52 protein-coding genes, 3 tRNA genes and 2 pseudogenes (1 of these 57 only partly in view) are annotated in these 56427 nt (G+C 66.1%); 36 read left to right on the forward strand and 21 right to left on the reverse strand.

Annotated features, from left to right (window positions below; genetic code table 11):
* The 3 genes from ispE to AC1DXX_RS19350 all read right to left on the reverse strand — a co-directional run.
* Window positions 1-588 (reverse strand): 4-(cytidine 5'-diphospho)-2-C-methyl-D-erythritol kinase (gene ispE / locus AC1DXX_RS19340; RefSeq protein ID WP_478135826.1); only part of this gene is annotated, 588 nt, incomplete at its 3' end.
* The gene (locus tag AC1DXX_RS19345; RefSeq protein ID WP_478135827.1) at window positions 585-962 is read right to left on the reverse strand and encodes a lipoprotein insertase outer membrane protein LolB; all 378 of its coding nucleotides are present in this window, start codon (window positions 960-962) and stop codon (window positions 585-587) included. The genes ispE and AC1DXX_RS19345, both read right to left, overlap by 4 nt.
* A gap of 221 nt (window positions 963-1183) precedes the next feature.
* Complete coding sequence (locus tag AC1DXX_RS19350) at window positions 1184-3043, reverse strand: tetratricopeptide repeat protein (RefSeq protein WP_478135828.1); 1860 nt, start codon at window positions 3041-3043, stop codon at window positions 1184-1186.
* Window positions 3044-3113: 70 nt separating this feature from the next.
* On the opposite strand from AC1DXX_RS19350, the gene mutM reads away from it, so the two are divergent.
* The 3 genes from mutM to mutY all read left to right on the forward strand — a co-directional run bounded on the left by mutM (window position 3114) and on the right by mutY (window position 7058).
* A complete protein-coding gene (mutM, locus tag AC1DXX_RS19355) occupies window positions 3114-3926 on the forward strand; it encodes a bifunctional DNA-formamidopyrimidine glycosylase/DNA-(apurinic or apyrimidinic site) lyase (protein WP_478135829.1) in 813 nt (270 codons plus the stop codon).
* A gap of 89 nt (window positions 3927-4015) precedes the next feature.
* A complete protein-coding gene (locus AC1DXX_RS19360) occupies window positions 4016-5977 on the forward strand; it encodes a dynamin family protein (RefSeq protein WP_478135830.1) in 1962 nt (653 codons plus the stop codon).
* A 58-nt stretch (window positions 5978-6035) separates the two neighbouring features.
* Window positions 6036-7058 (forward strand): A/G-specific adenine glycosylase, encoded by a 1023-nt coding sequence (gene mutY, locus AC1DXX_RS19365; protein ID WP_478135875.1) that lies wholly within the window; start codon window positions 6036-6038, stop codon window positions 7056-7058.
* Here the strand turns inward: mutY and rapZ are convergent.
* From rapZ to AC1DXX_RS19380, 3 genes are read right to left on the reverse strand one after another with little or no spacing between them, the layout of a single operon-like run.
* On the reverse strand, window positions 7055-7930 hold the full coding sequence (rapZ, locus tag AC1DXX_RS19370; RefSeq protein WP_478135831.1) for an RNase adapter RapZ: 876 nt from the start codon (window positions 7928-7930) through the stop codon (window positions 7055-7057). The genes mutY and rapZ overlap by 4 nt on opposite strands.
* Window positions 7927-9609 carry a DNA repair protein RecN gene (gene recN / locus AC1DXX_RS19375; protein WP_478135832.1) on the reverse strand — a complete coding sequence of 561 codons (1683 nt, stop codon included), beginning with the start codon at window positions 9607-9609 and terminating at the stop codon, window positions 7927-7929. Before recN ends, rapZ begins: the two co-directional genes overlap by 4 nt.
* A 1-nt stretch (window position 9610) precedes the next feature.
* A complete protein-coding gene (locus AC1DXX_RS19380; protein WP_478135833.1) occupies window positions 9611-10525 on the reverse strand; it encodes an NAD kinase in 915 nt (304 codons plus the stop codon).
* A gap of 31 nt (window positions 10526-10556) precedes the next feature.
* Here AC1DXX_RS19380 and hrcA point away from each other — a divergent pair, with 31 nt between their 5' ends.
* The 3 genes from hrcA to AC1DXX_RS19395 all read left to right on the forward strand — a co-directional run bounded on the left by hrcA (window position 10557) and on the right by AC1DXX_RS19395 (window position 11820).
* Window positions 10557-11564, forward strand: a complete 1008-nt coding sequence (hrcA, locus tag AC1DXX_RS19385; protein ID WP_478135834.1) for a heat-inducible transcriptional repressor HrcA — start codon at window positions 10557-10559, stop codon at window positions 11562-11564.
* Between the two features lie 31 nt (window positions 11565-11595).
* A tRNA-Ile gene (locus AC1DXX_RS19390) sits at window positions 11596-11672 on the forward strand.
* 71 nt (window positions 11673-11743) lie between these two features.
* A tRNA-Arg gene (locus tag AC1DXX_RS19395) sits at window positions 11744-11820 on the forward strand.
* 88 nt (window positions 11821-11908) lie between these two features.
* Here AC1DXX_RS19395 and AC1DXX_RS19400 read toward each other — a convergent pair.
* On the reverse strand, window positions 11909-15259 hold the full coding sequence (locus AC1DXX_RS19400; RefSeq protein ID WP_478135835.1) for an autotransporter outer membrane beta-barrel domain-containing protein: 3351 nt from the start codon (window positions 15257-15259) through the stop codon (window positions 11909-11911).
* A gap of 382 nt (window positions 15260-15641) precedes the next feature.
* On the opposite strand from AC1DXX_RS19400, the gene AC1DXX_RS19405 reads away from it, so the two are divergent.
* The 4 genes from AC1DXX_RS19405 (at window position 15642) to greB (ending at window position 18429) form a co-directional block, all read left to right on the forward strand.
* Complete coding sequence (locus AC1DXX_RS19405; RefSeq protein ID WP_478135836.1) at window positions 15642-16085, forward strand: hypothetical protein; 444 nt, start codon at window positions 15642-15644, stop codon at window positions 16083-16085.
* Between the two features lie 37 nt (window positions 16086-16122).
* Window positions 16123-16563 (forward strand): helix-turn-helix domain-containing protein, encoded by a 441-nt coding sequence (locus AC1DXX_RS19410; RefSeq protein ID WP_478135837.1) that lies wholly within the window; start codon window positions 16123-16125, stop codon window positions 16561-16563.
* A 485-nt stretch (window positions 16564-17048) separates the two neighbouring features.
* Window positions 17049-17681: a YiaD family glycine zipper/OmpA-like lipoprotein gene (locus tag AC1DXX_RS19415; protein WP_478135838.1), complete on the forward strand. Its 633-nt coding sequence runs from the start codon at window positions 17049-17051 to the stop codon at window positions 17679-17681.
* A gap of 172 nt (window positions 17682-17853) precedes the next feature.
* The gene (greB, locus tag AC1DXX_RS19420; RefSeq protein WP_478135839.1) at window positions 17854-18429 is read left to right on the forward strand and encodes a transcription elongation factor GreB; all 576 of its coding nucleotides are present in this window, start codon (window positions 17854-17856) and stop codon (window positions 18427-18429) included.
* 25 nt (window positions 18430-18454) lie between these two features.
* Here greB and AC1DXX_RS19425 read toward each other — a convergent pair whose 3' ends face one another.
* The 4 genes from AC1DXX_RS19425 to AC1DXX_RS19440 form a co-directional block, all read right to left on the reverse strand.
* Window positions 18455-20710: a RelA/SpoT family protein gene (locus AC1DXX_RS19425; RefSeq protein ID WP_478135840.1), complete on the reverse strand. Its 2256-nt coding sequence runs from the start codon at window positions 20708-20710 to the stop codon at window positions 18455-18457.
* A gap of 93 nt (window positions 20711-20803) precedes the next feature.
* Window positions 20804-21007 carry a DNA-directed RNA polymerase subunit omega gene (gene rpoZ / locus AC1DXX_RS19430; RefSeq protein ID WP_021009011.1) on the reverse strand — a complete coding sequence of 68 codons (204 nt, stop codon included), beginning with the start codon at window positions 21005-21007 and terminating at the stop codon, window positions 20804-20806.
* A gap of 31 nt (window positions 21008-21038) precedes the next feature.
* A complete protein-coding gene (gene gmk, locus AC1DXX_RS19435; RefSeq protein ID WP_478135841.1) occupies window positions 21039-21659 on the reverse strand; it encodes a guanylate kinase in 621 nt (206 codons plus the stop codon).
* An 11-nt stretch (window positions 21660-21670) separates the two neighbouring features.
* Window positions 21671-22594 carry a YicC/YloC family endoribonuclease gene (locus AC1DXX_RS19440; protein WP_478135842.1) on the reverse strand — a complete coding sequence of 308 codons (924 nt, stop codon included), beginning with the start codon at window positions 22592-22594 and terminating at the stop codon, window positions 21671-21673.
* A 91-nt stretch (window positions 22595-22685) separates the two neighbouring features.
* Here AC1DXX_RS19440 and AC1DXX_RS19445 point away from each other — a divergent pair, with 91 nt between their 5' ends.
* From AC1DXX_RS19445 to AC1DXX_RS19475, 7 genes and pseudogenes are all read left to right on the forward strand, one after another.
* Complete coding sequence (locus tag AC1DXX_RS19445) at window positions 22686-23693, forward strand: serine/threonine protein kinase (protein ID WP_478135843.1); 1008 nt, start codon at window positions 22686-22688, stop codon at window positions 23691-23693.
* A gap of 4 nt (window positions 23694-23697) precedes the next feature.
* Entirely contained in the window at window positions 23698-24603 is a 906-nt protein-coding gene (locus tag AC1DXX_RS19450; protein WP_478135844.1) for a PP2C family protein-serine/threonine phosphatase, read from the forward strand.
* 37 nt (window positions 24604-24640) lie between these two features.
* Entirely contained in the window at window positions 24641-25372 is a 732-nt protein-coding gene (rph, locus tag AC1DXX_RS19455) for a ribonuclease PH (protein WP_478135845.1), read from the forward strand.
* A 49-nt stretch (window positions 25373-25421) separates the two neighbouring features.
* A complete protein-coding gene (locus tag AC1DXX_RS19460) occupies window positions 25422-26021 on the forward strand; it encodes a non-canonical purine NTP pyrophosphatase (RefSeq protein ID WP_478135846.1) in 600 nt (199 codons plus the stop codon).
* Window positions 26022-26024: 3 nt separating this feature from the next.
* Complete coding sequence (gene hemW, locus AC1DXX_RS19465) at window positions 26025-27290, forward strand: radical SAM family heme chaperone HemW (RefSeq protein ID WP_478135847.1); 1266 nt, start codon at window positions 26025-26027, stop codon at window positions 27288-27290.
* A 32-nt stretch (window positions 27291-27322) separates the two neighbouring features.
* Window positions 27323-27410 (forward strand) — tRNA-Ser (locus tag AC1DXX_RS19470).
* A gap of 117 nt (window positions 27411-27527) precedes the next feature.
* A pseudogene (locus tag AC1DXX_RS19475) lies at window positions 27528-27689 on the forward strand (IS481 family transposase); the annotation flags it as partial.
* On the opposite strand, the gene pdxR reads toward AC1DXX_RS19475, so the two are convergent.
* Window positions 27686-29146 (reverse strand): MocR-like pyridoxine biosynthesis transcription factor PdxR, encoded by a 1461-nt coding sequence (gene pdxR, locus AC1DXX_RS19480; protein ID WP_478135848.1) that lies wholly within the window; start codon window positions 29144-29146, stop codon window positions 27686-27688. The pseudogene AC1DXX_RS19475 and the gene pdxR overlap by 4 nt on opposite strands.
* Window positions 29147-29246: 100 nt before the next feature.
* Here pdxR and AC1DXX_RS19485 point away from each other — a divergent pair, with 100 nt between their 5' ends.
* Window positions 29247-29894: a pyridoxamine 5'-phosphate oxidase family protein gene (locus AC1DXX_RS19485; RefSeq protein ID WP_478135849.1), complete on the forward strand. Its 648-nt coding sequence runs from the start codon at window positions 29247-29249 to the stop codon at window positions 29892-29894.
* A 267-nt stretch (window positions 29895-30161) separates the two neighbouring features.
* Here AC1DXX_RS19485 and AC1DXX_RS19490 read toward each other — a convergent pair whose 3' ends face one another.
* From AC1DXX_RS19490 to AC1DXX_RS19500, 3 genes and pseudogenes are all read right to left on the reverse strand, one after another.
* Window positions 30162-31241 carry an alpha/beta hydrolase gene (locus tag AC1DXX_RS19490; RefSeq protein WP_478135850.1) on the reverse strand — a complete coding sequence of 360 codons (1080 nt, stop codon included), beginning with the start codon at window positions 31239-31241 and terminating at the stop codon, window positions 30162-30164.
* Window positions 31242-31382: 141 nt separating this feature from the next.
* Window positions 31383-32159 carry an AraC family transcriptional regulator gene (locus AC1DXX_RS19495; protein ID WP_478135851.1) on the reverse strand — a complete coding sequence of 259 codons (777 nt, stop codon included), beginning with the start codon at window positions 32157-32159 and terminating at the stop codon, window positions 31383-31385.
* 138 nt (window positions 32160-32297) lie between these two features.
* A pseudogene (locus AC1DXX_RS19500) lies at window positions 32298-32462 on the reverse strand (IS481 family transposase); the annotation flags it as partial.
* Window positions 32463-32908: 446 nt separating this feature from the next.
* Between AC1DXX_RS19500 and AC1DXX_RS19505 the strand changes: the two are divergent.
* From AC1DXX_RS19505 to AC1DXX_RS19560, 12 genes are all read left to right on the forward strand, one after another.
* Window positions 32909-33829, forward strand: coding sequence for a helix-turn-helix domain-containing protein (locus AC1DXX_RS19505; RefSeq protein WP_478135852.1), 921 nt, complete (start codon window positions 32909-32911; stop codon window positions 33827-33829).
* Between the two features lie 237 nt (window positions 33830-34066).
* Complete coding sequence (locus tag AC1DXX_RS19510; RefSeq protein WP_478135853.1) at window positions 34067-34786, forward strand: pirin family protein; 720 nt, start codon at window positions 34067-34069, stop codon at window positions 34784-34786.
* Between the two features lie 144 nt (window positions 34787-34930).
* Window positions 34931-35584, forward strand: coding sequence for a hydrolase (locus tag AC1DXX_RS19515; RefSeq protein ID WP_478135854.1), 654 nt, complete (start codon window positions 34931-34933; stop codon window positions 35582-35584).
* A 17-nt stretch (window positions 35585-35601) separates the two neighbouring features.
* Window positions 35602-35877 (forward strand): DUF1427 family protein, encoded by a 276-nt coding sequence (locus AC1DXX_RS19520; RefSeq protein WP_478135876.1) that lies wholly within the window; start codon window positions 35602-35604, stop codon window positions 35875-35877.
* A 104-nt stretch (window positions 35878-35981) separates the two neighbouring features.
* On the forward strand, window positions 35982-37871 hold the full coding sequence (locus AC1DXX_RS19525; RefSeq protein ID WP_478135877.1) for an amidohydrolase: 1890 nt from the start codon (window positions 35982-35984) through the stop codon (window positions 37869-37871).
* Window positions 37872-37873: 2 nt separating this feature from the next.
* Window positions 37874-38272 (forward strand): DoxX family protein, encoded by a 399-nt coding sequence (locus AC1DXX_RS19530; RefSeq protein ID WP_478135855.1) that lies wholly within the window; start codon window positions 37874-37876, stop codon window positions 38270-38272.
* Window positions 38265-39863, forward strand: a complete 1599-nt coding sequence (locus AC1DXX_RS19535; RefSeq protein WP_478135856.1) for an MFS transporter — start codon at window positions 38265-38267, stop codon at window positions 39861-39863. Before AC1DXX_RS19530 ends, AC1DXX_RS19535 begins: the two co-directional genes overlap by 8 nt.
* 39 nt (window positions 39864-39902) lie before the next feature.
* Window positions 39903-40439, forward strand: coding sequence for a Dps family protein (locus tag AC1DXX_RS19540; RefSeq protein WP_478135857.1), 537 nt, complete (start codon window positions 39903-39905; stop codon window positions 40437-40439).
* 51 nt (window positions 40440-40490) lie between these two features.
* Window positions 40491-41312, forward strand: coding sequence for an alpha/beta fold hydrolase (locus AC1DXX_RS19545; RefSeq protein WP_478135858.1), 822 nt, complete (start codon window positions 40491-40493; stop codon window positions 41310-41312).
* A 19-nt stretch (window positions 41313-41331) separates the two neighbouring features.
* Window positions 41332-41931 carry an AraC family transcriptional regulator gene (locus tag AC1DXX_RS19550; RefSeq protein WP_478135859.1) on the forward strand — a complete coding sequence of 200 codons (600 nt, stop codon included), beginning with the start codon at window positions 41332-41334 and terminating at the stop codon, window positions 41929-41931.
* Window positions 41932-41961: 30 nt separating this feature from the next.
* A complete protein-coding gene (locus AC1DXX_RS19555; protein ID WP_478135860.1) occupies window positions 41962-42276 on the forward strand; it encodes a GNAT family N-acetyltransferase in 315 nt (104 codons plus the stop codon).
* Between the two features lie 12 nt (window positions 42277-42288).
* Window positions 42289-42903 (forward strand): antibiotic biosynthesis monooxygenase, encoded by a 615-nt coding sequence (locus tag AC1DXX_RS19560; protein ID WP_478135861.1) that lies wholly within the window; start codon window positions 42289-42291, stop codon window positions 42901-42903.
* A 13-nt stretch (window positions 42904-42916) separates the two neighbouring features.
* Here AC1DXX_RS19560 and AC1DXX_RS19565 read toward each other — a convergent pair whose 3' ends face one another.
* Entirely contained in the window at window positions 42917-43621 is a 705-nt protein-coding gene (locus tag AC1DXX_RS19565; RefSeq protein WP_478135862.1) for a YoaK family protein, read from the reverse strand.
* Window positions 43622-43821: 200 nt separating this feature from the next.
* On the opposite strand from AC1DXX_RS19565, the gene AC1DXX_RS19570 reads away from it, so the two are divergent.
* Window positions 43822-45267, forward strand: coding sequence for a catalase (locus AC1DXX_RS19570; RefSeq protein WP_478135863.1), 1446 nt, complete (start codon window positions 43822-43824; stop codon window positions 45265-45267).
* On the opposite strand, the gene AC1DXX_RS19575 is transcribed toward AC1DXX_RS19570, so the two are convergent.
* The 4 genes from AC1DXX_RS19575 to AC1DXX_RS19590 all read right to left on the reverse strand — a co-directional run bounded on the left by AC1DXX_RS19575 (window position 45264) and on the right by AC1DXX_RS19590 (window position 49163).
* On the reverse strand, window positions 45264-45821 hold the full coding sequence (locus tag AC1DXX_RS19575) for a DsbA family protein (RefSeq protein ID WP_478135864.1): 558 nt from the start codon (window positions 45819-45821) through the stop codon (window positions 45264-45266). The two genes, AC1DXX_RS19570 and AC1DXX_RS19575, sit on opposite strands and share 4 nt — an antisense overlap.
* Window positions 45822-45871: 50 nt before the next feature.
* Complete coding sequence (locus AC1DXX_RS19580) at window positions 45872-46729, reverse strand: helix-turn-helix transcriptional regulator (RefSeq protein ID WP_478135865.1); 858 nt, start codon at window positions 46727-46729, stop codon at window positions 45872-45874.
* Between the two features lie 264 nt (window positions 46730-46993).
* Window positions 46994-47998, reverse strand: a complete 1005-nt coding sequence (locus AC1DXX_RS19585) for an alpha/beta fold hydrolase (protein WP_478135866.1) — start codon at window positions 47996-47998, stop codon at window positions 46994-46996.
* A gap of 217 nt (window positions 47999-48215) precedes the next feature.
* Window positions 48216-49163, reverse strand: a complete 948-nt coding sequence (locus AC1DXX_RS19590; RefSeq protein ID WP_478135867.1) for a LysR substrate-binding domain-containing protein — start codon at window positions 49161-49163, stop codon at window positions 48216-48218.
* 161 nt (window positions 49164-49324) lie between these two features.
* On the opposite strand from AC1DXX_RS19590, the gene AC1DXX_RS19595 reads away from it, so the two are divergent.
* From AC1DXX_RS19595 to AC1DXX_RS19615, 5 genes are all read left to right on the forward strand, one after another.
* Window positions 49325-49969, forward strand: coding sequence for an NADPH-dependent F420 reductase (locus AC1DXX_RS19595; RefSeq protein WP_478135868.1), 645 nt, complete (start codon window positions 49325-49327; stop codon window positions 49967-49969).
* 94 nt (window positions 49970-50063) lie between these two features.
* Window positions 50064-50738 (forward strand): response regulator, encoded by a 675-nt coding sequence (locus AC1DXX_RS19600; RefSeq protein ID WP_478135869.1) that lies wholly within the window; start codon window positions 50064-50066, stop codon window positions 50736-50738.
* Window positions 50725-52119, forward strand: coding sequence for a sensor histidine kinase (locus tag AC1DXX_RS19605; protein WP_478135870.1), 1395 nt, complete (start codon window positions 50725-50727; stop codon window positions 52117-52119). Before AC1DXX_RS19600 ends, AC1DXX_RS19605 begins: the two co-directional genes overlap by 14 nt.
* A gap of 163 nt (window positions 52120-52282) precedes the next feature.
* A complete protein-coding gene (locus AC1DXX_RS19610; protein ID WP_478135871.1) occupies window positions 52283-52975 on the forward strand; it encodes a TerC family protein in 693 nt (230 codons plus the stop codon).
* Between the two features lie 16 nt (window positions 52976-52991).
* Window positions 52992-53426 (forward strand): universal stress protein, encoded by a 435-nt coding sequence (locus tag AC1DXX_RS19615; protein ID WP_478135872.1) that lies wholly within the window; start codon window positions 52992-52994, stop codon window positions 53424-53426.
* Between the two features lie 199 nt (window positions 53427-53625).
* On the opposite strand, the gene AC1DXX_RS19620 is transcribed toward AC1DXX_RS19615, so the two are convergent.
* Window positions 53626-56427: the 3' portion of an RHS repeat-associated core domain-containing protein gene (locus AC1DXX_RS19620; protein WP_478135873.1), read on the reverse strand. 1368 nt of this gene lie beyond the right edge of the window; the window shows 2802 of its 4170 coding nt (coding positions 1369-4170); its start codon lies off the right edge, out of view — the gene reads right to left on this strand; its stop codon occupies window positions 53626-53628.

The following is a 56427-nucleotide window of genomic DNA, read 5'->3' on the forward strand; positions in this document are numbered from 1 at the left end:
GCCCGAGATTATAGCAACAGGAGTGGCGCGTTGAAGATCAGTCGCTGAAAAAATTAGATGGGTGTCCAATCCTTCGGGCGGCTTGACCACCGCGAACCGTGCCGGAGGCAGGACGACGGGCGTGATTTCCTCGCCGATTCCCTCGACCCATGCATTGTGCCCGCCGAGGAAGAAGGGCACGTCGGCGCCCAATTTCAGGCCGATCTGCGCCAGCCGGTACAGGGGCAGGTTCAGGTTCCACAGGCGGTTCAGCGCCAGCAGGCAGGTGGCGGCGTCCGAAGAGCCGCCGCCCATGCCGGCCTGGGCCGGGACATGCTTTGCCACGCCGATGTGGGCGCCCTGGCCGGGTGCTGCGTGCGCCTGCAGCGCCCGCGCTGCGCGCAGGATCAGGTCGTCGTCCGGCAGCTCGGTCGTCAGGTCTTCGCGGGTGAGCTGGCCATCGCGTCGCAGCTCGACGTGCAGCGTGTCGCACCAGTCGATCAACATGAAGACCGATTGCAACAGGTGGTAGCCGTCGTCGCGCCGGCCGGTGATGTGCAGGAACAGGTTGAGCTTGGCCGGTGCGGGGAGGTCGTAGAGGGCCTTCATGACCGCTCGAACACGATGCGCAGGTCCGCCCGGGGGCTCGGGGATTCGCGGGTGGCCTGGAGGCGGCCGTTCGCAAGCTGGCCCAGATCGGGGCGCCAGCCGGGCACGCGCTCGTCGCGCCCTGCCAGCCAGCTGAACAGCGCGCCGACCGGAATCGCTGCGCCGGTGGCGGCTTCGATCAGCGCGTCGACGGAGTCGTAGCGGCGGGTGTCGCTGCCGTTTTTCAGCAGGGCTTCGCCCGGCGCCCAGTGCAATTGGGCCAGGGTGCTGCCGATCGGGGTCGTCAGCGTGAGGTCGCCGGCATCGGGCGAGCCGCGCAGTTCGAAGAGCGCGGAAAAAGTCTGGACCGGTTCGCTGTCGATGCGCAGGGACATGCGGCCGCTCCAGCTGTCCGAGCCCCGCGTTGCGGAGGAGCCACCCGTCAACTGGGCGCAGCCTGCTATCAAAAGAAGAGTCGCCCCAGCCGCCGTCAGCAAGGCGCGGCGACCCCCTTCGGGAAACACCGCGGAACCGGCTTCGCCGGGCCGCTGGTGTTGCCCTCGGTAGGGGGTGGGCGTTGCGACACGAAGTGCGCGCAGCCTGGAGGCGAGCCTCATCACGGCTTGACCCGCAGGCGCTTGAGCGTTTCCTGCAGGGTCTCGTTCTCGGCGTCGCTCAGCAGCGCTTCTTTCCATATCGTGACTGCGCGATCCTTCTGGCCGACGGTCCACAGCACTTCACCGAAATGCGCGCCGATCTCGGGATCGGGCCGGGTCTTGTAGGCGGCCTCGAGGATGCGGATCGCTTCGGCCGTGTTGCCGAGCCGGAATTCGACCCAGCCCAGGCTGTCGGCAATGAACGGATCTTCCGGCGCCAATTGCACCGCTTTCTGGATCAGCGTGCGGGCTTCGTCGAGCCGGATCTTGCGTTCGGCGAACGAGTAGCCCAGCGCGTTGTACGCATTCTGGCTCTCGGGCTTCAGCTGGATCAGCCGGCGCAACAGGCGCTCCATGTCGTCGAGACGGTTCAGCTTCTCGGCCACCATCGCCTGGTCATAGACCAGGTCGCTGTCATCGGGCGCGGCCGCGGAGGCCTGGGCCAGCATGTCGAAGGCGGCCTGGTATTGCTTGGCGTCGCGCAGCAGCTGCACTTCGGCGAGGAATTTCTGCTTCTTGTCCTCGGGCGTGCGCTCCGGCAGGCTGCGGATGACTTCGCGTGCCTGGGGCAGCTTGCCCTGGCGCGCCAGCAAGCCCGCGCGGCGGGTTTGCGCGACGATCAACTCGTCAGTGCTGTCGATGCGCGCCAGCCAGCGTTCCGCGCCAGTGAAGTCCTTGCGCCGTTCCGAAAGCTGCGAGAGGGCGAGATAAGCCTGCGTCACCCCGCGCTTGCGATCGGCCGGGTCGACATCCTTGTCCTTGTCTTTGCCCTGACCCGAGGCGAGTTCGACGTAACGCTTGAGCGAGGTCTCGGCCGCCGCGTCCTGCTTGGCCTGCATCTGCAGGCTGCCCAGCAGCAGCCAGGGTTCCGCCAGTTCGGGGCGTGACGTCGTGAGTGTCTGCAGTTGTGTGGCGGCATCGGCATAGCGCCGGTTCTCGACCAGCACGCGCGCATAGGCGATGCGCAGGTCGGGCGCGGCCTTGGTGTTGCTCGCGAGGTAGCGCGTCACGATCGGCTCGGCCAGCGGCTGGCCGGGATCGATCAGCTCGAGCGCGAGCCCGGCGGGTGCGTCGGAAGCAGGATCGATCTCCTGCCCCTTGCGCGCGGCTTCCAGGGCGCCGGAGTTGTCGCCGGCATTGAGGCGCAGCCGCCCCACGGTGGCCCAGGCCAATCCGCCGGTGGTGGGGCTCTTGAGTTCGTCGACCAAGGCGCGCTCGACCACCGAGGCGGCCAGCTTCTTGTCCGAGGCACGCGAATAGTTGCGCGCAATCACCGCCATGAGCAGCGGGCGTTCGATCTGTGAGGTGGCCGCCACTTCGGCGCGCAATGGCTCGACCGTTTCACCGATGCGGTTCAGCGCGATCAGGATCTGCAGTTCGATGCGCCGGGCGTCGCGCGAATTGGGCAGCGTTTCCTGCCAGGCCCGTGATGCCGCCAGTGCAGCGTCGCCGGAGCGCGACTGCAGTGCGATCTCGACCGCCCGCTGGAACAGCTTGCCGTCGCGCAGCCGCCGGGCGGCATCGAGCACCAGCGCATAGCCGGAGCCGGGATCGCCGGAGCGGGTCGTCAACTCGCCCATCAGGATTTCATAGAACAGATCGGCCGTCAGCGCCGACGCCTGTGCAGCAGGCTCGCTGGCCGCCGGCTTGACGGCGGCGGTCCTGGGCCTCACCGCGGGCCTCGGCGGCGCACTGCGCTCGATGACCGGGGCCGGGCTGCCAGGGGCAGCGGGATCGGAGGTTTGCGCGTGGACTGCGCAAGCCAGCAGCACGAGAGACGCGGCCGCCGCAAGGCGGTGTCGGCGGGGCGATGGAATCATCCAACCATAATAATCGAGGCTTTTGAACGAGCGCCGCGTGGGGCTTCGTCTTCGCCGGAGTTTTACTTTCATGCCTGAGCTACCCGAAGTCGAAGTCACCCGGCGCGGTTTTGCCGACCGCATAGCCGGCGCGCGCGTCGATGCCGTGCGCATCGGCAAGCCGCTGCGCTGGGCCTTGATGGTGATGCCCGGGGCGCTGGTCGGGCGGCATGTGCGCGAGGTGCGGCGCCGTGGCAAGTACCTGCTGATCGACCTCGACCAGGGCCTGCTGCTGTTGCACCTGGGCATGTCGGGCAGCCTGCGTTTCGATGCGGCGCTACCGCCACCGGGCGCGCACGACCACTTCGACCTCGTCACCGACCGCGGCACCCTGCGGCTCAACGACCCGCGCCGCTTCGGCGCCGTGGTCTACGTGGAGGACGAGGCCGCGCCCTGGGCGATCAAGCTGCTTGGCGGCCTGGGCATGGAGCCGCTGGGCGATGCTTTCGACCTCGACGCCTTCCATGCGGGCCTGCGCAAGCGCAAGGCGGCCGTGAAGCAGGTGCTGCTGGCGGGCGATGTGGTCGTGGGCGTCGGCAATATCTATGCATCCGAAGCGCTGTTTCAGGCCGGCATCCGGCCGACCCTGTCGGCCGCACGCATCAGCCGGCCGCGAGCCGCCAAGCTGCATGCGGCGGTGCGCGAAATACTGGCCAGGGCGGTGGAAAAGGGCGGCAGCACGCTGCGCGATTTCTCGAACGTGGACGGACAGAACGGCTATTTCCAGCTCGAGGCGACCGTTTACGGCCGGGCCGGCGAGCCGTGTCGGGTCTGCGCAACGCCGATCCGACAGCTCCGCCAGGGGCAGCGTTCCACCTACTATTGCCCCAATTGTCAAAAGTAGCGTCGCGCACTTTCCATCGAATGCTCCCGCAAATGAGCGCTCCACGGTTTGCGATGCTATATTTGTAAGCTCTTTCTTACATATTTCCCTTGAGCCGCTCTTTCAACCAACAACTCGATCAGCACGGCGCCTGGCGGAGCAATTTCGCCCGCCGGCTGCAGTGGCTGTCCCGCTGGCTGACCGAGAACGAGCTGCTCGACCAGTCCGTGGCCGAGCGCCTTCGGGGGCTCGAACTGCAGATCCGCACCAGCAAGGTGATGGTTGCGTTCGTGGCCGAGTTCTCGCGTGGCAAGTCGGAGCTGATCAATGCGATCTTCTTTGCCGACTACGGGCGTCGCATCATGCCTGCGAGCGCGGGGCGGACCACGATGTGTCCGACCGAGCTGGGTTATGACGCCGCGATGGCGCCCAAGCTGCGCCTGCTGCCGATCGAAACCCGCCTGGAGCCGCATTCGCTGACCCACTGGCGCGAGAAGCCGACACGCTGGACCGAGATTCCGATCGAGGTGGGCAACGCCGAACAGCTGGCCCAGGCGATGGGCAAGGTGGCCGAAGTCCGATGGGTGAGCAAGGACGAGGCGCGCGCGCTGGGCTTCTGGGACGACGAGACGCCCGACGACAACCCCGTGCAGGACGCCGAGGGCCGCGTCGAAATTCCGCGCTGGCGCCATGCGGTGCTGAACATGCCGCATCCCTTGCTGGAGCAGGGGCTGGTGATTCTCGACACCCCGGGCCTGAACGCGATCGGTGCCGAGCCCGAGTTGACGGTGAGCCTGATTCCGCAGGCACACGCGGTTGTCTTCATCCTGGGCGCCGAAACCGGTGTGACGCGTTCCGACCTGTCGATCTGGCGCGAGCACCTGATCACCGAGGACGATGGTGGCGACACGCGCTTCGTCGTGCTCAACAAGATCGACACGATGTGGGATTCGCTGAGTACGCCCGCACAGATCGAACTGCAGATCGAGCGCCAGCGCGACAGCGCGGCGAGGCTGCTCGAGGTGCCGCTCGCACAGGTGCTGCCGGTTTCCGCACAGAAGGGCCTGCAGGCCAAGATCCAGCACGACGGCCGGCTGCTTGAAGCCAGCCGCCTGCCGGCGCTCGAAACCCTGCTGGGCGAAGGCGTGCTCGGCAAGCGCGAGACCATGCTGCGGCTCGCCGTCGACGCCGGCATGACCGCGCTGCGCGCCGAGGCCGAACGCATCCTGAAGGTGCGCCAGCGCGACCTGTCGGAGCAGGCACTCGAGCTGCAGGGGCTGCGCGGCAAGAATGTTTCGGTGATCCGCCACATGCGTTCGCGCATCGACCAGGAGCATGCCGAGTTCGAGGGCAGCAACACCCGCATCCTGGCGCTGCGCTCGGTGCAGGGCAAGCTGCTGCGCGAGGTGTATGCCGTGCTGGGCCGCACTGCGCTCAAGGCCGACATGGTGCGGCTGTCGACCGCGCTCAAGCGCCCCGGCGTCAAATTCAACGTCCGCAAGGTGTACAGCGAGACTTTCGATTCGCTGCGCAACAACCTGCGCGAAGTGCAGGCGACGACGGCCGAGATCCAGTCGATGCTGCACGCCACCTTCCGCCAGCTCAATGCCGAGCAAGGCTTCACCCTGCAGGCCCCGGCCGAGCCCGATCTGACGGGCTTCGAGCAGGAGTTGAGCCAGATCGAACGCAGTCACATCCACTACCTGGGCGTCGGCAACCTGCTGAAGCTCGCGCAGGCGGATTTCTGCGACAAGCTGGTTCGCGCGCTGGCCAGCCGCCTGCGCCTGGTCAACGAGGCTGCGATGACCGAGGTCGAACGCTGGAGCAAGGGCGCGAGCGCGCAGATCGACGCGCAGCTCAAGGAGCGCCGCCGCAACTTCAGCAAGCGCATCGAGGCGATCGAGCGCATCCAGAATGCCGCGGGCAATCTCGACGAACGGCTGCTCGAGCTCGCCGCGCAGGAGAGCAACCTGGCCGAGCTGCATCTCCGCCTGCGCGAATTCACTTCACTGATCACGCAGCAAGGAAAGTCGCCGGCCATGGCCACCGTCAGCGAGCTGCGTGCGGCCTGAGCGTTCCGTTTCCGGAGCTGCAGCGGGTTCGCAGAGGCCGCCGGATCTCGCCGCGCAGATCGTGAGCTGGCAGCGCAGCCACGGGCGCAGCGAGCTGCCGTGGCAGAACACCCGCGATCCGTACCGTGTCTGGCTGTCGGAGGTGATGCTCCAGCAGACGCAGGTGTCGACGGTGCTCGGCTACTTCGCGCGCTTTCTCGACCGCTTTCCGGATGTGAAGGCGCTTGCCGCCGGTACCGAAGACGAGGTGTTCGGGCTCTGGAGCGGGYTGGGCTACTACAGCCGCGCGCGCAACATGCATCGCTGCGCGCAGGAGGTCGTCGAGCGATTCGGCGGCGAGTTTCCGCACACTGCCGCCGAGCTCATGACCTTGCCCGGTATCGGCCGCTCCACCGGCGCAGCGATTGCGGCCTTCTGCTTTGGCGAGCGGGTGGCGATTCTCGATGGCAACGTGAAGCGCGTATTGACGCGCGTGCTTGGCTTCGGCGGCGATCTGTCTTCATCGGCGCAGGAGCGTGCGCTATGGGACCGGGCAACGCAGTTGCTTCCGCCTGCCGATCAACGCGAAGCCATCGCGAGCTACACGCAAGGGCTGATGGACCTCGGCGCCACGGTCTGCCTGCCGCGCAAGCCGAGCTGCATGATCTGCCCGGTGAACAAGACCTGCGTGGGCTTGCGCGAGGGCGCGCCGGAGCGCTATCCCGTCAAGACCCGCAAGCTGAAGCGCAGCGCGCAGTCGCTCTGGGTGCTGCTCGCGCGCGATGCGCAGGGCCGCGTCTGGCTGGAGAAGCGGCCGGCGAAAGGCATCTGGGCCGGGCTCCATTGCCTGCCGGTGTTCGACAGCCGAGAAGACCTGCTCGCAGCATTGCCGCCGGCTGCGCAGCACGGCGCGCAAGACCTCCCGCCCTTCGTGCATGTGTTGACACACAAGGACCTGCACCTGCATCCGGTGCTGCTCGAAGGCGTACAGCCCCGGGGCGACGCCGCGCGCTGGGTCGATACCGAAGAGTGGCGCCGGCTGGGACTGCCCGCGCCGGTGCGCAAGCTGCTGGAGAGCCGCAGCAGCGCGGCTCAGCCTTAGCTCGCGTCGAGCTCGCGGTGCCGCTTCAGGGCGCCCCAGCGGGCCCCGAAGGTGTGTGCCAACTGCTCGACCAGGAACACCGAGCGGTGCTGTCCGCCGGTGCAGCCGATCGCCACCGTGACGTAGCTGCGATGGTCGCGTGCCAGCGCGTCGAGCCAATGCGAAAGAAACTGCGCGATGTCGTCGTACATGCGCGCCACGTCCTCGTGCGCGCGCAGCCACTCGATCACCGGCGTGTCGCGGCCGGTGAGGGGGCGCAGCGCAGGCACATAGTGCGGGTTGGGCAGCATGCGCACGTCGAACACGTAGTCCGCGTCGAGCGGCACGCCGCGCTTGAAGGCGAACGACTCGAACACCAGCGTGAGCGCGCTCTGCGGCGCGGAAATCAGCGCCTTGATGTAGCTCTGCAGCTGCGCAGGACGGATGAGGCTGGTGTCGATCACGTCGGCGCCGTCGCGCAGATCGGCCAGCAGCTCGCGCTCCAGCTCGATGGCCTGCACGAGCACGCGCTGCTGCTCCGGAATATCGGTGCGGCCTTCCTGGCGCGAGAGCGGATGGCGCCGGCGGGTTTCCGAGTAGCGGCGCAGCAGGGCATCGGTGGTCGCATCGAGGAACAGCGAGCGCAGCGATACGCCGTCGCGGCGCAGCGCTTCGAGCTGTTGCGGAACGATCGGCAGCGAGACGCCGCTGCGCACATCCATCGCGATGGCCACGTGCGTCGCCTGCTGCTCGTGCTGCAGCGCGATGAAGGAGGTCAGCAACTCGGGCGGCAGGTTGTCGACACAGTAGTAGCCCGCGTCTTCCAGCGCGTGCAGCGCCACGGACTTGCCGGAGCCCGACATGCCGGTGATGAGCACCAGGTCGAGGTTCATGGCGCTGTCGCCGAGGCCTGGTGGCCGAGCATTTCGCGGGCATGCGCGAGCGAGGTCTGCGAGACCTTTTCGCCGCCCAGCATGCGGGCGATTTCATTGGCGCGGTTGTCGTCGTCGAGCCGCGAGACACCGCTCTCGGTGCGCGGACCGTCCTTGCCGGCCGTCGTCGTCTGGCGCTTGGCCACCACGAGGTGGTGGTCGGCGCAGGCAGCCACCTGCGGCAGGTGGGTCACGGCGAGCACCTGGCGGTCGCGGCCGAGCTGCTTCATGAGGCGGCCCACCGTCTCGGCGACGGCCCCACCGACGCCGGCATCGACCTCGTCGAAGATCAGCGTCTGGGCGGCACCGAGCTGGCTGGTCGTCACGGCGATGGCCAGCGCGATGCGGGAGAGTTCGCCGCCCGATGCCACCTTGCCGATGGCGCGCGGGGTGCTGCCGGTATGGCCGGCCACGAGGAACGCGATATCTTCAAGGCCCGCGCGGCTGGGCTGCGCCAGCGGCTGCAGTTCGACCTCGAAACGCCCACCCTGCATGCCGAGGCCCTGCATGGCTTGCGTGACGGCCTGGGCGAGGCGCGGAGCGGCCTGCTTGCGGGCCTTGCCGAGTGCCTTGGCCTCTTTCAGGTAGGCCTGCTGCGCGTTTTGTTCGGCGCGTTCCAGGCCTTCGAGATCGCTTTGCGCATCGAGCGCCTGCAGCTCGGCCTGCCAGCCGGCCAGCAGTGCCGGCAGTTCGCCGGGCGTGCGCTTGTAGCGGCGCGCGAGCGACATCCAGAGCCCCATGCGTTCGTCCAGTTCGGCGAGGCTTTGCGGATCGGCCTCGGCATTGCGCAGGTAGCTGTGCAGCGTGTGGGCGGCGTCCGAAGCCTGCGCCACGCAAGAGGCGAGCACTTCGCCCAGCGTGCGGAATTCGGGCTCGATGTGCTCGCAGTTCTGCAGCAGCGTGGCCGCGCGCGTGAGCGCGGAGAGGGCGCCGTTGTCGTCGTCTTCGAGCGCCTGGCTGGCACCTTGTGCCGCATCGATGAGGGCCTGGGCGTTGGAGATGCGCGAGTGGTTGGTCGACAGCTCTTCCCATTCGTCGACGCCGGGAGCGAGCTTGGCGACCTCGGAGATTTGCCACTGCAGCCGCTCGCGTTCGCGCTGCAGCGAGTCTTGCGCCGAGCGTGCGTGCTCGAGGGCGGAGAGCGCCTGCCGCCAGCCTTGCCAGGCGGCGTCGAGCGCATCGGTGCGCACGCCCGCATAGGCGTCGAGCAGGCCGCGCACGGCCTCGGGGCGCGTCAGGCTTTGCCAGGCGTGCTGGCCGTGGATGTCGAGCAGGCGATCGCCGAGTTCGCGCAGCTGCGTGGCGGTGGCCGGGCTGCCGTTGATCCAGCCGCGGCTGCGACCCTGCAGGTCGACGGTGCGGCGCAGCAGCAGGGCATCGCCGGCCTCGAAGCCGCCTTCGTCGAGCCAGGTATCGAGCGCCGGGTCGGCATCGAATTCGGCGCTCACGTCGAGCCGTTCGGCGCCTTCGCGCACCGCGCCGGCGTCGGCGCGGTTGCCGAGCGCCAGTTGCAGCGCGTCGATCAAGATGGATTTGCCCGCGCCGGTTTCACCGGTCAACACCGTGAAGCCGCCGGACAGGTCGAGTTCGAGTGATCGCACGATCACGAAGTCGCGCAGTGCGATGCGTCGCAGCGCCATTTCAGGAGCCTCCTTCGTTCCAATGAAGTTTCTTGCGCAGCGTGTCGAAATAGCTCCAGCCCCGGGGGTGCAGGAAGCGCACCCGGTATTCGGAGCGGCGCACCACCACGCGATCGCCGATCGCGAGCGAGGCGAGTGACTGCATGTCGAAATTGGCGCTGGCGTCGCGCCCGCCCACCAGCTCGATGACGATCTCGTCGGCATCGGGCAGCAGCACGGGGCGGTTCGACAGCGTGTGCGGCGCGATCGGCACCAGCACCCAGCCGGGCACCGCCGGATGAAGCAAAGGCCCGCCAGCGGACAGCGCATACGCGGTCGAGCCCGTGGGCGTGGCGATGATCAGGCCGTCGGCGCGCTGGTTGGCCACGAAATGGCGGCCCACCGAGACGCGCAGTTCGACCATGCCCGAGGTGGCGCCGCGGTTGACCACGACGTCGTTCATGGCGAGCGCGTCGAACACCGAGACGCCGTCGCGCATGACCTGCGCGTGCATCAGGCTGCGGTGGTCTTCCTCGTACTCGCCGGCCAGCATGGGGATCAGCGTGGCCTGGTAGTTGTCCAGCGGAATGTCGGTGACGAAGCCGAGCCGGCCGCGGTTGATGCCGATCAGCGGGATGCCGTAGCAGGCGAGTTGCCGGCCGATGCCGAGCATGGTGCCGTCGCCGCCGACCACCAGGCCGAGGTCGCAGCGCTGGCCGATTTCCTCGACGCTCAGGGCCTCGTAGCGGGCGCTGGGAGCGGGGGGCGCATCATCGGCTTCCTCCACCACAGAACGCTCGACGAAAACCGTGCAGCCCTGCGATTCCAGGAAGGCGCCGATGCCCTCCATCACGCCGTCGCGCGCATCCGCCTGCGCTCTGGCGCCGGAAGCCTGGTATTTGCCGATCAGGGCGACGTGACGGAAGCGGGAAGTCATATCTCACAAATTACAACACTAAAATCTTGCAATGCTGGACGACCGTGCCAAGTTGCTGCTCAAGACGCTCGTTGAGCGCTACATCGCCGACGGGCAACCCGTCGGCTCGCGCACGCTGTCGCGTTCGTCGGGGCTGGACCTGTCGCCGGCGACCATCCGCAATGTCATGTCGGACCTCGAGGCGCTGGGGCTGATCGCAAGCCCGCACACCTCGGCCGGCCGCATCCCGACCCACCGCGGCTATCGCCTGTTTGTCGACACCATGCTGACCGCCGAGCGCGAGCAGATGAGCACGCCGAGCCTGGCGCCCGACCAGCCGCAGAAGGTGATCGCCAACGCGGCCCATATCTTGTCGAACCTGTCGCAGTTCGTCGGCGTCGTGATGGCGCCCCGGCGTGCCTCGGTGTTCAAGCAGATCGAGTTCCTGCGGCTTTCCGACAAGCGGCTGCTGGTGATCATCGTCTCGCCGGACGGTGATGTACAGAACCGGGTGATCTTCCCGGAGGCCGACTATTCGCAGTCGCAACTGGTCGAGGCATCGAACTACATCAACGCGCACTATGCGGGCCTGACGATCGAGCAGGTGCGCGACCGTCTCCAGTCCGAGGTCGAGAAGCTGCGCGGCGAAATTGCCGCGCTGATGCAGGCGGCGGTCCAGGTCAGCTCCGAGGTCCTGACCGAGGCGCAGGAAGACGATGTCGTGATCTCCGGCGAGCGCAACCTGCTTGCGGTGACCGACTTCTCCAGCGACATGGGGCAACTGCGCCGCGCCTTCGAACTCTTCGAGCAGAAGGCCCAGCTGATGCGGTTGCTCGATGTGTCGAGCAAGGCCGAGGGCGTGCGGATCTTCATCGGAGGGGAAAGCCAGGTGGTACCGTTCGAAGAGCTCTCCATTGTCAGCGCCAACTATGAAGTCGACGGACAGGTGGTGGGCACGCTGGGCGTCATCGGGCCGACCCGCATGCCCTATGACCGCATGATCCAGATCGTGGACATCACGTCGCGTCTGGTCAGCAATGCGCTGAGCCACCGCAAGTAGGCTGCGGCGGCGAATAGAATCATGGTCCAGTGGGCCGTTAGCTCAGTTGGTTAGAGCAGCGGACTCATAATCCGTTGGTCGATGGTTCAAGCCCATCACGGCCTACCAACACAGCATTTTCAACTTTCGATCATGCGAGTCCAGAAGGTCGAAAAACGCATGCTATAATTGCAAGCTGTGCGGCTGTAGCTCAGTTGGATAGAGTACTTGGCTACGAACCAAGGGGTCGTGGGTTCAATTCCTGCCAGCCGCACCACTCTCTTAATGGCCTAGAAGGTTGATTCCTTCTAGGCCATTTTCTTTTTCGGCCCGTGCCGCCAGTAGAACCGCACCAGGGGCTGCTTTCACCAGCGGACCTGCATGCCCACGCTGCCGTTGATTCCGCCCTTCGTGCGTGCCCCGCCACTCGACGCCCACAGCTTGCCCAGCTCTCCATACAGGCTCATGTTCTGCGTCAGTTGCAGCGTGGCGCCTGCCGCCACCTCCGTGCTCGTGCCGCCCGTGCGCGTGGCAATGTCCGCATAGGCCGCTGGGCCTGTGAAGCGGGTGATGTCGGTGCCGCTGCTGCTGCGATAGACGTTCACCCGCGCATAGGGCTGCAGCAGGCCGGCACCCGTGGCGATCTCGCCCTTGACCCGAACGCCGGCGCGCACCAGCCAGCCGTTGCGGCTTTTCTGTTGCACCAGGGCGCCGGCGATGGCGGTGTTGTCCAGGCTCACGCGTTGGTGCACCAGTTGCAGTTGAGGCTCGATGGTCCAGCTCGGCGCGATGCGAAAGGCCTGGCCCACCTCGACGGAGGCCAGCAGGCTGTCGCCCTTGCCCTCACCGGCAAGGCTCAGGGCCGGCGCAGCGGTGTAGCGGTGGCGCCCGGCCTGCAGCACGCCGTCCAGGTACAGGCCGCTGCCGTCCTTCCAGGTGGCGTAGGCGCCCAGGTACTGGCTTCGGAGGTCGTTGGAGCCGGCCGCGTAGTTCAGTGCACCGCGGGCGAAGCCGGTCACGCGCATGTCGCCCTTGAGCTCGCCGACGTAGATGCCGGCGCGCCAGTGAGGGTCGGCCCACAGGTCGGCACCGGCCTGGAAGCCCCTGAGGCGTCCCTCGCTGGTGGGGCTGACAGTGCCGGCCTGGCCGATGGTGCGGTCCATGCTGATGACGCGGCCCCAGACGTGGCGATAGCCTTGTTCCGGCGTGGCGGTGTTGACGCCGGTCGCGTCGCCGTCGCCCACGCGCTGGTGGAGGTTGCCCAGCATGGCCAGGCTGGCCTGGCGGAACTGCTCGGGCAGCGCCGCGTACAACGGCACTTCGGCGCGGTAGGTGGGCACGGTCACGCCGCCCCCACCGCTGACCGGTGGGGTGACGCCGCCGCTCGGCGGGATGACGGTCGTGCCGGAGCGCAGGTACCAGTTCTCCCCCGCACCGCTGGCGTCGGCCGGGTACAACCGGTATTCATAGGCGCCGGCGTCGACATGGCCGCCCGTCAGGCTGAAGGCGTTCCTCGTGGTCTGGGCGGTGGTGGTGGCCCCGTTCAGGGCGCTGACGATCTCGATGCCGTTGCCGGTGGTCAGCGCGCCCAGGCCACCCAGGTTGACGACCTGTACGTTGGTCGTGCCGCTGGCGACGGCGCTGCCGCCATTGAGGATCAGCCTGTCGCTCACGCTGGCGCTTGCGCCCAGCGCCGTACCCAGGCGCAGCGTCCCGCCGTTGCCCACCCAGGGGCCGTTGACCGTGAGGGTGGTGCCGGGTGTGGCGCCCATCAGCGAGACGATGCCGCTGTTGGCCATGGACGCGATGGCCTGGTTGTGGCCGGCCAGGTCCAGCGTGGCGCCCGAGGCGACCGTGAAGGCGCTGGCGCTGCTGAAGGTGTTGGCCACGCCGGCGCGCAAGGTGCCTACGGCGACGTTGGTGGCGCCGGTGTAGGTATTGGTGCCGCTGAGGGTCAGCACGCCCGTGCCTTCCTTGGTCAGGAAGCCCGGGCCGCTGATGCCGCCCAGGAGGGTTGCGCTGAAGCTGCCGGTGTCGATGACCGGGTCCTGGGTGCCGGTCAGGCGGATGTTGTTCGGCAGGGCGAGGCCGTCGGCCGAGAAGCCCAGCGTGGTGCCGTTGTCCATGGCCAGCTCGCCGGTGCTCAGGGCGTTGTTGCTGCCCACGTTCAGGCGGCCTGCCTTGAGGGTGGTGCCGCCGGTGTAGGTGTTGGCGCCGCTGAGGGTCAAGGTGCCTGCGCCATCTTTCACGAGACCACTGCCGCCCGAGATCGGGCCCGACCAGCCCATGCTGAAGCCGTTGGTGTCGATGGTGCCTGTGCCGCCCAGCAGCAGGGCATTGGCCGGGCTCAGGCCATTGGCTCCGGCGATGATGCTGGCGGTGGCGCCGCTGCCGATGGCAACGGCACCCAGCAGCGACGAACCGGCGTTCAACCTCAGGCTGTTGCTGCCGCCGGTGAATTCCACGGCCGACGCGCGTGTGACGCCGTCGCCGCCAAGCCCCCCGGAGATGGTGCCGCTGTTGGTGAGGCTCAGGTTGGCGCCCATCACGCCTGCACCACCGGCGCCGTTGGCGCCGCTCGCACCACCGTTGCTGTTGGTTCCGCCGATGCCTCCGGCGCCACCGACGATGGCACCACTGTTGGTGATCGTCGCGCCGGCGCCGGTGGACCAGAGGCCGATACCACCGTCGCCGCCGCCGCCCGGTGCACCGGTGCCACCCACGCCGCCGCCGCCGGTTCCGCCAGCGCCCCCTGCGCCAGCCGTGATCTGGCCGGTGTTGTTCACGGTCACGGCGCTGCCGGCCAACGTGACACCGTGGCCGCCGGCCCCGCCGCCGCCGCCCGAGGCGTTGCTGCGGGCCGGCAACAGCTCGGACCCGCCGACGCCGCCAGCCCCGCCGGCGAGGGTGCCGGAGTTGGTGAACGTGAGGCCGGGCGTCGTGAGGTTCATGAAGAATCCGCCGCCGCCGCTGCCGCCGCCACCGGCCTGCGAGTAGGCGTCGCCGCCCTTGCCGCCCGCACCGCCCGTGGAGGAGCCGGACGCAGCGTAGCTGGACAGCGGGGCGATCAACGTCGACCCGTAACCGCCGGCGCCGCCACCACCGGCGGCCCAAAAGCCGTTTCCACCTGCGCCTCCGCTGCCGCCGGTATAGCTCCCGCTGGAGGCAAACGAGTTGGGAGGAATTGGAAAACCCTGGTACCCCCCTCCGCCCCCGCCGCCATACCCATTTCCATTGTTGAAATCGCCGGTTTGGGATTCGCCCGCACCGCCGTCGGCACCCTGCAGCACGCCCGGGACGACGATGCTGTTGGAGGTTCCGGCCGCACCGCCCGCGCCCGCAGTCGCGCCGCCAAAGGAGCCGGTGCTGGCAGCGGACCCTGCCGTGGCGCCGGCAGCGGTCGACGACCCGCCGTCACCCCCTTGCGCATTGACGGAGGCGTCGTTGAACCCGCCAGCGCCACCGCTGCCATTGCTGCCGCCGGCGCCCGCGTGCAGTGACGGGTCGCCGACAGGCTGGCCGCCTGCGCCGCCAGCGGGCAACGCCGGTCCGGCTCCCAAAAGCAGCACCGCCATGGCGATGACCCGCAGGTCGCTCCTCACGGCCGCGCGGCCGCTGCCCACGCTGGCCGATCGCGCATGGCCACGGGCGATTTCAGGTGCCGCCACCCAGGCGCCGAGCGTCGGGTTCCACAGGGTCCGGAATTTCTTGTTCATTGCATGCCCTCGCTTTCAATCTTTGAGCAAACAATGTAAGTACGCGTACAAGGCAGCGACATGCCTGAAACTGGGTAACCTGGAAGCGGCAAACCTGCCGGCGGCCGGTTCTCGCAGCTCCGCCCAAATGCAATTCGCGAGGCGGGTTGCGTGCGGCCGCTTCCTCGCAATGCAAGGACCGAAACAGATTCGCCGCGGAGCCTTTGAGGCTTGGCGAGAACAACTTGCATTGACGGGCGCTGCCCGATGCATGAGATCTCTCGATATGCATCTAAACGTAATCAATGTTTCTCATGCGTGCAAAGCAATCCATCGAGGAGCGGACAGGTGAGCAGGTGTCTGGGCGCTAAAGTCCGCCCAAGTCCAACGACGCAAAGCGACCATGAACATTCGAACGACGCGGCTTGCATGCCAACTGCTCTTGCTGTTCTCAGTAGCGAACCCGGTGTCGGCAGGGACCATCGCATGCGTGCCGAGCCCAGGTGGCGGGGCTGGCCCATTCAACTGGATTCGCAGGATCGCAATCGATGAACACTCGCGGACTGTCAACATGGACGTCGTGCGCTCCAGAACGAAGGACACGGAAACCATGGGCAAGATGCGCGCCGAACTGGTGAGCATGGACGGGACCTCGTCCGGTGAGCCGATCTATGTCTTCAACGCCATTCCATTGGCAGGAGATGAAGTCACGAGCCTCTTCAGACTGTTCAAGTCGGGCGAGTGGCACTTGATCAAGGCGGAGGTGGTTTTCGTGAACAAGGTACCCGCTTTGCGAGGCATCGCGCCGGGCGTGGTCTTCGACTGCAAGCGCTCGGATCTGGGGTGATGCCCTGTGCAACGCATGAAATCGGCACAATGCTGACATGCCAAACATTGCATCCATCCTGAAGGCCGAAATTTCACGCGTGGCTCGTAAAGAGGTTCGCGCGGAAATCGAATCGCTCAAGAAGACGTCCGCGCTCCACCGCTCCTCGATCGCCGCATTGCGCCGGCAGGTGGGCGCGTTGGAAAAGGAACTGCGGCGTGCCAGCCAGGGCTCCTCGCGCCGCGCTCGCGCCGATGAGCCTGATGAGGCGGGCGAGTCCGGCCCCAAGCGGCGATTCAGCGCAACCCGCCTGGCTGCGCATCGCGCCAAGCTGGGACTCTCTGCAGCAATCTACGGGAAGCTCGTGGGCGTGTCCGGTCAGACGATCTACCACTGGGAACAAGGCAAGGCTCGCCCCCGAGCGGCGCAGCTCGAGAGTCTCGCCTCCGTGCGCGATCTGGGCCGACGCGAAGTGGCCGAATTGCTGGAAGCCAACTAGCCTGCATCATTGCCTGCGATACGGTCAGGCAAAAAGAAGCCCGCGCGATGGCGGGCTGAATAGCCCCGTACTTGCATAGGGGCCGGAGGGAGGAGCCCGCCTGGAGGTTGGCGGGCAGGTCGATCATGACCATGGAATTGGGAGGCTTTGAGGAGACGCATTCAACTGCTGCGGAACAGTTGTGCACGTCTCGCAACCCAGTCAATCAGTGGGGTCGGTCTTGCGATCGGCAAGCCTTGCCGTGGACCGCGCGCGCCCTTGGCCTTCGGTTTCTGCGCGAAAACCCCGGTTGACCCATCAGCCTTTTCGTTCGTGATGAGTGGCGCCATGCGAGACCTATTTCACATTTGAGAAAGCGGGTTTGCATCAAACGGTTCGAGCTGTCGTCCACGGCGCGCACCCATGAGTTGTCTTCTGCAGATTGCGCTCGGTCATTCATCGGCCAGAGCTGTCAATCCAAATCCGAACCACTGAAAGGGAAGACTATGAAAGCCAAACTGATCTCGCTCGCCATCGTTGCCGCACTTGCGGCGGGCTGTGCAACCGAGCAAGGAACCCATACGGCCGTTGGCACCGGTGCAGGTGCGGCGGTGGGGGCAGGCGTGGGCAATCTCATCGGTCACGACAAGAAGAGCACCGCAATCGGTGCCGCGGTCGGCGCTGCAGTCGGTGCTGGCGTGGGCTACAACTGGACCAACATTCGCAATAAGCTCTCCGGCCAGACGGCCGGCACGGGCACGCAGATCGTCGATCAGCCAGACGGCTCGCTGAAGCTCAACATCCCCAGCCAGGTGACGTTCGACACCGACAGCGCCACCATCAAGTCCTCGTTTCGCGGTGTGCTCGACGGCGTCACCCAGACCATCTCGCAGGAGCCCGGGATCAATGCCCGCGTGGTGGGCCACACGGACAGCACCGGCAATCCGGATCACAACATGACGCTGTCGCAGCGCCGCGCCCAAAGTGTCCAGGCTTACCTGGGCGACCGTGGTGTGGCGAGAGCGCGTTTGAGTGCCGAAGGACGAGGCGAGACCCAGCCGGTGGCAAGCAATGCAACCGAAGAAGGCCGTTCGCAGAATCGCCGCGTCGAGATCTATCTGAAGCCGATCTCCCAGTAGGCGCGTTGCGGGCTTCTGCGTTGCGCCGTTCYCGGGCGGTGCTGCGGCCCGTGCAGAGTTCAGTGCGCCAGCAGAACCCTTCTCGTTGAAAATCGGATCGATTGCGGCAAACTCTCGGCTCACAGGGGCTTGCAGAGAGAGCGGCCGGCATTTCATATCCGAAGGGTTCTCGTTGAACAAGGCATTCACCAAGGAAACCGATACCGACGCGGACGACGACGGCGCCGAAGGCGCTGCGCCTGCGTTGCCTGCCGGCAGCAAGAACTACATCACGCCGGAAGGTTACGCGCGGCTGCGCGATGAACTGCTCCAGTTGATGGACGAGGAGCGCCCGAAGGTCGTCGAGGCCGTGCACTGGGCCGCCAAGAACGGCGACCGTTCCGAGAACGGCGACTACCTGTACGGCAAGAAGCGCCTGCGCGAGATCGACCGGCGCATCCGCTTTCTCACCAAGCGACTCGAAATCGCGGAAGTGACGGATCCCTCGGTGCACCATGGCCGCGACCAGGTCTTTTTCGGCGCCACGGTTCGCTATGCCGACGAGACCGGCGACGAACGCAGCATCACCATCCTCGGCATCGACGAGGCGGACAGCGCCCAGTCGCAGGTCAGCTGGATCTCCCCGATCGCGCGGGCCTTGCTCAAGTCACGCGAAGGCGATGTGGTGAAGCTGGTGACGCCGGGCGGGGCGCATGAGGTCGAGATACTGTCGGTGAGCTATCCGGCACCGCGTCCGGCTGCGGACTGACGCAACGAACGCAGCCGGTTCTTCTTCAGGGCGCGGGAACTGTCCGCGCAGCCGTCAGCACCGAGGCTGTCCGGCGTGCTGCGCGCAGCACGGCGTCGAGGTGCGTGCGGTCGCGCACGGCGATCACGAAACGCAGGTCGGTCGAATCCTGCGGGGTTTCGTCGGCCATTTCCACATGCGTGATGTCGGCTTCCGCATCGGCCAGCGTGGCGGCGACACGCGCCAGCACGCCCTTGTCGTTGCGCACGGTGATCACGACACCGGTCTCGAACGCGCGCGTCGGCTCGTCCGCCCATTCGACCGCGAAGAAGCGCTCGCTGTCCTTGTGGCGCAATCGCTGGCCGACGCCGCAATCCTCGGTGTGCACCACCAGGCCTTCGCCGTGTCCGAGATACCCGACGATCTGGTCGCCGGGAATAGGCCGGCAGCACAGCGCAAAGCGAACCGACGAGTTCTCGCTGCCGTCGAGCGTCACCGCGCCCTGCGACACGGTTTCGTGCGAGATGAAGCGCTCGCGGCTCAGCAGCAGGGCATCGGGCCGCTCGCCCAGCTCGGCCAGCAGCGCCATGAGCCGCTTGGCGACGATGCTCGCGATGCGCTTGCCCAGGCCGATGTCGGTCAGCAATTCGGAACGGTTGCGGTTGCCGGTGAAGCGCAGCAGCTTTTCCCACATCGCCTGGTGCTCTTCATCCTCCTCGGGCAGCTTGCCGAGGCCTTCGGCGCGCAGCGCCTGTGCCAGCAGCTTCTCGCCCAGACCTTCGGATTCGGCATGCGCCAGGGTCTTCAGGTAGTGGCGGATCTTGGAGCGTGCCCGGCCGGTTCGAACGAAGCCGAGCCAGGCGGGGTTGGGGGTCGACACCGGTGCGGTGATGACCTCGACCACGTCGCCATTCTTGAGCTCGGTGCGCAGCGGCACCTGGTCGCCGTTGATGCGCGCGGCCGAGGTGTGATCGCCGATGTTGCTGTGGATGGCGTAGGCGAAGTCGACCACCGTGGCGCCGCGGGGCAGCGCCATGATCTGGCTCTTCGGCGTGAAGACGTAGACCGCGTCGGGGAACAGGTCGACCTTGACGTGGTCCCAGAACTCGGCGGCATCGCGCGTCTCGTCCTGGATGTCGAGCAGCGACTGCAGCCACTTGGTGCCCAGCCTGTCGTTGCTCGCCGCGTTCGGCTCGGCCGCCTTGTAGAGCCAGTGCGCCGCCACGCCGGATTCGGCCACGACGTGCATGGCCTCGGTACGCAACTGGAATTCGACGCTCACGCCGGCCGGCCCCACCAGCGTGGTGTGCAGCGACTGGTAGCCGTTGAGCTTGGAGATCGCGATGTGGTCCTTGAACTTGCCGGGCAGCGGCTTGTACATCTGGTGAAGGATGCCAAGGCCGGTGTAGCAGGCGATCACGTTCGGCACGATCAGGCGGAAGCCGTAGATGTCGGTCACCTGGGCGAAGCTCAGGTGTTTTTCCTCCATCTTGCGGTAGATGGAATAGAGCGTCTTTTCGCGTCCTGCGATCCGCAGCGTCATGTTGGCGGTTGCAAAGGCGGATTCGACTTCGCGCTGCACTTTCTGGATCAGGTCGCGGCGGCGTCCGCGCGCCTTGGCCACGGCCTTGGACAGGGTGGCGTAGCGCCAGGGCTTGAGGTGCCGGAACGACAGCTCCTGCAGTTCGCGATAAGTCTGGTTCAGGCCGAGCCGGTGCGCGATGGGCGCATAGATTTCGAGCGTTTCGCGAGAAATGCGGGCCCATTTTTCACGCGGCGCATCGGCCAGCGTGCGCATGTTGTGCGTGCGGTCGGCCAGCTTGACCAGGATGACGCGCACATCGCGCGCCATGGCCAGCAGCATCTTGCGGAACGATTCGGCCTGGTTTTCTTCGCGGGTATTGAACTGCAGCTTGTCGAGCTTGGTCAGCCCGTCGACCAGTTCGGCGACCGGGGCGCCGAAGCGCTCGATCAGCTCGGGCTTGGTCACGCCGCAGTCTTCGATGGCATCGTGCAGCAGGGCTGCCATCAGCGCCTGGGCATCGAGCTTCCATTCGGCGCACTGCGCCGCCACGGCGATGGGGTGGGTGATGTACGGCTCGCCGCTGTTGCGCAACTGGCCCAGATGGGCCTCGTCGGCAAAACGGTAGGCGCGGCGTACCAGCTCGGTGTCTTCGGGGCTCAGGTAGTCGAGGCGCGCCGTCAATGCGGCAAAGCTTGCGGCAGCCGCGTTCAGCGCCGCCGGACTCGGCTTCGGCGTGCCCGAGGGGGCATGGGACTGATGTTTGGCAACCGCGCTCATGGCTACCACTTTAGCGTGACCGCTCTATGGGCGCGTCCAGACGTAAAAAAAGCACCGTTTTGCGGTGCCTTTTCGTTGCAGGGCTGCGTCAGATCAGCCCGGCACCTTCTTGAGCATTTCGATCCCGATCTTGCCTTCGGCGATTTCGCGCAGGGCGGTCACGGCGGGCTTGTTCTTGCTCTCGATCTTGGGCGCGTGGCCCTGGCTCAGCATGCGCGCACGGTAGGTGGCGGCCAGGACGAGCTGGAAGCGGTTCGGGATCTGAAGCAGACAATCTTCGACGGTGATGCGGGCCATGATGGGTATCTTTCGGTCGGTGAGCAGGAGATCAGGGGATGTTCAATGCGGCGAAAGTGTCGGCACGTGCACGGCGCTGTGCGGAATACCGAAGCCGCTGAGCGTGGACGATCGCCTTGAGATCAAAAAGCGCGCGCTCAAATAACTCGTTGATTATAACGAAATCGAATTCCCCGGCCCGGGCCATCTCTTCGGCGGCGTTTTTCAGGCGCAATTCGATCACCGAGGCGCTGTCTTCGCCGCGCCGCTCGAGCCGCGAGCGCAATTCTTCCCAGCTGGGGGGCAGGATGAAGATCATCACGGCGTTTGCGAAGGTCTTGCGGATCTGGAGCGCGCCCTGGAAGTCGATTTCGAGGATGACGTCGGCCCCCTGGGCGATCCGCTCCTCGATGGCCCTCTTGGAGGTGCCGTACCGGTGGCCGTGCACATGGGCCCATTCCACGAAGCCGTCCGCCGCAATCAGGGCGTCGAACTCGGACGGGGAGGCGAAGAAGTATTCCCGGCCGTGTTTTTCCTGCCCGCGCGGCGACCGCGTGGTGTGGGAGACCGAGGGCTGAACGGCCGAATCGAGCTCCATGAGCGCCTTGACCAGGCTCGATTTGCCGGCCCCGCTGGGGGCGGCAACCACGAAGATATTGCCAGGGTAGTCCATTCTTTCGCCCGTCATTCGATGTTCTGGACCTGTTCGCGCATCTGCTCGATCAGGACCTTCATGTCCACGCCGATGCGCGTGAGCTCCAGGGCTGCCGACTTGGAGCCCAGGGTGTTGGCTTCGCGGTGCAGCTCTTGGATCAGGAAATCGAGCCGCTTGCCGATTTCGCCGCCCTTCTTGAGCAGCCGCTCGATTTCGTCGAGGTGCGAGTTCAGCCGGGTGAGCTCTTCCGCCACGTCGATGCGGATGGCGAAGGCCGTGGCCTCGGTCAGCGCCCGATCCTGGGCCGCTTCGGGCAGGGTGCCGCCGGTGCCCGTGGTCAGGCCCATGGCCTCCTGCCAGCGCTCCAGAAAGCGGTTGCGCTGCTGTTCGACCAGTTGGGGCACCAGCGGGCCGGCCTGCTGCACCAGGGTGCGCAACTGGGCCAGATGCGATTCGAGCATCTTGGCGAGCCGGGCGCCTTCGCGCTGCCGGGCGGACATCAGGGCTTCGAGCGCCTTGCCGGCCACGTCGAGCAGGTCGCTGCCCCAGTCGCCACGCGCGGTGCTGTCGCCGCCGGCGAGCCGCAGCACGTCGGCCACACTCAGGTCGCGGGCGCTCGGGAGCCAGGCCTTGATGCTGTCCTGCACCCCGTTGAGCCGCTGTAGCAGCTTGACGGAAGGCTCGACGACGCCCGCCTGGGCGGTGTTCTCGATGGCGGCACGCACCTCGACCTTGCCGCGTTTGAGCTTGCCCGTGAGCAGCTCGCGCAGCGCGGTCTCATGCTGGCGCAGTTCCTCCGGCAATTTGAAGGTGAGGTCGAGGAAACGGCTGTTGACCGAGCGGATTTCGACCCCGAGTCGGCCTGCGGCGGAAGGCCGTGCTTCGGCTTCGGAGTGGCTGCCTGCGGACCCATTTTGGCCGCTGGCGTAGCCGGTCATGCTGTAAACTGGCATTGCGCCTCACTGTGGTTTTGCTTGCATGCACCGAGGCGTCGGTACAGCGTTCGCTTGCCGCACCATCGCCTTCGGGCGAAACTCCCGGATTATGTCAAAGGTCAAGCCTTCGCCCCTGTTGCCCGATACGGTCATTGGCGGTTACCGCGTTGTTCGCCGGCTTTCTGCAGGTGGTTTTGGCGTTGTCTATCTCGCCATCGACCCCAGCGGGCAGCAGGTGGCCATCAAGGAATACCTGCCTTCTTCGCTGGCCACCCGCGGGCCCGGCGAACTGCATCCGCAGGTACCGCCCGAAAAACTGTCCCTTTACCGACTGGGGCTGAAAAGCTTCTTCGAGGAGGGCCGCTCGCTCGCGCAGATCTCGCACGCCTCGGTGGTCAGCGTGCTCAATTTCTTCCGCGAAAACGAGACCGTCTACATGGTCATGAACTACTTGGAGGGCGCGACCCTGCAGGATTTCGTGGTCACGGCGCGCGATCTGAAGCGGCAGAAGGTGTTCCGCGAATCGACCATCCGCTCGCTGTTCGACGAAATCCTGCGCGGCCTGCGCATCGTCCACCAGTACAAGATGCTGCACCTGGACATCAAGCCCGCCAATATCTTCGTCACCGACGACGACCGCGCCGTGCTGATCGACTTCGGCGCCGCGCGCGAAGTGCTCAGCAAGGAAGGCATCTTCATCCGCCCCATGTACACGCCGGGCTTCGCCGCCCCCGAGATGTACCGGCGCGACTCGTCGATGGGCCCGTGGACCGACATCTACGCCATCGGCGCCTGCATCTACGCCTGCATGCAGGGCTACCCGCCCAACGATGCGCCGCGGCGCATCGAGAAAGACCGGCTCAGCCTCTCGCTGTCGCGCCTGCGCGGCGTGTACTCCGACAACCTCATCGAGGTGGTCGAGTGGTGCATGTCGCTCGATCCGCTCTCGCGCCCGCAGTCGGTCTTTGCGCTGCAGAAGGAACTGAGCCGCGAAGGCGAGCGCCGCTACACCAAGCTCACGGTCGGTGAGAAGGTGCGGCTGTCGATCGACAACATCCGTTCCTTCGACAAGAAGAGCCTGCCTCGCGCAGTCGCCCCCACCACGCGCCCCGCATGACACCATGAAATTCTCAGTCTTCCAGGTCAGCCGCAAGGGCGGACGTCTCAAGAACGAAGACCGCATGGGCTATTGCTACACGCGGGAGTCGGGCCTGTTCGTGCTGGCCGACGGCATGGGTGGCCACCCCGAAGGCGAGGTCGCGGCCCAGTTGGCCCTGCAGACCATCGCCGCGCTGTACCAGCGCGAGGCGCGCCCGACGGTGAAGGACGTCAAGTCTTTCCTGGCCGAATCGGCCATGGCGGCGCACCAGCAGATCATGCGGTACGCGAGCCACAAGGCCATGCTCGACACGCCGCGCACCACCGTCGTTGCGGCCCTGCTCCAGGGCACGACCGCCACCTGGATGCACTGCGGCGATTCGCGCCTGTACGTCGTGCGCGACGGCCGCCTGCTGACCCGCACGCGCGACCATTCGCACGCCGAACGCCCGAAGCCCCATGGCTCGGACATGCCGGTCAACCGCAACCTGCTGCTGACCTGCCTCGGCTCGCCGACCACGCCGCTGTTCGACATCTCGCCGCCGCTGCAGCTGCAACGCGGCGACCGCATCATGCTGTGCTCCGACGGCGTGTGGGGCGTGCTCGACGATGCGTTGATCGTCCACACGCTCTCCTCCGACAAGCCGGTGTCCGATGCGGCTCCCGACCTTGCCGAGATGGCGCTGCGCAAGGGCGGCGCCCACAGCGACAACGTGACCCTGATCGCGCTCGAGTGGGAGATGTCAGAAACCACGGGCGAGGACCGCGGCATTTCCACCGAAACCATCGACGACGGCGTGTTCGCCTCGACCATCCAGGCCGGCATGCCGTCGGACAACGAGATCGACGACATGGACGAAGACGCCATCGAGCGCTCCATTGCCGAGATCAACGAAGCCATCCGCCGCTCTGCTGCTCGAAAGACCTGAGCGCGTCGTTCCCTTTTTCTTTTTCGAGCTTCCAACAATGACTGCTTTCACACGAAGCGGCGGCCGTGCCGCCGACCAGCTGCGCCCGGTGCGCATCACCCGCGGCTTCACCATCCATGCCGAGGGCTCGGTGCTGATCGAGTTCGGCCAGACGCGCGTGCTGTGCACCGCCTCGGTCGAAGAGAAGGTGCCGCCGCACAAGAAGGGCAGCGGCGAAGGCTGGGTGACGGCCGAATACGGCATGCTGCCGCGCGCCACCCACACCCGCAGCAGCCGTGAGGCCGCCAAGGGCAAGCAGACCGGCCGCACGCAGGAAATCCAGCGCCTCATCGGCCGCTCGATGCGCGCCGTGTTCGACCTGGCCGCCCTGGGCGAACGCACCATCCACCTCGACTGCGACGTGCTGCAGGCCGACGGCGGCACCCGCACCGCCGCCATCACCGGCGCCTTCGTTGCCGCGCAGGACGCGGTCAACAAGCTGCTGGCCGCCGGCACCCTGGCCGCGTCGCCGATCAAGGGCCATGTGGCCGCCATCTCGGTGGGCATCGTCGGCGGCACGCCGCTGCTCGACCTCGAGTACACCGAAGACTCCGCCTGCGACACCGACATGAACGTCGTCATGACCGGCGCCGGCCACTTCGTCGAAGTGCAGGGCACGGCCGAAGGCGTGGCGTTCACGCGCGAAGAGATGAACCTGCTGCTCGGCCTTGCCGAAAAGGGCATCGGCGAACTCGTGACCCTGCAAGAGCAGGCGATGCTATCGAACTAATAGCTACCGACGCCCGTCGAGTGGGCGTCACAGCCCATCTGACTCATTCATGAAACTGGTCCTGGCCTCCAACAACGCCGGCAAGCTCGCCGAACTCCAGCAACTGTTCGCGGAGCTGGCCGTCACCCTGGTGCCGCAGTCGGCGCTGGGGGTGGGGGAGGCTGAAGAACCTTTCCGCACTTTCGTCGAGAACGCGCTCGCCAAGGCGCGCCACGCCAGCGCCGCCACCGGCCTGCCCGCGATGGCCGACGACGCGGGCCTGTGCGTCGATGCCTTCGGCGGCCTGCCGGGCGTCGACACCGCGTTCTATGCCACGCAGTTCGGCTACCCCAAGGGCGATGCCAACAACGTCAAGGCGCTGCTCGAGCAGCTCGACGGCGTGGTCAACCGGCGCGCCGCGCTGGTCAGCACGCTGGTCGCGCTGCGCAGCCACGACGACCCCGAGCCGCTCATTGCCGTCGGCCGCGTGGTCGGCGAGATTGCGCCTGCGCCGGTCGGCGACAACGGCTTCGGTTTCGACCCCGTGATGTACCTGCCCGACTTCGGCAAGACCTTTGCCCAGCTGCCGCCCGAGGTCAAGAACGCCAACAGCCACCGCGGACGTGCCGCGCGGGCCATGCTGGCGTTGATGCGCGAGCGCTGGCTGTAACGCATGGCCACCACTGTCGTCCCGATCCAGCCGGCGCAGCCCGTCGGCGCGCCCCACGCCAACGATGTGCTGCACTGGATGCGGCCCGGCCCGCTGCAGCTGGCGGCGCTGCCTCCGCTCTCGCTCTACATCCACCTGCCGTGGTGCCTGCGCAAGTGCCCGTACTGCGACTTCAACTCGCACGAATGGCGCGCCACGAGTGCGGCCGATGCAGAAGGCATTCCCGAGACCGCCTACCTCGATGCGCTCGTGGCCGATCTGGACGCCGCGCTGCCGCTGGTCTGGGGCCGCACCGTTCACACGATCTTCATCGGCGGGGGCACGCCCAGCCTGTTTTCGCCCCAGGCCATCGACCGCCTGCTGGGCGATGTGCGCGCGCGCCTCAAGCTCGCGCCCGATTGCGAAATATCCCTCGAAGCTAACCCCGGCACCTTCGAGCGCAACCGCTTCCGCGCCTACCGCTCGGCCGGCGTCACGCGCCTGTCGGTGGGCGTGCAGAGCTTCAACGACGAGCACCTGACGGCACTGGGCCGCGTGCACGACCGCGCTCAGGCCATTGCCGCGGTGGAGGAGGCCGCGAGCGCCTTCGACACCTTCAACCTCGACCTGATGTATGCGCTGCCGGGCCAGACGCTCGAGCACCTCGAGGCCGACCTGTCGCAGGCACTGGCGCTCGCGCCGCCGCACATCTCGGTCTATCACCTCACCATCGAGCCCAACACCTGGTTCGCGAAGTTCCCGCCGACACTGCCCGAGGACGACATCGCCTACGCGATGCTCGACCGCATCACCGAGCGAACGGCTGCCAGCGGCATGTCGCGCTACGAGGTGTCGGCTTATGCGCGCGACGGCCACGCCTGCGCGCACAACCTCAACTACTGGCAGTTCGGCGACTACCTCGGCATTGGCGCGGGTGCGCACAGCAAGCTGAGCTTTGCGCACCGCATCGTGCGGCAGGTGCGCTTTCGCGAGCCGCGCCTGTACATGGACAACGCGCGCGCCGGTGCGGCCGTGTCGCAGAGCGACGAAGTGGCGCTGGCCGATCTGCCCTTCGAGTTCATGCTCAATGCACTGCGGTTGAAGGCGGGGTTCACGCTGCCGCAGTTCAGCGAACGCACCGGGCTCGCGATGACGTCCATCCAGCGCGGTCTCGAAGAAGCCGAGCGCAAGGGGCTCGTGGCGCGCGACCTGTTTCGGGTGTGGCCGACCGAGCGTGGGCTGGACTTTTTGAGCGACCTGCAGACGCTGTTCCTGCCCGATGAGAATTGAAGCGCCGCCGTCGGCATAAAATCGACGGTTCCGGAGAGTTGGGTGAGTGGTTTAAACCAGCAGTCTTGAAAACTGCCGACGGGCAACCGTCCGTGAGTTCGAATCTCACACTCTCCGCCACTTGAGCGTTCCGCAACGGCCCGCTAAGTCTCAAAATCCCCCGCTTTCATTGGAGAAACACTGGAAATTCAGTTCCGGAAGGTTCCACTGTTGATCAAATGAGCGTGGAAATCCACAGCCTATGGCCGTGCCTACGCCAACTCCGACGATCGTTGTGCGGCCTTGCCCGTTTGGAATCACTTCTACAACTGGCACCGGCCACATCACGGTATCGCCTGCCAGCCGCCTATGTCCCGAATCGCGAAGTCACGAAAGAACTTCTTGACTCTTCACACCTAGTCACTGCGAATGACATTTGCCAGCCTGGTTACCAGCAGGGGCATGGCATCAACGGGCACTTGGGCGTAGCCCAACAGGAACCCGCGCCAGGGCTGCGCACGCGAGCCCACCGCATGCAGACTCAGTGCCGGCGCCAGGATGCCGATCTTCAATAACCGAGCACTCATGCCCACGTCGTCCTGTTTTTCGTCGTGCAAGCGCAAGGCCAGATGCATGCCGGCGGAGCTGCCGTACACCGTCGCCAAATCACCTAACTGCAATTCCAGCTCTGCGACCAGCGCGTCACGACGCTGGCGGTAGAGGCGGCGCATCCGTCGCAAATGAAGGCTGAATTGACCGCCATGGATAAATTCCGCCAGCGCCAGCTGGTCGGCCGTGCGGCCACGGGGAACGGCTCGCTGCAGCAGATCCGCCAGCGATGGCGCCAATGCCGCCGGTACGACCATGAAGCCGATGCGCAGACCCGGAAAAAGGGTCTTGCTGAATGTGCCCAGGTAAATCACGGGTGCATCTGCAGCCAACCCTTGCATGCACGACAACGGTGGCCCTTCATGGCGGAATTCGCTGTCGTAGTCATCTTCGATGATCAGTGCTGCGGCGCGCCGAGCTTCCTTGATGAGGGCAAGGCGCCGCTCCAGACTCAGCACACTTCCGATCGGATACTGGTGTGATGGCGTGACATAGATCAGCTTGGGCCTGTGGCGCCGCCAATCGGCAGGCGTGGGGGCGATGCCCCCGGCGTCCACCACGATGCCGATCGGCCTGAGTTCTGCTGCGCGAAATGCCGTCATCGCCCCCTGATAGCCCGGGTTCTCTATCCAGACCTTGTCGCCTGCGTCGGCGAAAGCACGGGCACACAGGTCAAGACTGCTCTGAGTGCCATCCGTGATGAATACCTGACCGCTCTCGACGATGGCCCCGCGCGCAACCCGCAGGTGCTCGGCGATGGCTGCGCGCAGCGATGGCTCCCCAGCAGGATCGGCATAGTTGAGCTGCGCGGGCTTCAAGGAGCGCCATGCCCTGTCCAGCAGACGCCTCCATAGAGTCACGGGGAAATCGCCGAGCGAGGGGACACCAGGTGCAAACGCCGCCGACATCTCCGAGTCCGGCAAGGCCGGGGAATTTTCCGCACGTCGCGACAGACCGGTGCGCCGAGAGGAACTGGTGCGAAGGGGCTTCATGGGTGTCTGCAACCCGGCGAGCGGGGCCACCACGCTGCCGTGCCGGTTGGCAAGGATGAAACCTTCCGTGGTCAGTTGGTCGTACGCGTACAGCACCGTGTTGCGTGCGATCTTCAACTCGACGGCCAGCGTGCGACTGGCCGGCAAGCGGGTTCCGGCGCTCAGAGTTCCATTGCGGATGGCTTGGCGCAGGCATTCGTGCAATTGGCGCTGTTGCGACCAGGCCGCGTGGTGTGGTTCTTGCCGGGCTGTCGAAAGCAAAAGCTGGAAGTCCATTCCGTGGCTCCAAAAAATAATCCATCGCTGGATCTTATGAAGGAACCATGTTCTGAATAAATTCCGCTTCCGATTTACTTTCAGTGGAAGCAAAGTTCCCGTGAACGACGTCATCGCCAAGCCCCTTTCCGACCGTACCCGCGTGCGCCGCATTGCGGAACTCGCGCACTACGACCGGACCACCCTGCACGCCATCATCGATGCCGCCTACATGTGCCACGTGGCGTTTTCAGATGACAAGGGCACCCACTGCATTCCCACCGCGTGCTGGCGACAGCGTGAACACCTCTACATCCATGGCTCCAACGGCGGGCGCTTGATCAAGCTGCTGCAAAAGGGCGTTCAGGCCTGTGTCGCCATCACCCACCTGGATGGCCTGGTGCTGGCCCGCTCGGCGTTCAACCATTCCATGAACTACCGCTCGGCCATGGTGTACGGCTGTTTTGAGCGGGTAGAAGACAAGGACGGTGCCCTTGCCATCTTCATGGAGCACATCGCGACAGGGCGCCAGGCTGAAATTCGAGCCGGCAGCAACAAGGAGTTCGCGGCCACCACCGTCATGCGGATTGCTCTGGATGAGGCGGCCTGCAAAGTGCGCAGTGGACCGCCGGTGGACGACGAGGCAGACTTGTCGCATCCGGCCTGGGCGGGGGTGTTGCCCCTGATGTTGCGAGCTCTGCCGCCCGTAGTGGACCCGCTCTGCACTGTGGCGCCACCGGACTACGTACAAGAATGGGGCGCAAGTTAGCGCCGTCTAGGGATGGTCTGCAAAACGCGATTTGCGGTCACGGCTGACTGACAAGGTAGTGCGGCTGCAACCTGACGAGTCGATCAAGTAGGCACGGCAAAGATTTGCTGTGCGAGGCGGCCGCTGCGACCGCCCCGCAAGCCCGATCTGGGGCTTGCAGAAGCACTCATCCGCTGACCTCCATCACGACAGCGAGGCTGTAGGCCTTGTAGAGATGGTGGAACCGCAGGATCATGGGTTCGTTATGCTGCGCATGGTCAACCGAGGTCAACCTTCAACAAGATAGCGCTGGAACCAGTCGATCGCAGCCCGAGAGGCTCCATCGAAGTCGCGCTCATACACGTCGAAATGCCCCGCCCCTGGCACGATGCGCAAGGCCTTGGGCTCCAGCGCGCGGGCGTAGGCGGCTAGCGCCAGGTCGGTGGGCGTGACACTGTCGTGTTCTGCCACCTGCATCAGCAACGGGGTCGGGCTGATGCGATCGATGAAGTCCGCCGGGTTGTAGCCACGGGCGGCTTCTACGGACCGAAGGGTGACTTCCGGCACGGCGCCGGGCGCGCGCGCATAGGCGGCGGTGTACCAGTCGACGGCGTCCTGGCTGCGGTAGATCGCATCGGAGCCGGCTTGCCCCATCAGGCGCAGCCGGGTCGGCGCTTCGCCGCGAGCCAAACGCAGGCGCTCTTCGGCAAAGCGCCGCAGAAGCGCCGTCTCGGCTTCGCCCGAGACGCGGCGCTGTGCCGTCTGGCTGCCATGGGTGGTCGGCACCTGCACGGCGACGCAGCGTACGCGCCGGTCCGTGGCGGCCACGACCAGTGCATGGCCGCCGCTGTAGCTGCTGCCCCAGACGCCGATGCGTGACGGGTCCACGGCAGGAAGGTCACTGGCATGGGTGACCGCGTGCCGCAGGTCTTCCACCTGGCGCCAGGGATCGATCTCCTGCCGCTGCTCGCCATCGCTGGCTCCGAAGCCGCGATGGTCGTATAGCAGCACGGCCAGTCCCGCCGTGGCGAAGGCTTCGGCGAAACGTTCGGTGAACATTTCCTTGGTGGTCCCATACCCGCCGGCCATCACCACGGCCGGAACGCGGCGCGTCGGGCTGCTGCCGGAAGGCAGGTAGAGCCAGCCTCGCAGCACGACACCATCGGCATCGAACGCCACGTCCTGGCGCGTGAAAGCCGCCTGAGGCGTGGACTCGACCGCGGATGAGCGACCGGAGGTGGTTGAAGGCATAGCCTGCTCGGCGGAAACGTGAAGTGCGGTGAACATGACGGCAATCAGGCAAAGGCCGGCCCGCCTGCGGCTCGTGAACGGCGTGTCGGCGGTCGAGGGATGGATGGAAAAGGTCAAGGTGTGTCTCCTGGGCAATGAACTCGCGTCTGACGCGCGAATGCCAAGGAAGGTTAGAGGACGGCCGAGTCGGCCGCTGCGGCGCGATGGACAAGCGCTGCGGCGAAACGGACAAGCCGAATGCCGGCGATGGGTTGCTCGCTATACCGCGCCGAAGTAGCTGGACGGCGTGGCACCGAGCCAGCGGCGAAACACCTCGGTGAATGCGCCTGGGGTCTCGTAGCCTAGGTCGAGCGCGACGGCAGTGACCGGCTCTCCGTGCGCCAGGCGGGGAAGCGCTGCCATCAGCCGCACCTGCTGGCGCCAGGTGTTGAAGGACAGACTGAATTCCTGCTTGAACAAGCGCGCCAACGTGCGACTGGAACACCCCGCCAGTTCAGCCCATTGCGCCAACTCCCGCGTGTCGCCAGGCCGAGCTGCGAGCCCGTCGCAGACACGGGCCAACCGCTTGTCCTTTGCGGGCTTCAGGTGGAAGTCGATGGCCTCGCAAGCCCGCTGCACTTCACCCAGGAGGACCTGGAGCAACTGCGCCTCGTGGCTGCCTGTGGCGTAGTCAATCGCAATGGTGGCGGCCCGCACCAACAGCTCACGCAGGAGCGGCGAAACCCCCAGGGCTTTGGGCGTCGTGGGCAAATGGGACAGCACCTCCGGGTGCACGTAGAGCGTGCGCAATGCGACCGGCCCGCAAGCCTGCATGTCGTGCATCAGCCCCGGGGGCATCCACAGCGCATGTTGAGGCGGCACAAGCCAGAAGCCTTGTTCCGTCCGCACCTTCATCAAGCCGGACACCGCGTGGATGAGTTGTCCTCGGCCATGGGTGTGCCAGCCGACGACGAACCCGTCGGGATAGTCCTTGGGCATCACGCCCAGTAGGGAGGCCGCTTGCTCGTAGTCGTGGCGGTTGGTGCTCTTGCTCACGGCTTGCGCGCAAACGAAATATCGTAGTCCATTGGACGCGGAACCGCTTGCCTGTGCGGCCCTTACCCTCGCATGCATGCACCCATGGCCTCGTCAGAGGATCGCAATGGCCTGCCAAACGGCAAAAGCAGTCAAGGCCTAGGTGTGAAGAATCAAGAGGTTGTTGCGTGAATTCGAGAGCCGAGACATAGGAGGCTGGCAGCCGATGCCGTGATGGGGCCGGTGCCAGTTATAGAAGTGATTCCAGACCGGCAATGCAGCTCGGCGTTGATCCGAGCTGGCATATGGCGGCCATGGCCGCAGCCTCCGGGACAGTCATCCCGAGGCCGATCAGGTGCCGGATCACTGCATCGCGCGTGGGACGCTCGCCGCGCCCTCCCGCTCCGACCGGCGCGGCAGTGGCGCTCGCACCCGCAGCGCCGGTGCCGCCCGCTGGCGCCGTTGAGGCCCAGTGCGTGCGCGACAGGCGCCGGGCCGTACCTGCGCGCCTCGGGCACCGCGTCCTTCCACGCCTGTTTTGCGAAGTCCCACGCGTCCCCTGCCGCTTGCTTGGTCCGCTGGCCCCACTCGGCGAGCTTCGCCTGCGCGCCAGCGGGCAACATGCTGAGAATCCAGTCGAAGAAGGCCTGCGCGCCCTGGGCGATCAGTTGCAAGCCCCGAGCGCTCAGGTTCTCCAGCTCGCCATGTACAGGTGCAGTTACCATGCGGCCTCTGCCGACCCGCCTGTCGGCGCCGCGTGCCACCCTCACATGTCGAACTCCCTCCGCCCCGACTGCCAACTCGGCCAACGTCTGGCATCGCAATACGGCATCGACACGGTTCAATCGCTCGTGAGCAAGTCGCGCTGGGGCTCCGAGCTAGGCGTCGCGCGCATGCGCTATGAGTTGCCCCACCTGTTCGTGCTGGCGCCTCTCCCGACCGAAGACGCATTCCTGCTCAGCGTGGAAATCAATTCGGGCGGCAGCCGGCGCATCGTCCAAGGCGGCGATTCCCGCCAACTGGGCCTGCAGCAGGAAGGCGCTTTCCACATCGCCGATTTGTCGCAGCGCACCTCGGCCTACGTCAGCAGCCCGTTCCACTCGATGTTCTTCCACCTGCCGCGCGCCACGCTCGATGCGTTCGCTGAAGAAATGGAGATACCTCGCGTCGGCCGGTTGCGTTGCGACGCCGGCACGCTCGACCCGGTGATCGCCAATCTGGGCCGGGCCCTGCTGCCCGTGCTGATGCATGCGCAGGACGCGAGCCGGCTGTTCGTCGATCACCTGGTGCTGGCCCTGAAGGCGCATGTGGTCCATGTCTACGGCGACGCGGCTGGCAGCACTGCGCCCGCGCGGACGCAGAAGCTGGCGCCGTGGCAGGAACGTCGCGCGAAGGCATTCCTGACGCAGCACCTCGCAGGCGATGTCTCGCTGGCCGATGCGGCGCGCGAGTGCGGGCTGTCGCGCAGCCACTTCAGCAAGGCGTTCAAGCAGACGACCGGGCAGACGCCGCATGCCTGGCTCGTGGGCCAGCGCATCGATGCGGCGCAACGCCTGCTGCGCGACCCTACGCTGTCGATCGCGCAGGTGGCCGTGGCTTGCGGTTTCGCCGACCAGAGCCACCTGACCCGGGTGTTCTCGGCCCGCACCGGCACCTCGCCGGCACGCTGGCGTCGCCATTGGGCTGACTGACTCAGCTCCGGCACCGCGGGCCCGCCGCGCTGGCCATTGGCGAACGCTTCGTGGCTGCGTTCGAGTTGCGGTGATTCGATCCAAAAAAAGAGATGATCGAAAAATTCGATCATCGATGGCAAAAAGTTTCGCCAACAGGCCGCCTCCAAAGAAAGAAGATTCAGTCCTGCCTCGGAGATCTCCTTCGAGACCTGTTGTGAATTCAATCGAATTCATCGAATCAGAAAGGCTTGAATCATGTTGGAAATTCGCAATGCCAACGAGCGCGGACTCGCGGACTTCGGCTGGCTGAAGTCCCGCCACACCTTTTCCTTTGGCCACTACCACGATGCGGCGCAAGAAGGCTTCTCGGACTTGCTGGTGATCAACGACGACCGCGTGCATCCCGGCCGCGGTTTCGGCACCCACCCGCACCGCGACATGGAGATCTTCTCGTACGTGCTCGACGGCGCGCTCGAGCACAAGGACTCGATGGGCACGGGCTCCGTCATCCGTCCCGGCGACGTGCAGATGATGAGCGCGGGCACCGGCGTGCGCCACAGCGAGTTCAATTCGTCGGCCACCGACCCGTTGCACTTCCTGCAGATCTGGATCACGCCGAACGCCAAGGGCGTCGCGCCCCGCTACCAGCAGGTGCACTTCGCACCCGAGGAAAAGCGTGGCCGCCTGCGACTGATCATTTCGCCCGAGGGCACCGACGGCTCGCTCGCCGTGCACCAGGATGCCCGCGTCTACGCCGGCCTGTTCGACGGCGACGAAGCCGCATCGCTGGCGCTTGGGGCCCATCGCCACGCGTATGTGCATGTGGCGCGCGGCAGCGTCGAGGTCAATGGACAGCGCTTGGGAGAGGGCGATGGCGCGCGCGTGCGCCACGAAGACCGGATCGACCTGGCGCGCGGCGAAGGTGCCGAGGTGCTGGTGTTCGACCTGCGGCCGAACGAGTTGCCTTCCTTCTGACAACGCCTGTGCGCCTTCGGCCGGCGCGGACGGCAAATGTCCAAACGGCCTCACAAATTGACAAGACATGCATCCACGCCGAAACGACGATGCATGGCACGGCAAGACCCCTTCTTTTTCCATCGCCAACACACGGAGAACCGCATGTCCATCAAAGCCACCCCCACCGCCGGCGCCAAGCTGCTCACGCCCACCGACCACACGCTGGTCATGATCGATTTCCAGTCGCAGATGGCCTTCGCCACGCACTCGATCGATGCGGTGAACCTGCGCAACAACGCTGCCCTCGTGGCCAACGCCGCCGCTGGCTTTGGCGTGTCGACCATCCTGACAACCGTGGCCGAGAAGAGTTTTTCGGGCCCGATGTTCAGCGAGATCACCGACGCCTTCCCGGGCCAGAAGATGCTCGACCGCACCTCGATGAACACCTGGGAAGACGCGGCCGTGATCGACCGCGTGAACGAGATCGGCAAGAAGCGGATCGTGCTGTCCGGCCTGTGGACTGGTGTGTGCATCGTCGGGCCGGCGCTGTCGGCCATCGATCAAGGCTTCGAGGTGTTCGTGATTGCCGATGCCTGCGGCGACGTGTCGGCCGAGGCGCACAACCGCGCGATGGACCGCATGGTGCAGGCCGGCGCGCAGCCGATGACCTCTCTGCAATACCTGCTCGAGCTGCAGCGCGACTGGGCCCGCACCGACACCTACGAGCTCACCACAGGCATCGCGAAGAAGTTCGGTGGTGCCTACGGCCTGGGCGTGACCTACGCCAAGACGATGTTCGGTGCCCACGAAGGCTGAATGCCGCGGTGAAAAAGATGAAGCCCTATGTCCTGTCGCTGGCGCTCGGCCTGCTGGTCGGCGTGATCTACGCACTGTTCCAGGTGCGCTCGCCGGCGCCGCCGGTCATCGCCCTGGTTGGGCTTCTGGGGATACTGCTCGGCGAGCAGATCCCGCCGCTCATCAAAAGCTGGATCAAGCCCGACGCCGTGGCCGTCTCGTGGCTGCAGCATCAGGTGAAGCCGCACGTGTTCGGCGAGTTGCCGCAATGCGCCAAGGCCGGCCCGGTGGCCACGCCGGGCCAAGACACATGAGCGATTCATTCGACGAACAACGCCGCCGGCTGTGCCTCGGCACGCTCGGCGCCGCCCTGGCCGGCACGGCAATGGCCCAACCCAACGCTCAAAGGAAACCCGACATGGCAGGCACCACCGCCCCCGACCTGATCGTGCACAACGGCCGCTTCACCACGCTGGACCGTGCCAACCCGACGGCCGATGCCGTCGCCATCAAGGACGGCCGCTTCACGCACGTCGGCCGCGCGCAAGACATCCTGCCGCTGGCAGGAAGCAACACCCGCGTGATCGACCTGCAGGGCAGGCGTGTGCTGCCGGGTCTGATCGACAACCACCTGCACATCATTCGCGGCGGCCTCAACTTCAACCTCGAACTGCGCTGGGACGGCGTGCGCAGCCTGGCCGATGCCATGGGCATGCTCAAGCGGCAGGTTGCCATCACGCCCGCGCCGCAATGGGTGCGCGTGGTGGGCGGCTTCACCGAGCACCAGTTCGCGGAGAAGCGCCTGCCGACCATCGCCGAGCTCAACGCGGTGGCGCCCGACACGCCGGTGTTCCTGCTGCACCTGTACGACCGTGCGCTGCTCAACGGCGCGGCGCTGCGGGCTGTTGGCTACACCAAGGACACGCCGGCGCCTCCCGGCGGCGAGATCGTGCGCGACGGCGCCGGCAACCCGACCGGCCTGCTGCTGGCCAAGCCGAATGCGTCGATCCTCTACGCCACGCTGGCCAAGGGCCCCAAGCTGCCTTTCGAATACCAGCTCAACTCGACGCGCCACTTCATGCGCGAGCTCAACCGTCTCGGCGTGACCGGTGCGATCGACGCGGGCGGCGGCTTCCAGAACTTCCCGGAGGACTACCAGGTGATCCAGCAGCTGGCCGACGCCGGCCAGCTCACCATCCGCCTCGCCTACAACCTCTTCACGCAGAAGCCAAAACAGGAGAAGCAGGATTTCCTGAACTGGACCGCCACGTCGAAGTACAAGCAGGGCGACGACTACTTCCGCCACAACGGCGCGGGCGAGATGCTGGTGTTCTCGGCCGCCGACTTCGAGGACTTCCGCGAACCGCGGCCCGACATGGCGCCCGAGATGGAAGGCGAGCTCGAGGAAGTGGTGCGCGTGCTGGTGCAGAACAAGTGGCCGTGGCGCCTGCATGCGACCTACGACGAGACCATCGACCGCGCACTCGACGTGTTCGAGAAGGTGAACCGCGATACGCCGCTGGCGGGCCTGAACTGGTTCTTCGATCATTGCGAAACCATCTCGGAGAAGTCGATCGACCGCATCGCGGCGCTGGGCGGCGGCATCGCGGTGCAGCACCGCATGGCCTACCAGGGCGAATACTTCGTCGAGCGCTACGGCGCCGGCGCGGCCGAGGCCACGCCGCCGGTCAAGCGCATGCTCGAGAAGGGCGTGAAGGTGTCCGCGGGCACCGATGCCACGCGCGTCGCCTCGTACAACCCGTGGGTGTCGCTGTCGTGGCTGGTCACCGGCAAGACGGTGGGCGGCATGCAGCTCTACCCGCAACGCAACTGCCTCGACCGCGAGGCGGCGCTGCGCATGTGGACCGAGAACGTGACCTGGTTCTCGAACGAAGAGGGCAAGAAGGGCCGCATCGAGGCAGGCCAGCTCGCCGACCTGGTGGTGCCCGACCGCGACTTCTTCGCCTGCCCGGAATCGGAGATCGCCGACACCACGGCGCTGCTGACCATGGTCGGCGGCAAGGTGGTGTATGCCGTGGGGCCGTTCCAGGCGCACGACGAGGGCGCGCCGCCGCCGGCCATGCCCGACTGGTCGCCGGTGCGCAGCTTCGGCGGCTATGCCGGCTGGGGCGACGCCGAGGGCGCACCGCTGCAAAAGGCAATGCGCCACGCGGCCATGTCCTGCGCCTGCGCCAACAACTGCAGCGTGCACGGCCACCAGCACGCGACGGCCTGGAGCAGCAAGCTGCCGATCGCGGACCTCAAGAGCTTCTGGGGCGCACTCGGCTGCGCCTGCTGGGCGGTCTGACGATGAAACGCTGGCAACCCACCCTGGCGCTGCGCTGGATCGCCTTGCTGCTGTTGTGCGCGGCCTACCTGCAGGGCGGCTTCAACAAGGCGGTGGATTTCAATGCCGCCATCGCCGAGATGAACCACTTCGGCCTGGCGCCCGCGGCACCGCTGGCCGTGGCGGTCATCGTGCTGGAACTGGGCGCTGCGGCGCTCATCCTCACGGGCTTCTACCGCTGGCTCGGCGCGCTGGCGCTGGGCGGCTTCACGCTGCTCGCGACCTTCGTCGCGCTGCGCTTCTGGGAGATGCCGCAGCCCGAGCGCTTCATGGCCGCCAATTCCTTCTTCGAGCACCTGGGCCTGGTCGGCGGCTTCCTGCTGGTGGCCTGGCATGACCTGAAGGAGCGCGCGAATGGCTGAGCTCGCCGGTGCCGCCAAGGCCGTGAAGCCGGCCAGCAGCTTCGCGCCGCTGCGCCAGCCGGTGTTCGCTGTGCTGTGGGCCGCCACCGTGCTCGGCAACATCGGCAGCTTCATGCGCGACGTGGCCAGCTCGTGGCTGGTGACCGACCTGTCGGCGAGCCCGACGGCGGTGGCGCTGATCCAGACGGCGGCCACGCTGCCGGTCTTCTTGCTGGCGATTCCGGCGGGGGTGCTCTCCGACATCCTCGACCGGCGGCGCTTCCTGATCTTCGTGCAGCTGGTGCTGGCGGCCGTGAGCGGCACGCTGCTGGTGCTCTCGCACACCGGCGCGCTGACCGTGCAATACCTGATCGCGCTGACTTTCGTGGGCGGCATCGGGGCGGCACTGATGGGGCCGACCTGGCAATCGATCGTGCCCGAGCTGGTGCCACGGTCCGACCTGAAGAGCGCGGTGGCGCTGAACTCGCTGGGCATCAACATCGCGCGTTCCATCGGGCCGGCCGCGGGCGGGCTGATCCTCGCGAGCTTCGGCGCGGCCGTGACCTACGGCGCCGACGTGCTCAGCTATGCGTTCGTCATTGCCGCGCTGATCTGGTGGAAGCGCCCGATCGCGGTGGACAGCGGCCTGTCGGAGAACTTCCTGGGTGCCTTCCGTGCCGGCCTGCGCTATACGCGTGCCAGCAAGGAGCTGCACCGCGTGCTGCTGCGCGCGGCCGTGTTCTTCTTGTTCGCCAGCTCGGTATGGGCGTTGCTGCCGCTGGTGGCGCGCCAGATGCTCGGCGGCACGGCCGGCTTCTATGGCATCCTGCTCGGCGCCGTGGGTGCGGGGGCCATCGTCGGTGCGCTGGTCATGCCGCGGCTGCGCGCACGCCTGGACGCAGACGGGCTCGTGCTGCTGGCCTCGGTGATCACCGCCGCGGTGATGGCCGCGCTGGTGTTCGCGCCGCCCAAGTGGCTGGCCGTGCTGCTGCTGTTGCTGCTGGGCCTGGGCTGGATCATTGCGCTCACCACGCTCAACGGCGTGGCGCAGGCCATCCTGCCGAACTGGGTGCGCGGCCGCGGGCTGGCGGTGTACCTCACCGTGTTCAACGGCGCGATGGCGGCCGGCAGCCTGGGCTGGGGCCTGGTCGCGCAGGAGATCGGCGTGCCGTACACGCTGGCGGCGGGTGCCGTCGGCCTGGTGATCGTGGCCTTGCTGTTCCACCGCGCACGCTTGCCCACCGGCGAGTCGGACCTGCAGGCCTCGAACCACTGGCCCGAGCCGCTGGTGGCCGAGCCCATCGCGCACGACCGCGGCCCGGTGATGGTGCAGGTCGAGTACCGCATCCGCAAGGAAGACCGCCCGGCGTTTCTCGACGCGATGAAGCGCCTGTCGCTGGAGCGCCGCCGCGACGGCGCCTACGCCTGGGGCGTGACCGAACACACGGGCGACCCCGAGCGCGTGATGGAGTGGTTCCTCGTCGAGTCGTGGGCCGAGCACCTGCGCCAGCACCACCGCGTGTCGCATGCCGACGCCGACCTGCAGAACGAAGCCGTGCGCTTCCACATCGGGCCCGAAAAGCCCGTGGTGCATCACTTTCTTTCCATCTGACTTTCTCCAGTGCCTGCCAGCCAAACTTCAAGGAAAAACATGGCCAACCCGAAAACAGCCAAAGCTGCCAAGAACACCAAGGCCCGGCGCCAGGCGCCGCTGCACACCCCGAGCGACCTCGGTGCCGATGCCACGCGCGACATCTCCGCGGCGCTCAACGTGCTGCTGGCCGATGTGTTCGCGCTGTACTTCAAGACGAAGAACTTCCACTGGCACATGTCGGGCCCGTCGTTCCGCGACTACCACCTGCTGCTCGATGAACAGGCCGACCAGATCTTCGCCACGGTCGACCCCATTGCCGAGCGCGTGCGCAAGGTCGGCGGCACCACGCTGCGCTCGACTGGCCATGCCGCGCGCTTGCAGCGCCTGTCGGACAACGACGCCGACTTCGTGACCCCCATCGGCATGCTGGCCGAGCTCCGGGAGGACAACCAGCGCCTGGCCGGCTTCATGCGCACCACACACGGGGTGTGCGACGAGTACGGCGACGTGGCCACGGCCAGCGTGCTGGAGAACTGGATCGACGAGGCCGAGCAGCGCACGTGGTTCCTCTTCGAATCGGTGCGCCAGAGCTGAGCACGCCCGTTTTCTGCGGCCTTTCCTTCATTCCACTTCACTGAAAAAACCATGACCACACTCACACTGCGCGACGGCACCGAGCTCTACTACAAGGACTGGGGCTCGGGCCAGCCCATTCTCTTCAGCCACGGCTGGCCGCTCAGCGCCGACATGTGGGACGCCCAGATGCTGTTCTTCGCGGAACGCGGCTACCGCGCGATCGCGTTCGACCGCCGCGGCTTCGGCCGCTCGAGCCAGCCGTGGACGGGCTATGACTACGACACCTTCGCCGACGACATCGCCGAGCTGATCGAGAAGCTGGACCTGAAGGACGTGACCCTCGTGGGCTTCTCGATGGGCGGCGGCGACGTGACGCGCTACATCGCCCGCAAGGGCAGCGCGCGCGTGGCCAGGCTCGCGCTCATCAGCGCCGTGACGCCGCTGTTCATGAAGACGGCCGACCACCCCGTGGGCCCCGACGCCTCGGTGTTCGCAGGCATCCGCGCCGGGCTGGCCGCCGATCGTCCGCAGTTCCTCGACGACTTCAGCACGCTCTTCTACGGCACCAACCGCCCCGGCGCCAAGGTGTCGCAAGGCATCTTCAAGCAGACGCTGCAGATTGCGCTGCAGGCCTCGATCAAGGCCACCATCGACTGCGTGACCGCGTTCTCGGAAACCGACTTCCGTCCCGACATGGCCAGGATCGACGTGCCCACGCTCGTGATCCACGGCGACGACGACCAGGTCGTGCCCATCGAGGCTACGGCCAAGCTTGCGGCCGAGATGATCAAGGGCAGCCAGCTCAAGGTCTACGCCGGCGCGCCGCACGCCACCTGCACCACCCACAAGGACCAGGTGAACGCCGACCTGCTGGCGTTCATCCAGGCCTGATCGTTCGCCGGACACGGGCATGCAAGGCGCCTACGGCGATCTCCTGGGACGGTACTTCGAGCTGTCTTCCGTGCCCGCCCTCGTCATGCTGCCGGCGCTGAAGGCGCCGTTCGTTGCCACGCGCATCACCTGCCTGCCCGACCAACTGGGCATGAAGCAGGAGATTCCGCCCGAGGATGCCTTCGTCGTGACGCTGCACCTGGTCGGTGTGGGTCACCACGAGCTCTGGGTGCGGGGCCGGCCTTCGGTGGTGCGCGGCTATGTGCCCGGAGCGATAAGCATCGTCGACTTGCGCGACGAGGTGGCGAGTTACCTGGGCAGTCCGCTGGACGCCCTGCATTTCTATGTGCCGCGCGCGCTGGTGGATGCCGTGACCGATGCGGCGGGCCTGGCGCGTGTGAGCGGCATTGCCTGCACCCCGGGGTTGGTCGATCCGGTCATGGGAAGCCTGGGCGCGGCGGTGCTGGCGCTGCTCGAGGGGCCGCAACGCGCGAGCTCGGCGGTGAGCGAGCATCTGGCGATCGCGATCTGTGCCCACCTGGTCCATCGCTTCGGGCGCCATACCATGGCGGGTGCGGCCACAGCCCAGGCTGCGCGGCGTCCGCGCCGCTTGCATTGAGGCCTCCTCTGCCCACTTGAAACCATCTTCATGACCACGCCTCCTTCCCCCTCCGTTCAAGACAACCCGTCGAAGCACCGTTTCGAGTTCGCGTCGCAAGGCGAACGCGCGGTCGCGATCTACACCCTGGCGGGCGACGTCATCACTTTCGTTCACACCCTGGTGCCCGAGGCACTGCAAGGCCAGGGCGTCGCCAGGCAACTGGTGCTCGCAGGCCTGGCCTCCGCGCGCGAACGTGGCCTGCGCGTCGTTCCGCAGTGCCCGGTATTTGCGGCCTACATGCGCTCGCACCCCGAGACGCACGACCTGCTGGCCGAAGAAGGCCGGGCCCTGCTCGGTCTCTGAGGCAGCCAGCACATGGCCACCGACGACCGGCGCCCGGAACTGCGCACCGCCACGCTGGACGAGATTGCCGGGCGCGAGCTGCCCCGGTCCGACACCGTGACCGCCGTCATCCAGCAGACCGTCAAGCCGGGCGCCGCGGCCGCCTACGAGCAATGGCTGAAGAAGGTGATGCCGATCGCCGCCCGGTTTCCCGGGCACCGCGGCGTGAATGTCATTCATCCGGCTGCAGGTGGGCGGCAGTACACCATCACGATCCGTTTCGACTCGCTCGCGCATGCGCAGGACTGGTTCGACTCCGGCGCGCGCCGGCAACTGGTCGAAGAGGGCGCTCCGTTTCTCGACGCGGACGAGACCGTGGAAACGCGCAGCGGCCTCGAGTTCTGGTTTCGAGCGCCGGCGGGGCAGCCGCCCGCCAAGCGCTACAAGCAGTTCCTGCTGACGCTGTCGGTGATCTATCCGTTGACCATGCTGGTTCCGGCGGTGCTGCACAGATTGCTGGGGCCCGTGCCGCTGCTGTCCAATTATTGGGTCGAGCACCTGATCGCCTCGGCGGCGATTGTCGGCTCGATGGTGTACCTCGTCATGCCCAGGTACACGCGGCTGATGGCCCGATGGCTCTACAAATGACCGGTCCACGCCTTCAGCGGCGAGGATTGGCCGGTTCGGCGGCCTCACCCTCGCGCGTGCTGCGCTGAAGCAGCACGGCACAGGCGGCCAGTACCGGTGGCACCACGAAGCACCAGACGTTCACCTGGTTGTAGATGAGCGCGGCGGCTGCGCAGCCCGCGGCAAACACGGCGACACTGCTCGCCATGCGCCGCAACCGGGCACGTGCAACGGCGGCATCTTCCGGCGAAAGGCCGCGCAGCAGATCGGCGATGTCGATCATCACCTGCGTGGTCGTGCCGGTCATGAGCGTTGTCGGCGGTGCGCTGGCCAGATGCAGCCGGTGCACGGCATTCTGGATCGCCATGGCCGACACCAACGCCATGCCCGTGAGCATCGCGAGGCCGCTGTCGCTGTCCTTGAAGGGCCCGAACCGGATGGCGAAGGCAGCGCCGGCCACCAGGAGCAACGTCTTGAGCACCAGCATCGTGCGCAGCACCGGCAGGCCGAAGGCGGGCAGCCCGTGGCCGAGCCATCGCGCGAGGATCACCACGGCGCAGAACACCGGCAACGCGACCAGCTTGGTCAGCGCGCCCGAGGTGCCGTGCACCAGCGCCGCGCCGATGGTCACGAAGTTGCCCGTGACGTGGGCCGTGAACAAGCCCTGCAGCGCCAGGAAGCCGGCGGTGTCCACGAAGCCACCGTTGAGGCTCATGAGCAAGGGAAGAGAGGGTTTCATGGGGTGACCTTCGCGCGAGGAAGAAGAGGGTAGGAATGCCACGCCCATGGTGTGCCATTCCGCGCCCGCCGTCTTGTCGGCTTGGCGGCTGCTTTGCACATTCGTGCGCATCCGGCGTTCAAGGTGGGCGACTCTTGTTCAAGACATGCGCGCGTCGGCGCGGTACACATCCGTCGAGACATCCCGCACCCAGAATTCCCATGACCCAGCCCCACCGCAGGCCGCCTACCTTGACCACGACGAGCGGCGCGCCCGTCGCGGACAGCCAGAACTCGATCACCGCGGGCCCGCGCGGGCCGATCCTGCGCCAGGACTACCAGATGAGCGAGAAGCTGGCCTACCTGGCGCGCGAGCGCATTCCGGAGCGGGTGCTGCATGCCAAGGGTGCGGCCGCCTTTGGCACGCTGCGAATCACGGGCGACATCTCGCGCCACACGCGTGCGCGGGTGCTCCAGCCGGGCCAATGCACGCCGGTGCTGGTCCGGTTCTCGGTGTTGACGGGCGAGCAGGGCTGCGCCGACGCGGAGCGCGACCTGCGCGGCTTCGCCCTCAAGGCCTACACCGAGGAAGGCAACTGGGACCTGGTCGGCAGCCACCTGCCGGTCGCCTGTATCCGCGATCCGCAGAAATTTCCCGACCTGGTGCGGGCCCTGAAGCGGCACCCGGTCAGCCACCTGCGCTCGCCCACGGCGATCTGGGACTTCTGGTCGCTGTCGCCCGAGAGCCTGCACCAGATCGTGATGCTGTTCTCCGACCGCGGCCTGCCGGCAGGCTTTCGCCACATGCACGGCTATGGTGCGCATGCGTTCGGGTTGGTCAACGCAGCCAACGAACGGGTGTGGGTCAAGTTCCATCTCAGGACGCTGCAGGGCATTCGCTGCCTCACAAGCGCACAGGCCCGCGAGGTGATTGCCGACGACCGCGAAAGCGCACAGCGCGACCTGTTCGACGCGATCGAGCGGGGCGAGCTCCCGCGTTGGTCGCTGCAGATCCAGGTGATGAGCGAGGCGCAGGCGGCGCAGTTGCCGTTCAACCCGTTCGACGCGACCAAGGTCTGGCCGCAGCAGGCGTTTCCGCTCGTCGAGGTCGGCGTTCTCGAACTCGACGCCAATCCCGACAACTACTTCGCGCAGGTGGAGCAAGCCACCTTCAATCCGGCCAACATCGTGCCCGGCATCTGCTTTTCGCCCGACAAGCTGCTGCAGGGACGGCTGTTGGCCTACGCCGACGCGCAGCGCTACCGCGTGGGTACGCATCACGAGGCCCTGCCGGTGAACCGGCCGAGGTCGCCGGTGCATACCTATCACGCGGACGGCGCGATGCGCCTGGATGTTCCGGCCCGGACCGACGCCTACTACGAGCCGAACTCGTTCGGAGGACCGCGTCCCGACCGCACGCTCACCGAGCCGCCGCTGCCCCTGGACGGCGACGCCATGCGCTTCGACGACCGCCAGGGGCTCGGCGACCATGCGCAGGCGGCGATCTTGTACCGCGGCATGGACGATGGCCAGAGACAGCGGCTTTTCGAGAACATCGCGAGGTCGATGGACGGGGTGCCCGAGGCCATTCGGCGGCGCCAGGTTGCGCACTTCCGGCTCGTCGACAACTCGCTGGGCCAGGGCGTTGCAGACCGGCTTGGCCTCTAGCCGGGCGAGGCACCCTCCAGCAAGCGCTCGATGGTGTCTCGCAGTTGCTGCAGCCCGAAGGACACGTCCGTGAAGTTTCCATTCACGTAGAAGGTGGGCGTGCCCCGCACGCGCAGGCGATTTCCGATCTCGATCTGTTCCTGCACGCGCTGGCGGTAGACGCCGTCCTTCAGCGCGTTCTCGAAGCGCGGCATGTCGAGACCCAGCTGCGCTGCATAGCCGCCCAGGTGGCTCGGGTCGAGTTGGTTCTGGTGGTTGAAGAGCAGGTCGAAGTACGGCCAGAACCGGCCCTGCGCGCCCGCTGCTTCGGCAGCCTCGGCGGCCAGTTCCGCGTGCGCATGGACTTCGCGCAGAGGAAAGTGCCTGAAGACGAAGCGCACGCGCTGCCCGAAGTGCTGCAGCATGAACTGCACGGCCGGATGCGCCTGGCGGCAGGAGGGACACTCGAAATCACCGAACTCGACGACGGTCACCGCGGCCGAGGGCGGGCCGAGGATGTGATCGGTGGTCGGGTCGGGCGCGAGCAGTGGACCGGAGGGGGGTGATGCGTTCATGCAGTGCAGCCTTGCGGAATGAGGGGTGATGGCGGGATCGCCGGCGCTGGTTAGCTCCCAACCCGYATCCTGCGCCGCCAGATGCCGGGCGGGGCGCCGGAATGTTGAGAGAAAACGCGAGTGAAGTGGCTTTGATCGGCAAAACCGCAAGCCGCGGCAACGTCTGCCAGCGACATGTCGAAGTCCGTGAGAAGTGCGCGCGCGTGCTCCAGCCGCTGCGCGATCAACCATTGATGGGGCGTGTACCCGGTGGTCTCGCGGAAGGCGTGAATGAAATAGCTGCGTGAAAGCCCGCACGCATCGGCGATCTCGGTGATCGAGATGCCGCCGTCGATCTTGTTGCGCAGCATCTCCTTGGCGCGTGCCTCGTGCGCGCGCGACAGGAGCCGGTTGGTTCTGGGCACCGTCGTTGCCGCGCCGCCGTATGTTTCGACGAGATAGCTCGTCATCGCGACGCTCAGCTGTTCGATGAACAGCAGGCTCGCATCGGCCGGGTGCTCCAGAGCCGGCGTCAGTGCACCCGCGAGGTTGAGCAGCACCTCGTCCCGCACACCCGCCACGCAGGCGAGGCCGCCGACGCGCTTTCCCTGCTTTTCCTCGATGGCTCGCTCGAGGCTGGCGTGCGATATCTCGAGCAGCACGAAATCGAAGGGACGCCGGATGTCCGCGCGATAGCGGTCCGAGAAGCTGCGAATGTAGATCGACCCCCTGTCGAAGTCGTGGGACGAGGCGTGGTGCCCATCGAGAATGCGCCGGCTGTGGCCGTCGCGCATCGAGATGCCAAGCAGCACGCCGCGCGCGCTGGCCTCCGTCTCCACGTGGTGGAGCTGGTGTTGATCCATCGTCTTGCGATGGATTTCGATCCCGTTCGCGCAAAGGCCCTGATCTCGTTGAAGATGGCTGGACATGCACCCCAAGGTGTCTTTCGGGGCGGGACCGAGGCGCTGTGATGAGGAAGCTTCCTGGACCGACGGGGGCATATTCCTGCTTTGTGCGAAATGGTCGCTTTCGATCTGCTGAGCTGCAGATCGGGGACGGGAGTTGGCGAATGCCATTTGCGGCTTTCGCAGCGATTGGCGATAGAAGGCTTGAGCGCTTTCTTGAATATTTTGCACCGAGTCGATCGCGGCGGCAGGAGGCCTTGGCGGCCTCCTGCAGTTCAGTTCGCGACCTCAGCGCTTGAAGAACGCGAGCAGGTCGGGGTTGATGAGGTCGGCATGGGTCGCGCACATGCCGTGCGGCAACCCGGGGTAGACCTTCAAGGTGGCATTCTTGATGATCTTCGCAGTCAACTGGCTCGAGATCCCGATCGGCACGACCTGGTCGTCATCACCGTGCATCACGAGCGTCGGCACGTCCATCTTCTTCAGGTCCTCGGTGAAGTCGGTCTCCGAGAATGCCTTGATGCCGTCGTAGTGCGCCTGAACGGAGCCCATCATGCCCTGCAGCCACCAGTGCTCGCGGATGCCTTCCGAGATCTTCGCGCCGGGACGGTTGAAGCCGTAGAACGGCAGCGTGAAGTCCTTGAAGAACTGCGGCCGGTTGCTGGCGACCGCTGCGCGGATGCCGTCCAGCACCTCGATGGGCACGCCGTCGGGATTGGCCGCGGTCTTGACCATCAGCGGCGGCACCGAGCTGATCAATACGGCCTTGGCGACCCGCTTGCTGCCGTGCCGGCTGATGTAGCGCGCAACCTCGCCGCCGCCCGTGGAGTGGCCGACGTGGATGGCCTTGCGCAGGTCGAGCGCTTCGGTCAACGCCGCCAGGTCATCGGCGTAGTGGTCCATGTCGTGGCCGGTCGAGCCCTGGCTCGAGCGTCCGTGCCCGCGACGGTCGTGCGCAATCACGCGGTAGCCCTGGCGCAGGAAGAACAGCATCTGGCCGTCCCAGTCGTCCGCGCTCAGCGGCCAGCCGTGGGAGAAGACAACGGGTTGCCCGCTGCCCCAGTCCTTGTAGTAGATCTGGGTGCCGTCCTTGGTCGTGATGGTGCTCATGGATTTCGTTCCTTTCTGGGTGGATATCGGATGTGTGGCGTAGGCGCCTCTGGAAGGTGCGTCGGCGGCGCTTGCCGTGAACGGCATTCCCGCGGCAGCGACCATGCCGGCCCCGGTGACGAGCAGTTGCCGCCGGGAAGGGAAGGGAGGGGGCGCGTCGGATGGGTCTGATTCGGGTGTCATGTGCAAGGGGGGGGAAATGATCTGGAGGCCGCAGACGAGCCTACGCATCACCGATCGCCCTGGCTTGCACGATTGAACACTCCGTTGTCTGTTTGTTCGGCGTGGTGGCTGGACGCCGACAAAGAAACTCCCCGTTATGCAGCGGGGCCGGTGCCCGCACTGCCGCGGTGGACAACCTCCCCTTGGTCCTGGTGCGCGCACATCGCCGTCGTGTGCGTCAGGCCGCGCTGCGGCGTGCCCGCTCCCCAGCGGAAAAGCGTTGCGCCAGCTTCTGCTCTCGGAACGCCGCGGTGACGAAATCGACAAAGGCGCGTGTCTTGCCCGGCAGCAGCTTCTGGCTGGCGAAGTACAGCGAGAGCGGCCCGACATCGCAGTGCCAGTCCGGCAGCAGCCGCTCCAGTGCGCCGCTCTGCAGATGGGGCGCGGCATGCGGCACGGCGATCAGGCCGACGCCCAGACCCAGCAGCGTCGCGCGGCAGAGCGCATCTGGATCGTTGACCATCATCACCGGCTTCTGCGTGGCCGCCATTTCGCGGCCGGCGCTGTTGCGCATGACCTCTGCCCGCACCCGGCTGTGGAGCGGCGAGCGCATGGCCACGCCGGCGAGTTCTGCAAGTCCGCTCGGATCCTTCGGACGGCGCTTGCCGCGCAGGAAGGCCGGCGAGGCCGCCGCGATCAGATGGATGCGCCCCAGCTCGCGCGCCACCATGCCGGGCGGCAGGTCGAAGCCCCCGCCCACGGCAGCATCGAAACCGCCGGCGATCAGGTCCAGCGGGCGGTTGTCGAAGAACCAATCCGGCGTCACTGCCGGATACCTCTCGAGGAAGGCCGGCATCAGCGGCAACAGGTAGTCCTTTCCGAAGCCCGGTGCCGCGCTCAGCTTGAGCACCCCGGCCGGCTGTCCGGCATTGACGGTGATGTCGGCAATTGCGCCCTGGATGCTGTCGAGGCCGCCCTGCACCGATTGCAGGAACCGCTCGCCCGCTTCGCTGAGCGTCAGGCCGCGGGTGCTGCGCTGGAACAGCCGCACGCCGAGGTTGCGTTCCAGCTGGGCGACGTTGCGGCTGATGGCTGCCGGTGTCAGCGCCAGCCGCCGCGCCGCCGACGAAAAGCTGCCGGTCTCGGCGCTGCGCACGAAAGACTCCAGGTTGGCGAGGGTTTCCATGCTTTCGTTTCAATGAATACTTGAAACTGATTCTAGTCAGCTGCGACTATCGCTAGGAACCGGGCATGCCTAAAGTTGCGCCCAGCGAAGCAACTTTGTCACGCACCGCAGGCCCTGAGGTCGATCAGACAGCCTGCCCAATTTATCAACAGGAGTGAGTAATGAGCATCGGAATCATCGGTTCTGGCAGCCTTGGCGCCAACGTGGCACGTGCACTTGCAAGGAAAGGCCTTGCAGCGACCATTTCGAACAGCCGCGGGCCGGCCTCCTTGGCAACGCTGATCGAGGAAGTCGGTCCATCGGTCAAGGCGGGTACGGTGGAAGAGGCAGCGAGCGCGGATATCGTCCTTGTGGCGCTGCGCTGGATGGACATCGGCAAGGTGCTGACTGGCATGCCGGCCTGGAACGGCCGGATCGTCATCGACGGCACCAATCCGGTGGCGTTCCTCGATCCGAACTCACCCGACGCGAAGGATCCCACCAATCCACTCGCCGCCTATGGGATCAAGGCGATCGATCTTGGCGGGAAGCACTCGAGTGCGGTGTTTCGCGACCTGGTGCCCGGCRCACGGGTCGTCAAGGCCTTCAACCATCTCGACGCCGGCGTGCTGCCCCAGCCGGAGGTTGCTGGAGGCACGCGCGTCCAGTTCTTTTCCGGCGATGACGCTGCCGCGAAAGCCGAAGTCCGAAAGCTCCTCGAAGCGATGGGATACTTTGCCGTGGACCTCGGAGCGCTCGATGTGGGTGGCCCCCTGGCAACACTGCCGTTCGGTCCGCTTTCAGCGATCAATCTCATCAAGATCTGACGAGTTCCTCGGAACTCCATCTGCACCGAATCGCCATTCATTCCCCTCACGGCATTGCGGTTAGCATGCTCGGCTGCATACGTGAGGCGGACCCATGCGGATATTGCTTGTAGAGGATGACAAGGTGCTGGCGGACGCGCTCTCGCGGGCGCTGGTGCAGTCCGCCCACGCCGTCGACATCGTCTCCACCGGTGAAGAGGCCGACCATGCGCTCGCACTCGGCATCTACGACCTGGCGATCCTCGATATCGGCTTGCCGAAGCTGAGCGGACTCGACGTGCTGCGGCGGCTGCGCGCGCGCAAGTCCACGATGCCGGTACTGATGCTGACGGCCTTCGACACCCTCCAGGACCGCGTGCGCGGGCTCGATCTGGGCGCCGACGACTATCTGGCCAAGCCATTCGACCTGCCGGAACTGGAAGCGCGCGTGCGGGCGCTGCTGCGCCGCAGCACCAACTCCACGCCTTTTCTCGAGCACGGCCTGCTGCGCTTCGACACGGTGGGCCGCCGCGTGTACTACGAGAAGAAGCCGCTGGACCTGTCGCCGCGCGAGCTCGCCGTGCTGGAACTGCTGATGATGCGCGAGGGACGTGTCGTGGGCAAAGAGCAGATGGTCAACCATCTCTACGGATGGGGCGACGAGGTCGGCGAGAACGCGATCGAGGTCAACGTCTACCGGCTGCGCAAGAAGCTGGAACCGCTCGGATGCGAGATCCGCACCGTGCGCGGCATGGGCTACCTGATGGACCGCAGCGATGCGGAAACCTGAACCGAGGCTGCGGCGCAAGCTGCTGGCCTGGTTGCTCGGACCGCTCGTCGTCCTGTTGGTGCTGGACACTGCCGCGGCCTACTGGAACTCGCTGCGGTTTTCCCACCTCGCCTACGACCGTGCGCTGTACGAGATCGGACGCGAGATCGTGCTGCACGTGAAGCTCGACGGCACCCGCCCCCGGCTCGACCTCTCCGAGGCCGCGAGCAACATCCTGCTGCTGGACCAGGAAGACCTGCTCTTCTACCGCGTGGTCGGCGAGGACGGCACCACACTGGGCGGCGATGCGGAATTGCCGCCGCCACTGCGCGGTGGAGAGCCTGCCAAGCCGCGCTTCTACCGTGACGCCGTGCGTGGCGAGCCGGTGCGGATGCTGGTGGCCTGGATGCCCGTCGGCGCCGACCCCGCGACGCCGAAGGTCCTGGTGCAGGTCGCCGAAACCCTCCACAAGCGCACGCGCCTTGCCTGGGAGATGGTGGCCAACGTGGTGGTGCCGCAACTGCTCCTGATCGTGATGGCCACGGCGGTGGTCTGGTTCGGCGTCTCGCGCGGGCTCGAGCCGCTGCAGCGGCTGCGGCGCGCGGTGTCGGACCGCTCGCACCTGGACCTGAGCCCGATCGACACCCACGACGTTCCGGGAGAGGTGCGGCCGCTGGTGGATGAAGTCAACGAGCTGATGGCGCGCCTGGGGCGAACCTTCGATTTCCAGAGCCGCTTCGTGGCCGACGCCGCCCACCAGCTGAAGACACCCGTCAGTGGCCTGAAGGYCCAGATCGAGCTGGCGCTGCGCGAGAACGATGTGGAGCGGGTGCGCCATTCGCTCGCGCAGCTCTACATCAGCGCCGATCGGCTCTCGAGGCTGGTGCGGCAGCTGCTTTCGCTGGCCCGCAACGAGCCCGGCGCGCTCGACGCCATGCAGCTGCAGCCGCTCGACCTGAATGCCTACGTGCTGGAAGTCAGCATGGACTGGGTGCCGCAGGCGATCAAGCGCGACATCGACCTCGGCTTCGAAGGGGTCGACCATCCGCTGGTGATCAACGCCGACCGCGACCGGTTGCGCGAGCTGATCAACAACCTGATCGACAACGCGATCCGCTACAGCCAGCCGAGCGGCCAGGTGACCGTGCGGCTGAGCCAGAGCGACAGCGACCAGTGCCGCCTGGCCATCAGCGACGACGGACCCAGTGTCCCGGTGGAGGAGCGCGCGCGCATCTTCGAGCGCTTTCACCGCCTTCTCGGCACGCAGGAGGATGGCAGCGGCCTCGGCCTGGCCATCGTCAGCGAGATCGCCACGCTGCACGGCGCGCGCATCACGCTGGAAGAAGACATCGACGGCGTGGGCAACACCTTCAGCGTCTTCTTCCCGTTGCGGGCGGCCTGAGCCGGGCGGCCTGCGCGCCGGCGCCGCATCGGCTGGCTGTAAGCTGGCTGACAGCTGGCAGACAAGTGGCTGACAGCGTACCGGCAGAAGGGTGACAGCACAGGCCCGTAGCCTCGAACACGACGGAACCGCAGTGGTTCCGCTTTCACTTCGAGGAGACACCATGTCGTTTTTGACCAGTCCGGATTTCTGGATTGCCCTGTCGCAGATCATCCTGATCAACATCGTCCTGAGCGGCGACAACGCCGTCGTCATCGCGATGGCTTCCCGCTCGCTGCCGCCCGCGCAACAGAAGAAGGCGATCTTGTTCGGTAGCCTCGGCGCCATCGTGCTGCGCGTGGTCCTGACGTTCTTTGCCGTCTACCTGCTGACGCTGCCCTACCTCAAGCTGGTGGGCGCCGCGCTGCTGTTCTGGATCGGCATCGGCCTGCTGAAAGGCGATGACGGCGAGGAGAACCTGGACGGCCACTCCAGCCTGGCTGCGGCCATCAAGACCATCGTGGTCGCCGACCTGGTCATGAGCCTGGACAATGTCGTCGGCGTCGCGGCCGCTGCCAAGGGCAACGTTCCGCTGCTGGTGTTCGGCCTCGTGATCAGCATTCCCCTGATCATCTTCGGCAGCACCCTGATCCTGAAGCTGATGGACCGTTTCCCGATCATCATCACCCTGGGTGCAGGCCTGCTCGGTTGGGTGGCCGGCGAAATGGCGATGACCGATCCGGCCATCGCCGGATGGGCTGCCAACCAGCATGTATTGCACAACGTGATTCCCGCGCTCGGCGCCGTCTCCGTGGTGGTGATCGGCAAGTGGCTGACCGGCCGGCAACAGCCGGAACCCGCCAACCAGTCCGCCTGAAGGCGAGGGTGTCCGCGTGAGGCGACGCATCCTGGTACCCATCGACCCGACACAACCAGCTCGGGCGCGCTCGGCCATCGAGCAGGTCGTGCGCATCTGCCGGCAGGAGCAGGTGGCGGTTCGGCTGCTGCGGGTGCAGCCCGTGGTCTCCGGCCACGTCGCGATGTTCTTCGACGCGCGCGAGTTGCAGGAGCTGCAGCAAAGCGCAGGCGCCGAAGAACTGCAGTTCGCGCAGAACCTGCTCGCAATGGCCGGCGTGTCCTGCACCGCCACCGTGGTGGTCGGACGCAGCGCCGAGACCATCGTTGCGGCCGCCCGCGACTTCGGCTGCGATCGCATCGTCTTCGGCCGGGAGGAGCCCAGCCTGGCAGGGCGGATATTCGGCTCGCTGGCGCAGCAGGTGCGCCAGCTGCTGGGCGCGAGCGGCGACCTCCAGGTCATCGGCTCCTGACCCTGACCCGAGACCGACTTCGGCGAACAGTTTCCACCATAACCGGGGCTCGTCCGGCTGATGGCGTTCTTGTGCGCCTGGCTCAAGGTATCTGCCTTGGGGTCGATCGGAACCCCCCCAGGGGTCTGTTCTTGCCGCCGTGCTGCTTTGCTGAGGCGTGTCGCCCGAAAGGCCCACCGTACGGCTGGGAGGGGGCAGGTCAGTCCGGCGGCCTTCTGGGGATAGTTATCACAATGGGGGGGCTGGTATTCGGTCCCGGAACGGGGCGGCCGGCAGGGTGCCCGGTGAATATGCAGAATGCGACGATCAATCCGTAGCAAAAGCCTCTGAGGTCAGCGACTTGCGCACAGTCGGGGCAATTCTTCGATTTCCCTGCTTGTTTTCGAGTCAGCCCATTCTCGAGTGCTTCGTAAGTCGCATCAGAGTTCAGGAGGTTGCCCCCAAGCCCTGCGGCGCTTGACCCTCCAGGCAATTGCGAGCCTACATCAGGTGCGTAGGCATACAGCCCCAGCGGATCCGAATTTCGCAGCGGGTCTTGATGAGCATAGGCAAATGGATTGACACCTCCCCTCAACCCAATCGGATCCTGGTTGATGTACGAGCCAACGCTTGGATCGTAGTACCGGTGCCGGTTGTAATAGAGCCCTGTCTCTGGATCATGGTGTTGCCCTGGCAGTCGAATGGGCTGATCAATGCCGAGCGGGTTGTATTCCTGTTGCAGATTGCCCCAGGGATCGTGCTCGGCTATCCACACGATCTGCCCTTGTTCATTCGTGAGTGCCTGGGGCGTGCCCAAGTGATCGCAGTGATAGTGGCGAACGGCAATCGACCGAGCAACCGACGGTGCCTCTGGTTGCATTCCGCTTGGAAGAACCTCGAGGAACTGATCCTCGATGCTCTGACGCATGTTCTGAGGCAAGCCCTGTAGCGCTCCGTGCAGTGCCTGCTCTACCTGCGAATTCTTGGCCTGCGCCACCAGAGCTGCCAGCCCGACAGGTGGCGCGTTCCCCTCGACGCTCAGCTGTATCAGAGGCGTAAAGTTGCCAGGCTCGTAAACCGTGTGCGTGACCTGCTTATCGCGTCCCGGAATCCAGTGCTCGGTGTGCACCAGCCGATCACCATCCCAACCGTAGTAAGTGCAGTCTTCCTGTGCGTCTTTCTGGCCGTGGGCACTTTCCCTGACTTTCTTGCTTAGTCGTCGTCCCAAGGAGTCGTAGATAAAGTGGCTGACAGTGGTCGCTGTCTCTGTGTGTACTTGAACTTCAATGAGCTGGTTGGTACCGTCATACCGCAACAGCATCCCACCATCCTGCCGGATCGCCTCTATCCGGTTACCTCGACTGTCATAGCGATAGAGCGTGTCATCGCTGCAGCCCACGCGGTTGTCATACCAGCGCTCATCGCCCACCAAAGGCCCTGGCTCGGCTGCAAGACCTTGACTTTGCCCCAAGACGTTGAAGTCCTTCTTCTGCCATTGGCTGCGTACCTGAGCCGCCCAGAGGTCGGTGTCTTGGGAGAGCCCTGACCGAGAGATGCTTGCGCCTGTGGACGGCAGACGATTGCCTGCCGGGTCAAAGCGCCAATACTGTTGGCGATTTGCTGATCGCGCCTCGATCAGGCGCCCAAGCGCATCGTAGTGATAGCGCTTGTCACCGCCCGGCGTCTGAACGGACTCGAGCTGCCCGGTGGAGTCGTAGTGATAGTCGCGCAGGGCGAGTTGCCCAACCAGCGGAAACGGCGGCGCTTTTTCGGTGCTCGATGCGAGTCCTGCGATGCTCAGTCTGTCCAGACGGCCCAGAGTGTTCCATTGCCGTTGAGTTTGTACCTTTGCAGAGTTGGAAAGGGCTTGCTGCCGCTTGATCTCGCGATGCAGTGAGTCGCGTTCGATGTCCAGAACGCTCCGGCCATTGTGGAGCAGTCCGTGCAGATGGCCGGAGCCGTACATCAGGTAGTCCACCTGCCCGAGACCCTGTAGTTGGCTGGCTTGGCGGTTGCCCAGCGGATCGAGTTTGTGAGAGATGGTGTGTTCAAACTCGATCGAGGCTTTGGCCAACGCGCCGGCACCCGCGGACTGGACCTTGTAGATGCGTTGGGTTTCGCCCATCGGACGCCCCAAGGCATCGCGCTCGATCAGCGCTTCAGTGTGCAATTGCTCTGGTTGTCTGGGGCCGAGCACGTAGCTCTTCGTCGCAATCAACTCGCCAACAGGACTCCATTGCAGCCGCTCGGTGCGTGCCGGACCGTGCTCGGTCGCGGGGACATGGATTTCGGCAAGCCGGCCCGCGGCATCCCAGAGATAGCGCGTGCTCAGGTGGTCTTCGATCCCGCCATCCAAAGCCTCGACCAACTGACCGGCGGCATCGTAGCGGTAGGCCTGCAGCCGTCCGTCGAAGCCATCTTCTTGGATCAAACGATCCATCACATCCCAAGTGAATCGGGTGTGCGCGCCATTTTCATTGGTCAATTGAATTTGGCGCCCGGCCAGGTCGTAGGCGAAGCGGAAGTCATGACCGCCTTGCGCGCGCCTTGTGACGCGACCCGATAGGTCGTAGTCGAAGGCGATGCTGTGGTCCGGATCATTCTGAAGCGACTCCTGTACCACGCGCCCCGCCGCATCATGGCGATAGCTGATCATGGTGCCATCAGGGCGACGCACAGCATCGAGTTCGCCAGTCAAGCCGTGGTCGTAGAAGGTACTCTGTCCCAGGGCGTTCGTCAGCTTGATCCGCTGCCCCCAGCGATTGAATTGCGCCTCGCTGGCATGGCCTGAACAATCGGTATAGCGCGCCAGCTTGCCCGCCGGGCTCCAGGCGAGATGTTTGACGCCGCCTTTGGCGTCAATGATTCGGACGGGATATTCGCAATTGAAAGGCGCCGTCTGAGGTTCCGGATATTCTTGGCGTTCAACACTGCCATCCGCCAACACAGCCTGTATCGTCCGACCCCATGCATCGTAGTCAAAGCGGGTCATGCGCCCCGCCGCGTCGGTGACCGTCAGAAG

This window comes from Variovorax sp. P4_B10, assembly GCF_056402375.1.

Bases quoted from the DNA above. Each gene is read 5' to 3' on its own strand.
- AC1DXX_RS19535 (WP_478135856.1), top strand. From the start codon at position 38,265: ATGGCTGAGCTCGCCGGTGCCGCCAAGGCCGTGAAGCCGGCCAGCAGC.
- AC1DXX_RS19410 (WP_478135837.1), top strand. From the start codon at position 16,123: ATGCCAAACATTGCATCCATCCTGAAGGCCGAAATTTCACGCGTGGCT.
- AC1DXX_RS19565 (WP_478135862.1), bottom strand. From the start codon at position 43,621: ATGAAACCCTCTCTTCCCTTGCTCATGAGCCTCAACGGTGGCTTCGTG.
- AC1DXX_RS19550 (WP_478135859.1), top strand. From the start codon at position 41,332: ATGCAAGGCGCCTACGGCGATCTCCTGGGACGGTACTTCGAGCTGTCT.
- AC1DXX_RS19520 (WP_478135876.1), top strand. From the start codon at position 35,602: ATGAAGCCCTATGTCCTGTCGCTGGCGCTCGGCCTGCTGGTCGGCGTG.
- gmk (WP_478135841.1), bottom strand. From the start codon at position 21,659: ATGGACTACCCTGGCAATATCTTCGTGGTTGCCGCCCCCAGCGGGGCC.
- AC1DXX_RS19570 (WP_478135863.1), top strand. From the start codon at position 43,822: ATGACCCAGCCCCACCGCAGGCCGCCTACCTTGACCACGACGAGCGGC.
- AC1DXX_RS19585 (WP_478135866.1), bottom strand. From the start codon at position 47,998: ATGACACCCGAATCAGACCCATCCGACGCGCCCCCTCCCTTCCCTTCC.
- hrcA (WP_478135834.1), top strand. From the start codon at position 10,557: ATGCTGGACGACCGTGCCAAGTTGCTGCTCAAGACGCTCGTTGAGCGC.
- AC1DXX_RS19425 (WP_478135840.1), bottom strand. From the start codon at position 20,710: ATGAGCGCGGTTGCCAAACATCAGTCCCATGCCCCCTCGGGCACGCCG.
- AC1DXX_RS19415 (WP_478135838.1), top strand. From the start codon at position 17,049: ATGAAAGCCAAACTGATCTCGCTCGCCATCGTTGCCGCACTTGCGGCG.
- AC1DXX_RS19530 (WP_478135855.1), top strand. From the start codon at position 37,874: ATGAAACGCTGGCAACCCACCCTGGCGCTGCGCTGGATCGCCTTGCTG.
- AC1DXX_RS19515 (WP_478135854.1), top strand. From the start codon at position 34,931: ATGTCCATCAAAGCCACCCCCACCGCCGGCGCCAAGCTGCTCACGCCC.
- AC1DXX_RS19555 (WP_478135860.1), top strand. From the start codon at position 41,962: ATGACCACGCCTCCTTCCCCCTCCGTTCAAGACAACCCGTCGAAGCAC.
- AC1DXX_RS19610 (WP_478135871.1), top strand. From the start codon at position 52,283: ATGTCGTTTTTGACCAGTCCGGATTTCTGGATTGCCCTGTCGCAGATC.
- AC1DXX_RS19505 (WP_478135852.1), top strand. From the start codon at position 32,909: ATGTCGAACTCCCTCCGCCCCGACTGCCAACTCGGCCAACGTCTGGCA.
- AC1DXX_RS19590 (WP_478135867.1), bottom strand. From the start codon at position 49,163: ATGGAAACCCTCGCCAACCTGGAGTCTTTCGTGCGCAGCGCCGAGACC.
- AC1DXX_RS19545 (WP_478135858.1), top strand. From the start codon at position 40,491: ATGACCACACTCACACTGCGCGACGGCACCGAGCTCTACTACAAGGAC.
- AC1DXX_RS19510 (WP_478135853.1), top strand. From the start codon at position 34,067: ATGTTGGAAATTCGCAATGCCAACGAGCGCGGACTCGCGGACTTCGGC.
- AC1DXX_RS19525 (WP_478135877.1), top strand. From the start codon at position 35,982: ATGGCAGGCACCACCGCCCCCGACCTGATCGTGCACAACGGCCGCTTC.
- rph (WP_478135845.1), top strand. From the start codon at position 24,641: ATGACTGCTTTCACACGAAGCGGCGGCCGTGCCGCCGACCAGCTGCGC.
- recN (WP_478135832.1), bottom strand. From the start codon at position 9,609: ATGGCGCTGCGACGCATCGCACTGCGCGACTTCGTGATCGTGCGATCA.
- AC1DXX_RS19440 (WP_478135842.1), bottom strand. From the start codon at position 22,594: ATGCCAGTTTACAGCATGACCGGCTACGCCAGCGGCCAAAATGGGTCC.
- AC1DXX_RS19540 (WP_478135857.1), top strand. From the start codon at position 39,903: ATGGCCAACCCGAAAACAGCCAAAGCTGCCAAGAACACCAAGGCCCGG.
- AC1DXX_RS19380 (WP_478135833.1), bottom strand. From the start codon at position 10,525: ATGACTTCCCGCTTCCGTCACGTCGCCCTGATCGGCAAATACCAGGCT.
- AC1DXX_RS19450 (WP_478135844.1), top strand. From the start codon at position 23,698: ATGAAATTCTCAGTCTTCCAGGTCAGCCGCAAGGGCGGACGTCTCAAG.
- AC1DXX_RS19405 (WP_478135836.1), top strand. From the start codon at position 15,642: ATGAACATTCGAACGACGCGGCTTGCATGCCAACTGCTCTTGCTGTTC.
- AC1DXX_RS19345 (WP_478135827.1), bottom strand. From the start codon at position 962: ATGTCCCTGCGCATCGACAGCGAACCGGTCCAGACTTTTTCCGCGCTC.
- AC1DXX_RS19560 (WP_478135861.1), top strand. From the start codon at position 42,289: ATGGCCACCGACGACCGGCGCCCGGAACTGCGCACCGCCACGCTGGAC.
- hemW (WP_478135847.1), top strand. From the start codon at position 26,025: ATGGCCACCACTGTCGTCCCGATCCAGCCGGCGCAGCCCGTCGGCGCG.
- AC1DXX_RS19575 (WP_478135864.1), bottom strand. From the start codon at position 45,821: ATGAACGCATCACCCCCCTCCGGTCCACTGCTCGCGCCCGACCCGACC.
- AC1DXX_RS19460 (WP_478135846.1), top strand. From the start codon at position 25,422: ATGAAACTGGTCCTGGCCTCCAACAACGCCGGCAAGCTCGCCGAACTC.
- AC1DXX_RS19445 (WP_478135843.1), top strand. From the start codon at position 22,686: ATGTCAAAGGTCAAGCCTTCGCCCCTGTTGCCCGATACGGTCATTGGC.
- rapZ (WP_478135831.1), bottom strand. From the start codon at position 7,930: ATGAACCTCGACCTGGTGCTCATCACCGGCATGTCGGGCTCCGGCAAG.
- rpoZ (WP_021009011.1), bottom strand. From the start codon at position 21,007: ATGGCCCGCATCACCGTCGAAGATTGTCTGCTTCAGATCCCGAACCGC.
- AC1DXX_RS19600 (WP_478135869.1), top strand. From the start codon at position 50,064: ATGCGGATATTGCTTGTAGAGGATGACAAGGTGCTGGCGGACGCGCTC.
- mutM (WP_478135829.1), top strand. From the start codon at position 3,114: ATGCCTGAGCTACCCGAAGTCGAAGTCACCCGGCGCGGTTTTGCCGAC.
- AC1DXX_RS19350 (WP_478135828.1), bottom strand. From the start codon at position 3,043: ATGATTCCATCGCCCCGCCGACACCGCCTTGCGGCGGCCGCGTCTCTC.
- pdxR (WP_478135848.1), bottom strand. From the start codon at position 29,146: ATGGACTTCCAGCTTTTGCTTTCGACAGCCCGGCAAGAACCACACCAC.
- AC1DXX_RS19400 (WP_478135835.1), bottom strand. From the start codon at position 15,259: ATGAACAAGAAATTCCGGACCCTGTGGAACCCGACGCTCGGCGCCTGG.